The 57671-nt window shown below is 37.0% G+C and carries 62 protein-coding genes and 1 rRNA gene (1 of these 63 running past the window's edge); 18 read left to right on the top strand and 45 right to left on the bottom strand.

Features of this window, described 5'->3' with window-relative positions:
* The 5 genes from U8519_RS06855 to arsC all read right to left on the bottom strand — a co-directional run.
* Positions 1–194 carry the beginning of a C69 family dipeptidase gene (locus U8519_RS06855; RefSeq protein WP_334329577.1) on the bottom strand. 1234 nt of this gene lie to the left of the window's left edge, so 194 of the gene's 1428 nt are visible here — the first part of the coding sequence; the start codon lies at positions 192–194; the stop codon falls past the left edge of the window.
* 47 nt (positions 195–241) lie between these two features.
* Positions 242–1648, bottom strand: coding sequence for a C69 family dipeptidase (locus U8519_RS06850; RefSeq protein WP_334329576.1), 1407 nt, complete (start codon positions 1646–1648; stop codon positions 242–244).
* 92 nt (positions 1649–1740) lie between these two features.
* Entirely contained in the window at positions 1741–2229 is a 489-nt protein-coding gene (locus U8519_RS06845; RefSeq protein ID WP_334329575.1) for an isochorismatase family protein, read from the bottom strand.
* A gap of 77 nt (positions 2230–2306) precedes the next feature.
* Entirely contained in the window at positions 2307–2585 is a 279-nt protein-coding gene (locus tag U8519_RS06840; protein ID WP_334329574.1) for a hypothetical protein, read from the bottom strand.
* A gap of 117 nt (positions 2586–2702) precedes the next feature.
* A complete protein-coding gene (gene arsC, locus U8519_RS06835) occupies positions 2703–3125 on the bottom strand; it encodes an arsenate reductase (thioredoxin) (protein WP_334329573.1) in 423 nt (140 codons plus the stop codon).
* Positions 3126–3361: 236 nt separating this feature from the next.
* On the opposite strand from arsC, the gene U8519_RS06830 reads away from it, so the two are divergent.
* Positions 3362–4390, top strand: a complete 1029-nt coding sequence (locus tag U8519_RS06830) for an LCP family protein (RefSeq protein ID WP_334329572.1) — start codon at positions 3362–3364, stop codon at positions 4388–4390.
* Positions 4391–4429: 39 nt separating this feature from the next.
* Here U8519_RS06830 and U8519_RS06825 read toward each other — a convergent pair whose 3' ends face one another.
* Complete coding sequence (locus tag U8519_RS06825; protein WP_125566461.1) at positions 4430–4753, bottom strand: thioredoxin family protein; 324 nt, start codon at positions 4751–4753, stop codon at positions 4430–4432.
* Positions 4754–4926: 173 nt separating this feature from the next.
* Between U8519_RS06825 and U8519_RS06820 the strand changes: the two genes are divergently transcribed.
* Positions 4927–5199: a metal-sensing transcriptional repressor gene (locus U8519_RS06820; RefSeq protein ID WP_334329571.1), complete on the top strand. Its 273-nt coding sequence runs from the start codon at positions 4927–4929 to the stop codon at positions 5197–5199.
* Here the strand turns inward: U8519_RS06820 and U8519_RS06815 are convergent.
* The 5 genes from U8519_RS06815 to U8519_RS06795 all read right to left on the bottom strand — a co-directional run bounded on the left by U8519_RS06815 (position 5192) and on the right by U8519_RS06795 (position 9171).
* Complete coding sequence (locus U8519_RS06815; protein WP_334329570.1) at positions 5192–5380, bottom strand: hypothetical protein; 189 nt, start codon at positions 5378–5380, stop codon at positions 5192–5194. The two genes, U8519_RS06820 and U8519_RS06815, sit on opposite strands and share 8 nt — an antisense overlap.
* A 363-nt stretch (positions 5381–5743) precedes the next feature.
* The gene (locus U8519_RS06810; protein ID WP_334329569.1) at positions 5744–6706 is read right to left on the bottom strand and encodes a DMT family transporter; all 963 of its coding nucleotides are present in this window, start codon (positions 6704–6706) and stop codon (positions 5744–5746) included.
* A gap of 63 nt (positions 6707–6769) precedes the next feature.
* On the bottom strand, positions 6770–7603 hold the full coding sequence (locus tag U8519_RS06805) for a methyltransferase domain-containing protein (protein ID WP_334329568.1): 834 nt from the start codon (positions 7601–7603) through the stop codon (positions 6770–6772).
* A gap of 151 nt (positions 7604–7754) precedes the next feature.
* The gene (locus U8519_RS06800) at positions 7755–8456 is read right to left on the bottom strand and encodes a VIT1/CCC1 transporter family protein (protein WP_334329884.1); all 702 of its coding nucleotides are present in this window, start codon (positions 8454–8456) and stop codon (positions 7755–7757) included.
* Positions 8457–8472: 16 nt separating this feature from the next.
* Positions 8473–9171, bottom strand: coding sequence for a VIT1/CCC1 transporter family protein (locus U8519_RS06795; RefSeq protein WP_334329567.1), 699 nt, complete (start codon positions 9169–9171; stop codon positions 8473–8475).
* 231 nt (positions 9172–9402) lie between these two features.
* Here U8519_RS06795 and U8519_RS06790 point away from each other — a divergent pair, with 231 nt between their 5' ends.
* From U8519_RS06790 to U8519_RS06765, 6 genes are all read left to right on the top strand, one after another.
* Positions 9403–9861, top strand: coding sequence for a Fur family transcriptional regulator (locus U8519_RS06790; protein ID WP_334329566.1), 459 nt, complete (start codon positions 9403–9405; stop codon positions 9859–9861).
* A gap of 109 nt (positions 9862–9970) precedes the next feature.
* Positions 9971–10669, top strand: a complete 699-nt coding sequence (locus U8519_RS06785; protein WP_334329565.1) for a response regulator transcription factor — start codon at positions 9971–9973, stop codon at positions 10667–10669.
* Positions 10659–12047: a sensor histidine kinase gene (locus U8519_RS06780; RefSeq protein ID WP_334329564.1), complete on the top strand. Its 1389-nt coding sequence runs from the start codon at positions 10659–10661 to the stop codon at positions 12045–12047. The genes U8519_RS06785 and U8519_RS06780 overlap by 11 nt, the downstream gene beginning before the upstream one ends.
* Positions 12048–12756: 709 nt before the next feature.
* Positions 12757–14265, top strand: a complete 1509-nt coding sequence (locus tag U8519_RS06775) for an AMP-binding protein (RefSeq protein WP_334329563.1) — start codon at positions 12757–12759, stop codon at positions 14263–14265.
* Between the two features lie 3 nt (positions 14266–14268).
* Positions 14269–15090, top strand: a complete 822-nt coding sequence (locus U8519_RS06770; protein WP_334329562.1) for an ABC transporter permease subunit — start codon at positions 14269–14271, stop codon at positions 15088–15090.
* On the top strand, positions 15090–15815 hold the full coding sequence (locus U8519_RS06765; protein ID WP_334329561.1) for an ABC transporter ATP-binding protein: 726 nt from the start codon (positions 15090–15092) through the stop codon (positions 15813–15815). The genes U8519_RS06770 and U8519_RS06765 overlap by 1 nt, the downstream gene beginning before the upstream one ends.
* Positions 15816–15855: 40 nt before the next feature.
* On the opposite strand, the gene U8519_RS06760 is transcribed toward U8519_RS06765, so the two are convergent.
* The 10 genes from U8519_RS06760 to U8519_RS06715 form a co-directional block, all read right to left on the bottom strand.
* Positions 15856–16374, bottom strand: a complete 519-nt coding sequence (locus tag U8519_RS06760) for a helix-turn-helix domain-containing protein (protein ID WP_334329560.1) — start codon at positions 16372–16374, stop codon at positions 15856–15858.
* Positions 16375–16523: 149 nt separating this feature from the next.
* Positions 16524–17699, bottom strand: coding sequence for a zinc-ribbon domain-containing protein (locus U8519_RS06755; protein ID WP_334329559.1), 1176 nt, complete (start codon positions 17697–17699; stop codon positions 16524–16526).
* 11 nt (positions 17700–17710) lie between these two features.
* Positions 17711–18517, bottom strand: coding sequence for an SGNH/GDSL hydrolase family protein (locus U8519_RS06750; protein WP_334329558.1), 807 nt, complete (start codon positions 18515–18517; stop codon positions 17711–17713).
* Positions 18514–19077 carry a hypothetical protein gene (locus tag U8519_RS06745; protein WP_334329557.1) on the bottom strand — a complete coding sequence of 188 codons (564 nt, stop codon included), beginning with the start codon at positions 19075–19077 and terminating at the stop codon, positions 18514–18516. The genes U8519_RS06750 and U8519_RS06745 overlap by 4 nt, the downstream gene beginning before the upstream one ends.
* Positions 19059–19343: a zinc ribbon domain-containing protein gene (locus U8519_RS06740; RefSeq protein WP_334329556.1), complete on the bottom strand. Its 285-nt coding sequence runs from the start codon at positions 19341–19343 to the stop codon at positions 19059–19061. The genes U8519_RS06745 and U8519_RS06740 overlap by 19 nt, the downstream gene beginning before the upstream one ends.
* Positions 19344–19483: 140 nt before the next feature.
* Complete coding sequence (locus tag U8519_RS06735) at positions 19484–20131, bottom strand: histidine phosphatase family protein (protein WP_334329555.1); 648 nt, start codon at positions 20129–20131, stop codon at positions 19484–19486.
* 110 nt (positions 20132–20241) lie between these two features.
* Positions 20242–21555: an L-fucose:H+ symporter permease gene (gene fucP, locus U8519_RS06730; protein WP_334329554.1), complete on the bottom strand. Its 1314-nt coding sequence runs from the start codon at positions 21553–21555 to the stop codon at positions 20242–20244.
* Between the two features lie 11 nt (positions 21556–21566).
* Complete coding sequence (rbsK, locus tag U8519_RS06725; protein WP_334329553.1) at positions 21567–22499, bottom strand: ribokinase; 933 nt, start codon at positions 22497–22499, stop codon at positions 21567–21569.
* An 11-nt stretch (positions 22500–22510) separates the two neighbouring features.
* Positions 22511–23119, bottom strand: a complete 609-nt coding sequence (locus U8519_RS06720) for a KpsF/GutQ family sugar-phosphate isomerase (RefSeq protein ID WP_334329552.1) — start codon at positions 23117–23119, stop codon at positions 22511–22513.
* A 21-nt stretch (positions 23120–23140) separates the two neighbouring features.
* Positions 23141–23554, bottom strand: coding sequence for an RbsD/FucU family protein (locus tag U8519_RS06715; RefSeq protein WP_334329551.1), 414 nt, complete (start codon positions 23552–23554; stop codon positions 23141–23143).
* A gap of 277 nt (positions 23555–23831) precedes the next feature.
* Between U8519_RS06715 and U8519_RS06710 the strand changes: the two genes are divergently transcribed.
* Positions 23832–24851 carry a LacI family DNA-binding transcriptional regulator gene (locus U8519_RS06710; protein WP_334329550.1) on the top strand — a complete coding sequence of 340 codons (1020 nt, stop codon included), beginning with the start codon at positions 23832–23834 and terminating at the stop codon, positions 24849–24851.
* A gap of 50 nt (positions 24852–24901) precedes the next feature.
* On the opposite strand, the gene U8519_RS06705 is transcribed toward U8519_RS06710, so the two are convergent.
* The 12 genes from U8519_RS06705 to U8519_RS06650 form a co-directional block, all read right to left on the bottom strand.
* On the bottom strand, positions 24902–25855 hold the full coding sequence (locus U8519_RS06705) for a sugar-binding transcriptional regulator (RefSeq protein ID WP_334329549.1): 954 nt from the start codon (positions 25853–25855) through the stop codon (positions 24902–24904).
* Positions 25856–25940: 85 nt separating this feature from the next.
* Positions 25941–26861: a ribokinase gene (gene rbsK / locus U8519_RS06700; protein ID WP_334329548.1), complete on the bottom strand. Its 921-nt coding sequence runs from the start codon at positions 26859–26861 to the stop codon at positions 25941–25943.
* A 15-nt stretch (positions 26862–26876) separates the two neighbouring features.
* Entirely contained in the window at positions 26877–27896 is a 1020-nt protein-coding gene (locus tag U8519_RS06695; RefSeq protein ID WP_334329547.1) for an aldose 1-epimerase family protein, read from the bottom strand.
* Between the two features lie 40 nt (positions 27897–27936).
* Positions 27937–29280: an L-fucose:H+ symporter permease gene (fucP, locus tag U8519_RS06690; protein WP_442892131.1), complete on the bottom strand. Its 1344-nt coding sequence runs from the start codon at positions 29278–29280 to the stop codon at positions 27937–27939.
* Between the two features lie 27 nt (positions 29281–29307).
* Entirely contained in the window at positions 29308–29955 is a 648-nt protein-coding gene (deoC, locus tag U8519_RS06685; protein WP_334329546.1) for a deoxyribose-phosphate aldolase, read from the bottom strand.
* Positions 29956–30111: 156 nt separating this feature from the next.
* On the bottom strand, positions 30112–30771 hold the full coding sequence (locus tag U8519_RS06680; protein ID WP_334329545.1) for a histidine phosphatase family protein: 660 nt from the start codon (positions 30769–30771) through the stop codon (positions 30112–30114).
* 33 nt (positions 30772–30804) lie between these two features.
* Positions 30805–32859, bottom strand: a complete 2055-nt coding sequence (locus U8519_RS06675; RefSeq protein ID WP_334329544.1) for a BglG family transcription antiterminator — start codon at positions 32857–32859, stop codon at positions 30805–30807.
* Between the two features lie 73 nt (positions 32860–32932).
* Positions 32933–33562 (bottom strand): ketohydroxyglutarate aldolase, encoded by a 630-nt coding sequence (locus U8519_RS06670; protein ID WP_334329543.1) that lies wholly within the window; start codon positions 33560–33562, stop codon positions 32933–32935.
* A gap of 11 nt (positions 33563–33573) precedes the next feature.
* A complete protein-coding gene (dapA, locus tag U8519_RS06665) occupies positions 33574–34467 on the bottom strand; it encodes a 4-hydroxy-tetrahydrodipicolinate synthase (protein ID WP_334329542.1) in 894 nt (297 codons plus the stop codon).
* Between the two features lie 27 nt (positions 34468–34494).
* Positions 34495–35754: a PTS ascorbate transporter subunit IIC gene (locus tag U8519_RS06660; RefSeq protein WP_334329541.1), complete on the bottom strand. Its 1260-nt coding sequence runs from the start codon at positions 35752–35754 to the stop codon at positions 34495–34497.
* Positions 35755–35785: 31 nt separating this feature from the next.
* Positions 35786–36076, bottom strand: a complete 291-nt coding sequence (locus U8519_RS06655; protein WP_334329540.1) for a PTS sugar transporter subunit IIB — start codon at positions 36074–36076, stop codon at positions 35786–35788.
* Between the two features lie 26 nt (positions 36077–36102).
* Positions 36103–36567: a PTS sugar transporter subunit IIA gene (locus tag U8519_RS06650; protein ID WP_334329539.1), complete on the bottom strand. Its 465-nt coding sequence runs from the start codon at positions 36565–36567 to the stop codon at positions 36103–36105.
* 287 nt (positions 36568–36854) lie between these two features.
* On the opposite strand from U8519_RS06650, the gene U8519_RS06645 reads away from it, so the two are divergent.
* Complete coding sequence (locus tag U8519_RS06645; protein WP_334329538.1) at positions 36855–37460, top strand: KpsF/GutQ family sugar-phosphate isomerase; 606 nt, start codon at positions 36855–36857, stop codon at positions 37458–37460.
* A gap of 92 nt (positions 37461–37552) precedes the next feature.
* On the opposite strand, the gene U8519_RS06640 is transcribed toward U8519_RS06645, so the two are convergent.
* Genes U8519_RS06640 through U8519_RS06630 form a run of 3 tightly spaced genes read right to left on the bottom strand, consistent with a single transcriptional unit; the run spans position 37553 to position 41206 of the window.
* Positions 37553–38536, bottom strand: a complete 984-nt coding sequence (locus tag U8519_RS06640; RefSeq protein ID WP_334329537.1) for an aliphatic sulfonate ABC transporter substrate-binding protein — start codon at positions 38534–38536, stop codon at positions 37553–37555.
* On the bottom strand, positions 38536–40056 hold the full coding sequence (locus tag U8519_RS06635) for an AMP-binding protein (protein ID WP_334329536.1): 1521 nt from the start codon (positions 40054–40056) through the stop codon (positions 38536–38538). The genes U8519_RS06640 and U8519_RS06635 overlap by 1 nt, the downstream gene beginning before the upstream one ends.
* Complete coding sequence (locus U8519_RS06630) at positions 40007–41206, bottom strand: acyltransferase (RefSeq protein ID WP_334329535.1); 1200 nt, start codon at positions 41204–41206, stop codon at positions 40007–40009. The genes U8519_RS06635 and U8519_RS06630 overlap by 50 nt, the downstream gene beginning before the upstream one ends.
* A 228-nt stretch (positions 41207–41434) precedes the next feature.
* On the opposite strand from U8519_RS06630, the gene U8519_RS06625 reads away from it, so the two are divergent.
* The 4 genes from U8519_RS06625 to U8519_RS06610 all read left to right on the top strand — a co-directional run bounded on the left by U8519_RS06625 (position 41435) and on the right by U8519_RS06610 (position 45901).
* The gene (locus U8519_RS06625; protein WP_334329534.1) at positions 41435–42349 is read left to right on the top strand and encodes a metal ABC transporter solute-binding protein, Zn/Mn family; all 915 of its coding nucleotides are present in this window, start codon (positions 41435–41437) and stop codon (positions 42347–42349) included.
* Positions 42349–42462, top strand: coding sequence for a putative metal homeostasis protein (locus U8519_RS06620; protein ID WP_334329533.1), 114 nt, complete (start codon positions 42349–42351; stop codon positions 42460–42462). Before U8519_RS06625 ends, U8519_RS06620 begins: the two co-directional genes overlap by 1 nt.
* Positions 42463–42592: 130 nt before the next feature.
* Positions 42593–45211, top strand: coding sequence for a pyruvate, phosphate dikinase (gene ppdK / locus U8519_RS06615; RefSeq protein WP_334329532.1), 2619 nt, complete (start codon positions 42593–42595; stop codon positions 45209–45211).
* Between the two features lie 63 nt (positions 45212–45274).
* Positions 45275–45901: a CBS domain-containing protein gene (locus tag U8519_RS06610; RefSeq protein ID WP_334329531.1), complete on the top strand. Its 627-nt coding sequence runs from the start codon at positions 45275–45277 to the stop codon at positions 45899–45901.
* Positions 45902–45909: 8 nt separating this feature from the next.
* Here U8519_RS06610 and U8519_RS06605 read toward each other — a convergent pair whose 3' ends face one another.
* From U8519_RS06605 to U8519_RS06585, 5 genes are all read right to left on the bottom strand, one after another.
* Complete coding sequence (locus U8519_RS06605) at positions 45910–46287, bottom strand: type II toxin-antitoxin system PemK/MazF family toxin (protein ID WP_442892139.1); 378 nt, start codon at positions 46285–46287, stop codon at positions 45910–45912.
* Positions 46283–46537 carry a hypothetical protein gene (locus tag U8519_RS06600; RefSeq protein WP_334329529.1) on the bottom strand — a complete coding sequence of 85 codons (255 nt, stop codon included), beginning with the start codon at positions 46535–46537 and terminating at the stop codon, positions 46283–46285. The genes U8519_RS06605 and U8519_RS06600 overlap by 5 nt, the downstream gene beginning before the upstream one ends.
* 126 nt (positions 46538–46663) lie before the next feature.
* The gene (locus U8519_RS06595) at positions 46664–47080 is read right to left on the bottom strand and encodes a Fur family transcriptional regulator (RefSeq protein ID WP_334329528.1); all 417 of its coding nucleotides are present in this window, start codon (positions 47078–47080) and stop codon (positions 46664–46666) included.
* Positions 47081–47157: 77 nt separating this feature from the next.
* Positions 47158–47973, bottom strand: a complete 816-nt coding sequence (locus U8519_RS06590; protein WP_334329527.1) for an SDR family NAD(P)-dependent oxidoreductase — start codon at positions 47971–47973, stop codon at positions 47158–47160.
* Positions 47974–48042: 69 nt separating this feature from the next.
* The gene (locus U8519_RS06585; protein ID WP_334329526.1) at positions 48043–48621 is read right to left on the bottom strand and encodes a TetR/AcrR family transcriptional regulator; all 579 of its coding nucleotides are present in this window, start codon (positions 48619–48621) and stop codon (positions 48043–48045) included.
* A 99-nt stretch (positions 48622–48720) separates the two neighbouring features.
* Between U8519_RS06585 and hemH the strand changes: the two genes are divergently transcribed.
* On the top strand, positions 48721–49659 hold the full coding sequence (gene hemH, locus U8519_RS06580; RefSeq protein WP_334329525.1) for a ferrochelatase: 939 nt from the start codon (positions 48721–48723) through the stop codon (positions 49657–49659).
* Positions 49660–50388: 729 nt separating this feature from the next.
* On the opposite strand, the gene U8519_RS06575 is transcribed toward hemH, so the two are convergent.
* Positions 50389–51246 (bottom strand): DUF3737 family protein, encoded by an 858-nt coding sequence (locus U8519_RS06575; RefSeq protein ID WP_334329524.1) that lies wholly within the window; start codon positions 51244–51246, stop codon positions 50389–50391.
* Positions 51247–51468: 222 nt separating this feature from the next.
* Positions 51469–52968, bottom strand: coding sequence for a PucR family transcriptional regulator (locus U8519_RS06570; protein ID WP_334329523.1), 1500 nt, complete (start codon positions 52966–52968; stop codon positions 51469–51471).
* A gap of 210 nt (positions 52969–53178) precedes the next feature.
* Here U8519_RS06570 and U8519_RS06565 point away from each other — a divergent pair, with 210 nt between their 5' ends.
* The 3 genes from U8519_RS06565 to U8519_RS06555 are packed head-to-tail and all read left to right on the top strand — an operon-like array spanning position 53179 to position 56871.
* A complete protein-coding gene (locus U8519_RS06565) occupies positions 53179–55134 on the top strand; it encodes an oxidoreductase (protein WP_334329522.1) in 1956 nt (651 codons plus the stop codon).
* A gap of 15 nt (positions 55135–55149) precedes the next feature.
* Complete coding sequence (locus U8519_RS06560; RefSeq protein ID WP_334329521.1) at positions 55150–56010, top strand: SDR family NAD(P)-dependent oxidoreductase; 861 nt, start codon at positions 55150–55152, stop codon at positions 56008–56010.
* A 12-nt stretch (positions 56011–56022) separates the two neighbouring features.
* Positions 56023–56871: an acetoacetate decarboxylase family protein gene (locus U8519_RS06555; protein ID WP_334329520.1), complete on the top strand. Its 849-nt coding sequence runs from the start codon at positions 56023–56025 to the stop codon at positions 56869–56871.
* 39 nt (positions 56872–56910) lie between these two features.
* Here U8519_RS06555 and U8519_RS06550 read toward each other — a convergent pair whose 3' ends face one another.
* Both U8519_RS06550 and rrf read right to left on the bottom strand, forming a co-directional pair.
* Complete coding sequence (locus U8519_RS06550) at positions 56911–57426, bottom strand: hypothetical protein (protein ID WP_334329519.1); 516 nt, start codon at positions 57424–57426, stop codon at positions 56911–56913.
* Between the two features lie 154 nt (positions 57427–57580).
* Positions 57581–57671: ribosomal RNA gene (gene rrf, locus U8519_RS06545) — 5S ribosomal RNA — on the bottom strand; the annotation flags it as partial.

The raw sequence follows: 57671 nt of genomic DNA, 5'->3' as shown, positions 1-57671 counted from the left end.
GGAACGGTCAACTTATTATATGCTGATACGTAGGTTTCCTTACGTCCAGAAACAGCTGGTTGTACGAAGAAACGCTTGGGATGAATAGCAATCATCCGGTCTTCATTTCTAGAAATATACGTTGCTCCATCCATCGATGCTTTTTTACCAACTAGAATTGAAGTACATGCTGATAGTTCGATACGATCTGTCATCTTTATCCCCCTAAATTATTATTAATATAATTATACTCTTTCAATACCTATAAATTAGGATCCATTTTGAAGGTCAGCTTCGATAATTCAGCACCTTCAGTTACTAATTTAGCCAGCATTTCTTTTGCTTTGTCATTATAATAGGTAGCAATTTTATGATTTTGATCAGTTAAATAACTTATCAGTTCCGCACCGGACAATGATTCTGACTCTTGCTCGACCGTTGCAATCTTTTCACGTGCCCACTGTGATAGTTCTTTTTGATAATCCAAATCTTCTTCGATGAATTCAGCGTAGTGTGTCTCTACGACCATCGACAAAGCTTCGTAGATCCAATAAGCATCTTTGAGATTCATCGAATCTGAAACTTCACGATAAGTTTCATCGGTATCATTAGCATTAGTAAAGAATGGTACGAACGGTGTGAAGCTTGGGATACCGAAGCACTTCCATTCCACACTCAACTTGTCTTTCTTCAATTGCAAAATATGTGAGTTAGCTGTTCTCGACAATGAAATCGAACGATAACGTTTCTTATCATCCTCACTGCCGCTACCTAACGGATCGAATTGTGTTTCGTTATAGTGTGACTTCAAAACATATTGAATATCCTCAACCGAGATTTTCTTCTCTGGCTTACACAAGAATGGCAGTTCTGGTGATTCAGGATCTTGTTCAGTACTTGGGTTCAAATACTTCTGGGCAAACCAAACACGTGGTGTGTTGTAATGATGATCCGTCTTAGTGTCCGTTCCAAAGATATGTCTGAAGTTAAACTTGCCTTCATCTGGATTCAAATTATGTTCAGCAACAAACTTTTGAATATCCGCCGACCACATGTAGTTGTCTGGATCATCGAAGTCGATCTCTTCAATGCCGATTTGATTGGCCGCAAAAGCGTAACAGTCATCAGGAATTCTAATAGCTACCCATTGATGTCCGGTAGCGATCTCCATGTACCAAATCTCATCGTGATCACTGAATTGTACCCCGTTACTTTCAGCTGATCCGTACTTAGCGATTAAATCGCCCAAGCGTCTAACACCGTCACGGGCTGAATCGATATATGGCAAAACCAAAGTAGTAATGGAATCTTCTGCCACTCCTTCTGGAATCAATGGATCATAGCCGAGGACTCTTTCATTGCCATAAACACTTTCAGTCGCACTCATCGCAACATCTTTTTCGTTAATACCGTCTTCTTCATACAATCCTTCGGTCGTATTAGCATCAGGAGAAGTCGTATACCGATAACCATTAGCTGGTAACTTTTCAGTTAAATCATTATAAAAAGACTTGTACGTCTTATCTTGATTGGAAACTGCTGGTTCAACGTAGAATTTCTTAGGATAAATAGCTACATAGTTATCCTCATTTCTAGCGATATAAGTACTGCCGTCCATGGCGGCCTTTTTACCGACCATAATTGATGAACAAGCTGAATGTTTTTGCATAATTCAATCCCTCCATATCAATCTCTTACTATCCTCAATATAGATGAATCGTAAACAAAAAGAAACCCCACAAATGCAAGGTTTCTAGTTAATTAGACAAAAGTCAAAAATCTCTTGTCCCAAATATTTTCATAAAACTCAATCGTGTTCTCAGCAGTCATGTAATTATTGTCATAAGTAGATGTCATGTCGTGTTTCATGATGACCTTATAACCTAATCCATGTGCCATTTTGATCGTCGCATCACAACAGATCTCTGTCTGAACACCACAGAATTCAATCGTACTCAAATTATTCTCTTGTAACAAATTATTCAAATTGGTTCTATAGAAGGCATTGGCATGAGTCTTTTCTACTACCATATCATCATCTCTGATATCCAATCCTTTAGAAAATTGCCATAAATCACTGCCTCTAACGACATCTTGGTCATTATGTTGAACAAATATAATTGGCAAATTGGCAAAACGATAAGTATCGATTCGTTTGTTAACAGCCTTTAAAAGTCCCGCATAATTATAACTATATTTCAGAGCATTTTGCATATCGATAACAACTAAAACTTGTGCTAGTTTTGGCATAATCTCATCCCCTTATTTATCTCTATCATAACAAAAAATCTCGCATTTACTATGTAAATACGAGATTCTTTTAGGAACTAAACGCTCATTTTCAGAGGCAAAAACTTGATAATGTACTTGTTAGGATCAACACGTGAATCTGACAAGGCTCTAACCAAGTCTCCCTCTTTATAATCGTTGAGATGTTTGGCATTTAATGTCAAAGTATTTTTGATCTTATCGTGAGTCCATTTACCCATTTGTTCCAATTGTGGATAGTCAATTGGATTGAAATTAGTCGGTTCAGAAAAGATCACCTTGACCTCCAACGCATCTACGTAGTCCCTTATACTTCTCATTACGTTTTTGTTTGTCAAAAGATCATCTCCCCATAAAATAATTTTTGCAAACGTTATCACATCTCACCTATATAATATCACTGATATGAAAAAGTAATAACCCCATTTGTGATAATAATGACAAAATTTCTTGAATTATTTGACTATATTATGAGGATTTTTACTGAAGCTTATAATTTTTTGTTCAATTTGATTGCGAACTACTCTAAAAGCATCCATGATCTCTTCATCAGTTCCTGTTGCTTGTGCTGGATCGGGAAAGCCCCAATGAAGATGCATTACATTTCTAGGAACCATTGGACATTTGTCTCTTGCATCTCCACACAAAGTAACCACAAAATCGCAATCGTTAAAATAATCAGTATCTATCAAATTCGAGGTGTTTTGCGAAATATCAATATTGATCTCCTGCATACTTTGAACAGCCCTTGGATTAAGGCCATGAACTTCAACTCCAGCACTGCGAACATCCCAATCCGGTAAATACTTTTTGGCAAGTCCTTCCGCCATTTGTGATCGGCATGAATTACCTGTACAAATAAAATAAATCTTCTTCATAGTTACTCTCCCTTGTAAAGCTTAAATCTAACACATATCGAATTTAGTGAATAGTATTTTATTGAGTCGATTCAGTATTACCAGTGGTTATTACTCATTAGTCATTATATTTGTATTTGTTAAAAAAAAATGAAATAATCCAGTCGATGATAATTTTCTTCACGATAATTACTTTACATTATTAAGTAATTATGATTAAAATAGATACATCGTAATTGCATCTTTGGGAGAAAAAAATGAAAATCTTTAAACGTATCATTATTGGATTAATTTCCATATTAGTTATAATTGGTGTCGCTTTAGGAATCTATGTCTATCAGAGTAAAAAAGCACTCGATTCAATCGATAACAACCAAAACAGCGTTTCAAATAAAATCCAAAACGGCAAGCCGATTTCGGTTCTGTTACTGGGAGCTGATACGGGAGCTGACGGCAGAGTCGATCGCGGTAATTCTGACACAATGATGATCATCACTCTCAATCCCAAAACCAATTCTTCCGTCATGTACTCAATTCCGCGTGACACCATGGCTGAAATTGTCGGTGCCGGTAAAACTAAGAAAAACGTTCAAAAGATCAACGCTGCCTACAACATTGGCAAAGCCAAAATGGCTAAGAATACCGTGGGTGCATTACTTGGGATCAACGTTGATTACAGTGTAGCTATCAACATGGCTGCCTTGGAAAAAACTGTAAATTTTGTTGACGGAGTTACTATTACCACCCCTATCAAAGTGAGCTTCGATGGGATAACTATTCCCAAAGGGACGCATCATCTAAACGGTAAGCAAGCTCTAACTTACGTCCGGATGCGTTATGAAGATCCCCGTGGTGATTACGGTCGCCAACTCAGACAGCAACAAGTCTTAAAAGCTGTTGTCAAAAAGTTACAACAGCCAAAATATTTAGTTCAACTACCTAGTCTCATTACCAAGTTAGGACCAGACGTGAATACTGACTTAACTGATCAGCAAATGGAAGCTTTCCCAGTCAAATATCATGGTGCTGGCAAACACATGACTTCCTTACAATTACAAGGACAAAACGCTTGGATCAACGGTAGTTCATATCAAATCCTATCAACTGATACTTTACAAAATGCTTCAGACAAATTAAGAACTAACTTAGAACAAAGTAAACAAACACTAAGCAATACTGAAACTAAATTAAATAAGTTAAATAGTAGTTACTTCAATGATCCTGACAATACCGATTACGATACCCACGGATTAGATACAACTTACTATACCGATAATACCTATTAAAAAAATACGCCATTCGCAAAAGCGAGTGGCGTATTTTGGTTACATATATTGTTCTAGTGCAGCACGGAACTTAGCTTCTGGTTGGTAACCAACCATACGACCAACAACATTACCGTCCTTCTTGATGATAAAAGTTGGAATTCCTTGAATACCAAAGTTATTTGGAGTCTCAGGATTGTGGTCAACATTCATCGATGTGAACTTGATCTTGTCACCTAATTCATCTTTAGATGATAACTTCTCAAGAATCGGATTCATCATCTTACATGGAGGACACCAGTCCGCATTGAAATCAGTAATTACTAATCCTGTATTTGTTTCATCATTATAAGTCTTATCAGAAATCTCTGTGATATTGCTCATATTAACTACCCCTTACGATTTACTTTTTAATTTCAATAATCAATATACCCCCTGGGGTAAAATATATCAACCAATTTGATTCTACTATCTTCAATATTATTCAGCATATCATTTGAAGTACGCTACCCGACTGGGTATAATATCTTTGATATTAATTAATTAGGAGGCTCTATATGTCTCAAACTGACGAAGAATTACTTGCTAGTAAAAAAATCACTAGCCAAATAAAAAGATCTCGTGGGCAGCTCGATGGTATTTTAAATATGATGGAAGAAGGACGTCCTTGTGATGATGTTCTAGTGCAGTTATCCGCCGTTAAGTCTGGTGTGGACAAGGCTATGAAGTTAGTTATCGCCCAAAATATTCGCAAGAGTGCTAATTGTGTTAATGAACAACAATTGAAGGATTTACAAGACTCTTTGGATTTGATGTTAAAAACTAAGTAGTTGGTTGTTCTATTGTCGCCTCCGGGCTCAAATGATGAAATCGCTGTGCGGAACAGTGCCAGCCAAGGTCTGGAACTTCAATTTTGAACTTCACCAAGACCGTGAATTTCAAAATATGTCCGTGCTGTAAGAACGAGAAGTTCCCTCGTTCTAACACCACCAGCACTGCTGGTTTCATCATTTGTTCCCTCCGACTGTTTGGCGTGGTAATTTAAACCACACACAAAAGTTATATCAATAGTTATGGCAACTTTGTCCTTTCAGGACTGGTTGCCTTTTTTTGATTCCTTGAAAAGGTGAACCATATATCCAGGTACAAAAAAAGTTCCAACTAGAGAAAAAAGCCTCTAATCAGAACTAAATCAAAATACTATCTCAATTAAAATGAGCTGGAGGTCACAAGGATCGAGTTCCGCAATGAAAGTTCTGTTGAACGAGTGCTTTACTCGTTCTTACAGAGCTGGACACATTCTGAAATTCACGATTTGTGTGAAGTTCAAAATTGAGGGTCAAGACGAAGACTTGAGCCGGTCCCATAGCGAACTCAATCCTTGTGTCCGGAAGCGGAAACCCCTGAATCATCTTCCAACTCAGCCTCCTCGGAAGCCTCTGAATGTTCCATTGTCTTAGTAGGCAAAGCCTGCAAGAAAGTAGTCGATAAAATCAAAACCCCACCAATAAGTTGTACCAAAGTAATTGGCGTGCTCAGCAGAGTTACCGACAATACCGTAGCTGTCAACGGTTCAAACGAACTCAACATACTAGTCGTACTTGGCGACAGATCACGCAAACTACTCAAGTAGAATAAGTAGGCGAACATTGTACCAAAAATAATTATAAAGAGAATACATAAGATTCCCATCAAATTCAACTTCGGTAATGGTTTCGTAGTTACTTCACCGACAAAGGAAAAACTACTGATCAGCATCGCCCAACCAACAACTGACCGTGCATCATACTTAGTTAACAATCCTCGTGGTAACAATGTGTAAGTCGCTGAGGCTACTCCTGACATTACTCCCCAAAATAGTGCTAACGGTGATAGTACCAAGCCATTCAAATTACCGTTAGTTACTAATAGAAAGGTCCCTATCAATGCTAAGATTACTGATATAACATCTGTTCTTCGTGGTAACTCTCGATTTGCGACCGTTAAATAAACAATAATGAATAGTGGCCCTAAGAACTGCAGGACAGTTGCTGTCGGTGCATTACCATAGTTGATAGCTAAGAAGTACGTCCATTGTGATGGCAGTACTCCTAAGAATGCGAACAATATCAACATAATCCACGAAGTTTTTTTCTTCCAAATATCAAATACCGACTTGCCAGCCGTCATTCCATACCAAATCAACAATAATAATCCAGCACTGAACAGTCTGATTCCAACGAGCCAATTCGGCGAAACATGTAATCCTGAGAATAAATATTCCGCACTAGTTCCTGAGGATCCCCACAATATGCCTCCAGTAATGACAAAGAAGAGTCCTCGTTTTTTATTTTTCATCCCTAATCCCTCACTAACAACATTAACTATTATGAACCCAATTGATCATAACATACAATGTTGTTACGACTTACCGATTAAAATCCTGGAATCAACAGTAATATTGCCGACATCGCTCCAATCGATCCGTTCAGTATCAACGTTGAACAATAGCGGCGTCATTTGAATAAAGGCATTACGAACATCTGCGGATACCGGATACGTCTTCGTTACAGCAATTTCATCCACAGTTTCAAAGTGTTCTTCAAAATAATCTTTTACTTTTTTATTGGAATAGCTGTCACTACGCAAAAATTGACTGGCTTTTTGTCGCAATTCGATCACATGATTTTCACCAGGAATTACTTTGATCAAATAACCATTCTTCGTCAGTATTCGATGAAATTCACTGTAATTAGCTGGTGAAAAAATGTCCAGAATACAATCCATACTATTATCTTGGATCGGTAATTGAGCCAGATCACCTACAAACCATTTCACGGCATTATCTAAGTCGTGACGTGCTGCCTGTTGAATGGAATCTTTCGAAATATCAAAGGCGAGCAATTGTTTTTGAAGGACCTTGTGAATCTCACGGGAATAATAGCCTTCACCGCAGCCGACATCCAAAATATTATCCACTGGCAAATTCTTAATGATCTCGATCAACTTATTCAAAATATGATCATACAAACCATCTTTGAGGATCAAGCCTCGATTTTCAAAATTTTCTTTGTCATAATTTTTTTGCTGCTTCATATTTAATAGGAAGTTAACATATCCGTACTTGGAAATATCGAAGTTATGATTGTTGGTACAAACCAAACTGGTCCCTTGCATTGAGAGCTTTTCTTTACAAATAGGACAGCTGAAAAAATCTGCACTATTTTCAAAACGTTTTATTTTTTCTTTATTCATTTTTACTTACCATTTCTAATCAGTCTTATTTCAGTCTATCACACGATGACAACAAAAAATGAGAGCATAACAAAACACGGTTAATTTCCGTATAAAGCAAAATAGACCTAGCATCTACTGAGTAAATGCTAAGTCTATTTTTATTAGAATTCTACAACATTAAACCAACTGAATAGTGAATAATCATAGTTATAATACCAACAATAACGTTTCTAATAATAGCCGTCTTAACCAATCCGTCACCTAACTTGGCACTCAAGAAACCAGTTAGAGCAACTGATAAGGTAACTGCTAGAATTGTTCCTGGCCACTGCCATGATACGGGTAGAAAAGTCATAGCGACCAATGGGAAGATACCACCTGAAGACGCAGCAACTAATGAAGAAAAAGCTGCATCCCAAGGATTCATATAATGACCTAAATCTAGATCATACTTAACTTTAACGACAGTACCCAAAGCGTCTTTTTTCATTAATTCTTCGGCGATCTCTGTGGCAGTCTCTGCTGTGACACCACGTTCAACATAGAAATTAGCAACTGCTTGAACTTCATCTTGATAATTCGTCTTGATCAATTCACGTTCTTTTTCAATAGCTGCTTTTTCGGTATCCTTTTGGGAGCTAACTGAAGCATATTCGCCAGAAGCCATTGAAAAAGCACATGCTAGAAGATCTGACAAACCTGCAATAAAAATCGTAAAGTGGTTGGTCGTTGCAACGGCAACTGAGAATAAAACACCAACAACTGTTAGGATCCCATCATTGGAACCTAGAACACCGGCACGAAGAGTATTAGAACGCTCTGCCATCGTTCTCTTTTGCTTTTTTGGTTTTGGAACATTAATAGCTTTCATCAAATTTGTCACATCCTTAATGTGCGAATAGTGAACCTATAAAGTAGGTCACGATCATTGTTAAAATTCCTGAGATAACATTTCTAAATACTGCCTTAGCCCTGTTAGCATTTCCTAAAGCAGCAGCTGTGTAACCAGTAATACTTAAGGCAATCACCACAGCAATGACTGTTGCAATAATTCTAATATTCTGTGGGAAAAGAGTAATTGATACTAATGGTAAGATTGAACCCGTTGGAAATGAGATCATCGATGCCATAGCAGCAGCGATCGCACTCGTATGTTCCTTGGGATTGAATCCATAACGCTCACGAACCGCGACGTCCAGTGGATCATCACTCATCATTTCTTTAGTCGCCTTTGATGCCAGATTCTCCGAGATACCTGTTGACTGATACTTATTCTTGATAAAATCAAATTCTTGATCATAGTGTCCATCTAAAATTGCTGATTCCTTCTCAATAGCACTGCGTTCACTGTCACGCTGCGTACTTACTGATACCCATTCACCCATCGCCATAGAGATAGTACCTGCAAGCATACCAGCAATACCAGCTAAGAAAATCGCATAACTATTACTCTTAGCACCAGCAACACCAATAACGATTCCGGCAACGGAAAGAATTCCGTCATTAGCACCCATTACACTGGCACGCATAACATTGATCTTCTCGGCCAGACTCTTGTTCTTCTTCACTTTTTGTGCTTTTTGCATTCTTCTCGCCCCTTATTCTGATTACGTTAAGTTGTAATCATTTCTAGTTTGGAATGATTCTCATTTACTAACGAGTACATAATAAACCTTTTTTTCTGAAAAGTAAACTCAAAGCTCACATCTATACAATGTATCCAAGTGGAAAATAATTGATATTTTTATAACAACAGGTTTATAATTACCTTGTAATGATTCCAACATAGGAATCTATCACAGAAAGGAAGATTGCTTATGGCTAATAGTACTGTCATGGAGGACACACTCAAAGTTTTGAAAGATCATAAACTACGCGTCACTCCCCAACGTCACATTATCTTGGCATACCTGGCTAGTCATCATAACCACCCTACAGTTGAAACGATTCGTGATGGTTTAAGCAAAGAACTTCCAAATATGGGTTCTTCCACCATCTACAACACATTGAACACCTTTGTTGAACATCGTTTGGTCGTTGAATTGCAAAATGGTGATGGCAGTACCCACTACGATTATTTTGGAATTCCGCACTATCATGCAATATGTACCAATTGTGGTAAGATCGTAGATGTTACTTATCCTGGATTTAGTGAAGATGAAAAAACATTAGAAGAAAAGACCGCTGATATTTCTGGCTACATGATTTCTGGTAATCACATGGAAGTTTATGGTTTATGTCCTGAGTGTCAGGTTAAATTAGGCATTAAAAAATAAAGATTCCTCGATTAATGAGGAATCTTTATTTTTTTGCTTTTGAATTGGTATTTCAATCCCAAAATTATCTATTATAATAAATACAACAATTACCTTTTAGGAGGTCCAAATGAAAAATACCATTTTAATAGTGGAAGATGAACTCAGTCTTTCCAGTTATTTAACTAAAGAACTACAATTTGAGGACTTCAATGTTGTTGTCGCTAATGACGGATTGGATGCGATGGACAAATACGAAGCAAACCAAAATGAATTATTACTTATCTTACTAGACTGGATGTTACCAAAACTCGATGGCATGGAAGTCCTGCGTCGTATTCGCAAACACGATCAAGTGCCGGTCATCATTATGACTGCTCGCGATTACGTTGGTGACAAAGTTGCCGGGTTGGATAACGGTGCTGACGACTACATCACTAAGCCTTTCGAAATCGAAGAATTATTAGCACGTGTCCGTGTTATCCAAAGACGAATGGAACAAATGACCGAACCTGATCAAACTTATCAATTAGCAGATCTAACTTTGAATACCAAATCACATCAAGTTGTTCGAAATAACGAAAACATTCAATTGACTAGACGTGAATACGATCTGTTGCTATTCTTCCTTCAACACATCGGACAAGTCTTCACCCGTGATGAATTACTTGATAACGTTTGGGGCGAGGATTTTCTCGGTCAACAAAACGTCGTCGACGTCTACGTGGGTTACTTGAGGAACAAAATCGATGGTAAAAATAATCAACCACTGATCCAAACTATTCGTGGAGTTGGCTATTCAATTGAGGATACCGCCGATGAACACTAAAAAAACACTCAGTTATGAAAAACTCATCAATCAAGGAATCAACCGCTTGGTAGTTATTATTACTCTCTCTATCAGTCTCCTGATCCTACTCTTCGTGGGGATTCAGCAATCAGCCATGACCTCTCGAGATGCTCAAGGATTAATGATCAGTCTCAATCGTTCAAATATCGAAAGCATTCCTAGCTTCATCGAATGGAACAACGAGAATGAACGTCATACTAAACAAAATTCTTTTATCAGAGTCAAAACTAAAGACAAATCACTGACCGCCGCATCTTTAAAACGAGAGCGGATAATAATGACTTCTCCATCTTCTAAGAAGTTCCTTTCACAACGTCAATATCACGTATTCTTCTCAAAGAATATCGTCTATATTCCTCAATACGGATTGTTCCTCTACTACACACAGAAGAATAATTCCACCACTTATCAATTGTGGGTCAGCTTAAATAACTTATTAAGAAGCCTCTTGTTGCTATTGATAATCATTGTCTTCATCATGTTCGTGACCTTAGGATTCGGTACCTGGTGGTCCCGTCGACTTGCCCAAAGATTAAGCGCTCCAACGCTTGAATTAGTTGGGGAAACTAAAAAAACCACTAAAGATTTGGATATCAAACAACCAACTTTGAATGTACCGGATAGTCCCGTCGAAATAAACGAATTAGGTAACTCATTCAACGAGCTGTTGAAAGTTCAAAATGACCGATTAGCACGTGAAAAACAATTTGTCTCTGATTCCTCGCACGAATTAAGGACACCGATCGCTGCTATTCGAGGCAATATCAGTTTGATCAAACGTCGTGGCGATAAGCATCCCGAAGTGATCCCTGAATCACTTGATTTCATTGATGAAGAGTCACTGCGAATGCAAAATTTAATTGAGAATCTGTTGCACTTATCCCGTGCTGACAAGGCTGAAGTCAACTTAACCGAATTGAATCTATCCAATTTAATACAACAATTACAAGCTCATTATCAAGATACGATCCCACAAAAAGTAAATACCGAAATAGAGCCGGACTTAAAGATCAATGGTAACGAGGATATGATTCACCAGATGACTCTTGCTCTGCTGGATAATGCCAGCAAGTATTCACCCAAGGATACTCCGATAACCTTAGGTGTTCATAAAACTGAAAATGGCATTGAATTAAGTGTCGCTGATTTGGGTATTGGAATTCCTAATGACAAGAAAGCCAAAATTTTCCAGCGTTTTTATCGTGTGGAAGAATCGCATTCGAATGAGGTTAAAGGTAGTGGCCTCGGCTTGGCAATTGTTTCTAAATTAGTTGTTTTGAACAATGCTCGTATTGAGGTCAACGACAATGAACCTCAGGGTAGTGTCTTTACAGTTATCTTTAACGAATTGGACTGATTCTATGCCGCTGAGGATGGGCAACAATTCCATCTGCCGTGGACCGGTTTCAAACTTCGTTTTCATCCTCGCTTTGAAGCCTGTAGTCTTCAAAGTCGTCCAGTGTACTAAGCGATAAATCGTTAAGTACACTTTTACGGCAGATTCCATTGTTGCCCATCCTCAGTTAGATTTGTGATAGTACTAGAATGCCCTCTATTACTAAGTAACAATCCTATTATCTAATTTTAAATAAGAAAAATAGCACGTAACGTCTATTGGATAGATTTAAATCCAAATAATCGTTACGTGCTATTATTTTTTAGTAATCGACCAATTTAGCTTCTGATCAGCAGTAATGGAATCAGTAGCGACAGTGGTGTTAATGCGGTGGTTTTCCGCATTTACAGCACGGACGTCTTGACTGATTTGCGGTTTTTGCAAAGCAGTCAAGCGAGATTTGAGACCGCTTTGTGGCTCAAATCGGTCCCGCATCTGATGGAATTACTGCTGACCAGAAGCGGAATCCCCCCACAACCTAAATATTATTCAAATGAAATACAAAATCCAACTTAAATATTTTTTATAAGTATTTTAATAAGAAAATCTTATTTAATGCTTAACAAAAACCAGTAGTTAGAACTCCATCAAGTTTGTAAACTAGGTTTATTCAATCAGAGAAAAACAAACTTAATAAAAACCACGTACTCGAAAGGACTTGGTGATACATATGTCTAAACTAACTACTCAATTAAAACAACAATTAACTAATAATCCTACCAGACCAATTATGCAAGATGCTGAAAAGCACTGGTACAATGGTTCCGAATTAAATGAAGAACGTGAAACTTGGTTACAATATTTCCAAAATCAAGGTATCGGCTACAATGATGTCGTTCTAGTTGCCTTAAATAACTCGGTCACTTATTCATTAGTCGTTCAAACTTTGTGGGAAATCGGTGCGATCGTACACCCGATCAATCCAGCTGTTACTGATATCCAATTGAACGAATTCGAAGAACAATACAACTACTCTGCTATGATCCTCAATTCAGATATCGAAGAACCAGATACTCTGGCAACCACCTTCGAAAAACGCCCTAAATTGACGACCCTGCATGAACCCGAAGTAGAACTCTACATTAGAAGAATTCATGAAGCACACGTTGCCAAAGTTCCCTTTGACAATCAATTTGCCATTATCATGCATACCTCAGGAACAACTGGCAAGCCCAAACGAGTCGGTTTAACTCACGAACAATTATTTGCGAATTCCAATAATATCATTGAAAGTGAAGACCTAACTGATTTCGATCGTACTATGATCGTCATGCCACTCTTCCACGTCAACGCTATGGTAATTTCCAATCTTGCTACTAGACTTTCCGATGGACAATTGATCTTCAGACCGAAGTTCAGTGCCCACTTATTCTGGAAAGAAGTCTTCGATGAACAATTAACCTGGGTCTCACTAACTCCAGCTATCATTGAGATCCTATTACAACGTGATGAACAGCCTAAGAGCAACAAGTTACGATTCTTAAGAACTGCTTCAGCCCCACTCTTACCAAGTACTCATGAGGAATTCAGATACCGCTTCGACATCCCTTTGATAGAAAGTTACGGAATGACTGAAGCCGCCAGCCAAATTGCTCAAAATCCTCTCCATGCACCCAAGCAAAACAGTGTCGGAATCCCCTTCGGCACTGATGTAAGAATTCTGAACAATGATCTAAAAGAACTAGGGCCTGATCAAGTCGGCGAAATCGCCCTCAAAGGTCCATCAGTGATCGACCATTATCTTGATCCACAACCAGAAACCTTCTCCGACGGTTATTTATTAACAGGTGACTTAGGTAAGATCGACGATGATGGCTATTTGTTCATCGTTGGCCGTCGTAAAGAAATGATCATTCGTGGTGGTGAAAATGTTAATCCCCTTGCCGTTGAAGATTGCCTAAAGGTCCTACCGTTCATCAAAGAGATTGCCGTGGTCGGTACTAGTGACAAAATCTACGGTGAGGCTGTGACTGCAGTCATCATTACTAACGACGATCAGACTGACCATCGTTATCAATTGGCACTCCTTAAAAATCAAGCCAATAACCAACTAATGCCCGCCGAACGCCCTACAGAATATATCTTCGGTCAATCACTACCAAAGAACGCTACCGGTAAAGTCCAACGTACCTTACTAGCCAAAGAAATCGAAGAAAAACAATACATCAAGGAGGCTTAATGTATGCAAAAACCAATTGATATCGATACTCCCACTAAGCCGTTAATAAAAAAATTCAACATCCCATATGAAAAGACTCTGCCTTTTCTGATTCCTGTGATCTTGGTCTTAGTTTGGCAACTAGCCAGTTCAGTCGGCTGGTTATCCAGTTCCGTATTACCATCACCTCTCGCCGTTCTTCAAGATGGTATAAAACTAACTGCCAGCGGAGAACTACCCAAGAATTTAAGCATTAGTCTATACCGTGCAACTATCGGTCTATTGATCGGTGGTGGTGTTGGATTCATTCTCGGTTTCGTTAACGGAATGTCCAAGACCTTCAGCCTATTATTCGATTCATCGATTCAAATGTTTCGAAACATTCCCCATTTAGCACTCATTCCCTTGATCATCTTGTGGTTAGGAATCAACGAATCCGCCAAGATCTCCTTGGTAGCGATTGGAACAATGTTTCCCGTATATATCAACACATATGCTGGTATTCGTTCCGTCGACAAAGACTTGATCGAAATGGGTCAATCTTATGAATTATCAAAATTCGATATGTTCAAAAAAGTAATCTTCCCCGCTGCCTTACCACAAATATTAGTAGGTATTCGCTATGCTCTCGGTGTTATGTGGACGACCTTGATTGTGGCTGAAACGATCTCCGCTAGTTCAGGTATCGGATACATGGCTAATAACGCCGAAGACTTTGTCGATATGGAAACCGTCGTCTTGTGTATCGTCGTATACGCAATTTTGGGTAAAGTATCAGATTTAATCGCCAAAAGTTTTGAAAGTCTATTACTAGAATGGCAAACCACTGGAAGGAGCAATGCCTAATGAATACAAATACAATGATCAAAATAAATAATATTGGTAAAATGTATGACAATTTAACTGCCTTACGAGATGTTAACTTAGACATCCATCAAGGAGAATTCCTCGCCCTAGTTGGTATGAGTGGTGGTGGTAAAAGTACCTTGATGCGGCTGATTGCTGGATTAGAAAAACCCACTACTGGTTCGATCGACATCGCCAAGAACAACAAGTCAACGACTAGAATGATGTTCCAAGAAGATCGTCTCTTACCATGGATGACAGTAATTGAAAACTTATCTTTCAAATCAAAGGATCCCGAAGAAATTGCGCACGCTAAAGAATTGTTAGACTTAGTAGAATTAAGTGAATACGCCGATCAATATCCAAATCAATTGTCCGGTGGTCAAAAGCAACGTGTCGCTCTAGCTCGTGCCTTGATGACTGATCCTGAAATACTCTTACTCGATGAACCACTTGGTGCTTTGGATGCCTTGACACGTCGTAAGATGCAAGATTTGATCTTAGATATCTGCAAAAAGCAAAATCTAACTACGATCCTCGTTACCCACGACGTTGAAGAAGCTGCACGAATGGCCGATCACATCGTTGTCATGAAAAATTCAACTAACTATTACGAAACTGATGGGTCTAAGGATAAACATAATCCTGGTCAAGTTGGTTTGATCTCTGAACGAGTACTCGATGCAATCCTAGAAGAAGAAACTCGTATTATGAAGACAGCTTAAAAGGAGCTCGGCAATTTTGCCAAGCTCCTTTTTGTGAATTCTAACGATGATTACAACCATCCAAAAAACCTGCCACAATATCGTAGATATTAGGTATCATCATCAAAGTTATCCAGATGATTGCTAAAGCCACTGTCCATTTTGAAATTATTTTATCAATATTGCTCCACTTGATACTCAAAACCAGACCAATAAACGAAACAATAATCGGTATTGTAATCCAATTATATAAATTGTTTTCAGATAAATGAAAGACAGCTGTTAAAAATATATACGCAACGATTGCTAATGAAATTCCCGTTACCACCACGAAACCTGCTTTATTCATTTTTGGACCATTCTCTAATTCTTTCATCAGATTCTCGTCTCCTTTGATTAATTCATCTAGAGAGATATCAAACAATTCACTGATTGCAACAACATTAGCGAAGCTAGGCAACGATGTACCATTTTCCCACTTAGAAACCGATTGTCGCGAAATATGTAGCTGTTCTGCCAAATCTTCTTGAGACATATTGTGCTTCTTACGATGTTGTTGTAACTGTTTAGCTATTTGCATTGTTCTCTCCTCGATTCATTCTCAGTATATATCCACGCCGAGAAAACTGACTAGCACCTTTTAGTTGCATCGTGGTAGCATCTTGAGTGCACCGTTATAACGGTGACGAAACAAAAGCATCCTCACTTAATAGTTTGGATGCTTAATTTTTAATTCCACTTATACCATGATTCATCATACTTAGAAGAATATAATTCTGTTCCATCAAAGCTGTAAGACTCTGTAACTGAGCCTCCACCACTTTGATTGTATTTGATTTGAATGTGATTACCATTTCTATTTACGACTTGATAAGTTCCTGACTTATCGCCTAATTGATAACTGCCATCTGAATATAACGATAGATCAGGATCACCTGTATAATCACCGACTAACGAATCACTTGAACTGGATTCATCATTGTCATTAGAATCCTCAGTGTCGTCCGAGTCGTTCGTATCAAGATCATCAGAATCATTATCATCTTCTCGATCGTTGTCTTCGTCGTCATTGTCCTTAGTTGTCGTCTGTTTGATCTTTTCAACATTCATAGTAACTTCATTGTCGTCATCACCGATGTGTATCGTCACTTGCTTAGACTTATCTTGATCAGACTTATTCCGACTCTTCACTGTGATGTCATACACTCCTGGTGTCAGATCAGAGAGTTTGTACTCGTCACCATCCACTCTGGCAGCTACACTCTTATCATCAACGGTAAAAGTAGGATTGTCGATGTTAGTATCGATCGATAATTCTTGATTACGTACTCGGACCTTATATTTCTTAAAGATACCGAGCATCTTGCCTGACTCCTGAACTGAAAAGCTGTTATCTTCATCATTACTATTGATTTGATTTCTAACTTTTTGAATAGCTGAACTATCTTTAATGTACAATCTCTTCAAAGCTCCGATTTTTTTAGTCGATAAGGTGTTGCCATTCTCATCAACTAATGCCAGTTTCATCTCACCAGTTTTACCGCTCGTAACTTCATCTTGTAAAGATTGGACTTGGCGATTTTTTCCATAGTACCAGTTACCTAACAAATATCCACCCAACAAGACGATTATTATTCCTACGATCCACCACAGTGCTTTATTGTGTTTCTTTGGTGGTTGATTGCTGGATTGATCAGGTTGACTGTCAGTCTGTTGAGCTGGTCTTGGTTCAGTAGCCTGATTATCAGGAGTAGGTTCTGGACTTGATTCAACCGATTTTTCTTCAGCACTCTCTTCTTTATTCTCTTCAATGAATTTTTTGATGTCAAAACCACAATTGGGACAGAAATCATTATCTGGCTCGATTTTATGACCACAATTAGGGCAGTACTCTAATTTTCCCATAATTTATCCCCCTATTTCATTTCTTGATTCTTAATGGTTTCATACAGTAATTTAGCAATCTCATCGTGACCCTTTTGATTGGGATGGAAAGTATCCTTTTGGATGTTATAGACTTGGCTATAACCCAGATCATTCTTGGTAACGTCCGGATTATTCTTCCAGATAGTCGCTAGATCAACCACTGGCACACCATACTTATTTCCGATCCGCTTGATTTCACGATCATAAATCGCATCGTTAGCAATATACTTGCCATCACTAGGCGACCACGTCGTCATCAATAATATCTTAGCACTAGTCTGATTCTTAACTTGATCAACGAGACTATCTAGATTTGTTACAAAATCACCGAGATTTTTTTGATCTACTCCATAAGCCGAATCATTGGTTCCAAATTCAATCGTTACAATATCAGGATCAGCTGCAATCACAGTTTGAACGTTTGGTAAGCCAAAGTTAGTCACGGTCTTACCGACTGATGAAGTATTGTCTTCAGTGACCGATTTGCCAGTTCCCTTGCGCAATTCATCCGCAAATAAACTAGTAAATCGTGTTTGCGTAGAATTGGAAAATAACCCGACTGACAACGAATCACCGAGTGCAAAATACTTCAGAGATTTTTTCTTAGAATTCTTCAAGTCTGAAAGAATTGTCTTATTCTTAGATTCACTTTTAGTTTTAGAAGTTTTCTTACTCTGCTTATGTTCAACCTTAACATTATCGCCACTAGATTTAGTCTTTTGTTGCGAACAAGCTGCAACCGACAATACCAAGATTATCAACAAAGCCGAGCAGAATAGCTTCTTTATATTACTCAACTCAATACTCCTATCAAACTAGTCCCAAGGCTAGAATAGTTGGCGGCAACTGAACTGTACACACCTTTGAATATAATGAATAAGACAATACCTACGACTATTTCAGCAATGATTGCTACATAAATTTTATCCATCTTAGCTTTATTAGCTGAGATCAGAATCGAGCCGATGAACGCAATTGACCACATCAGCGATAAGAGTGACAAGGCGAATATAAAGACATAGATGAAGCCGTGATTAGTTTCGATCGTTGAAAAATCTGCCGGGATCGTTACCCATAAGAGAACGATACTTATTACATCAGCAATCAACATAGCATTGCTATAACTACCGAGTTGATTCAAATAATTAGACAAGCTGATATTTTCACCGATTAAATACTTACGTGATAGAAAACCTATCAAAGCAAAAATAGCATTATAAATCAGAACTATCATTAATAAACGAACGTATAATGAAAATCCTGTTGGAATTGCTGCAGTTGAACTAGTATCCTGATTGAAGGCATTCAAAAATCCATTGGCCGCATCAACAATAGTAACTAATATTCTGTTCCCCAAAACATGAAATATATATTCAATAGTAGCGTTACTAGACCGAAGTATTTATTATCATTAGAGACTACCGATGGGCTCTTAATCGAATTAACAAACCACTCGAAGTAATTCATTGAGTGCTTCTTTAATGTCTGAATACGTTCACTAGTCTGCGTTGAACTTGCCTTTGAATTATTGCTAGTATCTTCCCCAGAGAGTCTTGTTCCACACTTCGGACAGAACTTGACTCCCTTCTTATTTGCCACACCACAGTTTGGACAAGTAATCATAAAAATCCCCCCTATTTATATTGTTAGTATAACAAAGTTTAATTTGTATCATGGTTTTCTAACCGACTATTTTTATTAATAGGAGCATTGTTGCATTGAAAAAAGTCACACTTCACTAGAAAATTGAAGTGTGACTTTTACTATGGCAACAAATTAAACTTATCAAGTTCAAAACTATTATCAGTCAATTCAGTAGTAGTGATACTTCCATTATCTGGAAATGCATTAGACAAATTATACTTATCACTAAAATATTTGAGGACCAATGTTTCAAGATAGGCGCCGTGAGAAACAACTAAGATCGTAGATTCCGGGTTATTCTCATGACGCAACTGATCTAACCCTCTATCGATTCGAACACTAACATCAGATGCATCTTCAGCAATCCCTAACGGATCGGCCTTTTTCAGTTCTCCACGAGCAATGAATTCTGAAAACTTACTTGCCAGCTCTTCTTGAGTCGAGCAATTGTATTTCGCGGCAATTTGCTTCCACACTACCGCCACATTATCTCCCTCAAATGATCCGAAGCACATTTCACGAAAATTAAAACTCTGTTGAACGTCAGCGTCACTGACTAAGTTTTCATCCCTAATAATGTTGGCAGTATCGACCGCACGCTTAAGGTCTGAACTGTAAATTGCATCAAAGTGGGTATTCTTGAGGTAATCACCGGTCCTCTTCAAAACTGATATCCCCTCGTCAGTCAAAGGAGTGTCGGACCAACCTTGCATTTTGTCCATCTTATTAAACATTGTTAGACCGTGTCTTACGAAATATACTTTCATGAATTACCTCTTTCTTAAACAGAATACTTTCTACTAATAGTTTACTATTAAAAAAGCAAAAAGTATTGACGCTATCCAACATCAATACTTTTTCATGAAATATTATATTTCTAAGATTCTTTTATGTTATTTTCTTTATCAAACTTATGCTCGCCTAAGAAGTATAAGAATACAATTGCCATTTCAATTGTTGGTAGTAAGAATGAAAATTGCATATTAGTGAAGTCTGAAAGCAATCCTTGGAACATTGGAAGAATAGCACCACCTACAATTGCCATAACAATAAAAGCACTTGCAGTTTCCGTATGACGCTTATCGTCAACAATTTCCAGAGTTCTAGCAAAGATTGTTGGCCAACATGGGCCGAATACTAAACTTACTCCAACAGCAGCATATATTGCCGTAATGTTTGGAACAAACGTAATATACAAAATCATCAACGTACCTATTAATGAATAAATAGAAAGAACTGTTGTCTCGGAATAACGAGATAATAAATAACTTGCTACGAAACGACCAATAAAGAAACAAATATAACTGTACAACATAAAGTTGGCTACAAATCGTTCATTGAAGTGTGGAAACATATCCAAGGCCAAACGCATTGTAAAGGACCAAACTCCTGTTTGAACACCCATGTAAAGAAATTGTGCTCCAACACCTTTCCAATAACGATCTCGATGAAGAAGATACTTGATTGTTTCTCCAAAAGTAGCACCTTTTTCATTTTCCTTTATTTGAGGCTTTCCAGAAGGAAATTTAGTTATTGCAAACAAAATTATCATAATCACAAGAACGATTAATACATACTTATAAGGTGCCAATGTTCTAGACAATGCTTGTTGTCCATATTGTTCAGCAGCTTGTCTACTCATATGAGCCATTTCTTCTTTTAAATTTCCATCAGTAAAAATCAAATATTTACCAAGTAAAATACCAATAATATCACCAACAGCATTCATAGTTTGACTAATATTTAATCTAACCGTTGCCGATTTTCTAGGACCTAACAATGAACTATATGCATTGGCAGAAGTTTCCAAAAAACTTAATCCAATTGCTTCAACAAAGATAGCAAACAAGAAAACTTGATATGTAACTAGCCTTGAAGCTGGAAAGAATAGGAAGCATCCTAATGAAAATGCTGCTAACCCTGCTATGATACCTAGCTTATAACTGTTTTTCTTAATAAATATTGATGCTGGAATTGCAATTATAAAGTATCCGCCATAAAAAGCACTCTGTACAAACGCCGTAGCAAAATCACTCAATGAAAAAACAGCCTTAAATTGTGTGATCAAGATATCATTCAAACTTGCGGCAATTGCCCAAAGGGCAAATAAGATGGTAACTAGAATGAATTGAATAATTGGGGTTTTATCCAAATATCCATCCGGTTGCTCTACCCATTTTGCCTTATTCATTGTTCCACCTCCTATTCGTTGACCGTTGCTTTAGATGTCAAGAAATCATCAACTTCTTTTTTAGATGGTAACGAAGGTTGGGCACCCATTTTAGTGACTGCAATAGCTGATACAGCCGATGCATAAGACAATGATTCTTCAACATCTTTATCATTAGCTAATCCATATGCAAATGCACCAATGAATGAATCACCAGCAGCAGTGGTATCAACCGCCGCAACCTTGTATGATGAAATATTTAGTTCAGTATTATTATTCTTAAAGTAACTTCCCTTATCTCCTAATGTTATCAGAACATTTTGATATCCTTGATCTAACAAGGCTTGAGCTGCCTTCTTAATTCCGGCTTCGGTACTGGTATCAACACCTGTAAGTAATTCAGCTTCATGTTCATTAGGGGTCATATACGAAACCATTGAAGCATATTTTAAGTCTAATTCAGCTGCTGGAGCTGGATTTAAAATAACAATTTTATTATATTTATTACCTAATTCTATGGCCTTATAAACCGTCTCCAAAGGTATTTCTAATTGAAGTACTATAATATCTGAACTTTGAATTACATCATCTAAGTTTTCCAAATCAGATGGCTTTAATTCCATATTTGCTCCAGGAATAACAACTATTCTATTTTTTCCTGACGAATCCAATTGTGGATTACCAATTCCTGACTTTGCTTTATCAGTAAACAAAACATTTTCATGTTTAACATTGTTATTCTCTAGAGAATCAATTTGATCACTGCCAAATGAATCTTTCCCTAGTTCACCAATCATCTCAACATTCCCGCCTAATCTTGCTGCAGCAACAGCTTGATTGGCTCCTTTACCACCGGTAAATTGATTGAATGATTTTCCAATTATTGTTTCTCCTTCTTCACAGAACCGTTCAGACTGGACTACCAAATCAGTCATGAAACTACCAATAACTAATATTTTTTTCAATGTTACTCACCTCATATTGCCCCTTCTTCTAAGAGTCTTTTACCTAATGCACCACCAGGATGGAACATCCCAAAGTTTTTTTCCGAGAATCCTTTCAATTCTGAAACGGTTATCGCCAAAGCGTCTCCAGTAACAAGAACCGCTGTAGAGCTATTAGTTGGGGCTAAATTAAATTTATCAGCTTCACCATCTACATGAACTTCCAACAAATAATCAGATTTTTTTGCAAGAGTTGAATCCTTATTTCCAGTTAATGCAATAATTTTTGCACCAATTCTATGAATAGGGTCTATTGGTGCAATAGATTCTTTCGTTTCGCCTGAATTAGAAATATCAATTACTAAATCGTTTTTCGTAATCATTCCTAAATCACCATGCATTGCCTCAGTTGCATGTACAAAAAATGATGGTGTCCCAGTACTGGCAAAAGTGGCAGCAAGTTTTTCACCGATATGACCTGATTTACCAACACCAGTGAAAATCAAACGACCTTTCAAATTAACAATGCTATCAATTATATTAGAATAATCCTTTGAATTATCATCTACTCGTTTTAACACACCTTCAACAGCCGTTAATTCATCAGTCATAACTTGTTTGAATATAGATAATTTTTCCATGTTTACTCCTTTAGAAACAGACTATCTAACGCCTACTGTAAGTAAAATATTAGCAAATACTCTTGTCTCACCAGTATTTATTCCTAGTTTTAGATTTGTTGATTTCTTACATGCGTCGTAAAATTCTTGACGTCCTAATTTTGATAGATCCTTCATATCCAAAATTTCTTTAAAATCATCGTAAATGGCTGGCTGTTCACCTTCACCTGGAGTCATAACTTCAGCTTTTTCAAAATTAATTTGTGTATTTAATGTTTCCAATACATCTGTAACTGTTGGCAAATCAGGTTTTAAAGCCAAATAAATTTTTTCTGTAGATTCGTTAACATCCGAGTCCAATGGATAATTTCCATCTGTAATAAGAATTTTGTCCCCATGTCCACAATTTGCGATAGCACGTAGAATAGCTGGGTGTAATAATTTTGATGTAAGCATTTTTAGATCTCCTTTATTTTTATATAGAAAACGTTTTCTGTTACAACAAAACTATATATCGTTTTGTAAACGCTGTCAATATTATTTTTATACTTTTCCTGTTTAAATCATCTAATTAAGATCGTATTTAGGCATATTACGCAAGAATAACTATATAATTACCTAAAATTATCATAGAAAAGGTTTTCTGTTAAACTAAATAAAGTTGCTAGACTTTATATTTTTAGTTGTGATAACATTTTATATATCAATAATATTTACATAAAAGAGAATAAATATGAAAAAAGCGACCATAAAAGACGTTTCTGAATTATCTGGTTTTTCCATAACTACCATTTCAAGGGTTCTAAATGGGAACTATCCAGTAAAAAGTGAAACTCGTAATAAAATAATGCAAGCTATCGAGGAATTAGATTTCAGTAGAAACTCAACTGCGAGAAATTTGAGAACAAAAAAATCTAACCTAGTAGGATTAGTTGTAGCTGATATAAACAATCCTTATTACTCACGAATAGCAAAAAAAATTGACGATGGATTATTTGAAAAAGGGTATAACCTTCTTGTCTGTAATACTGACGAATCTGAAAAAAAAGAAAAAAGAATTTTAAGTACATTACAGGATAAAGATGTTGATGCGATTGTTATATCTCCAGCCGCTAAAAATATCGAAATACTACGTAAACTTAATAACTCTGGAACAAAAGTAGTATTAATAGACCGAAATATGGGAATACTAGATATTCCATTTGTCGGAAGTGATAATTTCTCAGAATCAAAAATCCTAACTGAATATCTAATACAAAATGGTCATAAAAAAATAATGTTTGTCTCTGGTACTGATACTGCAGTAACCGCTCAGGATCGACTTTTTGGTTATAAAGCTGCCTTGCAAGAAAACAACATACCATTTGAAGAATCTAGTATCGTTAAAGGATACTATAAGCAAGAAAACGCTTACGAAAACACACTAGAGTTCTTAAAAGAAAATTTAAGCCGTTCTGATCCCTATACAGCAATTTTTAGTTCCAATAACTTAATGACCATCGGAATTATACAAGCAATACATAAAATGAATTTAAAAATACCCGAGGATATATCCTTAGTCTCATTTGGACAATTGGATTCACAAGAAATAATAGATCCAAAGGTTACATGTATAAAACAAAATATTGATCAACTTGCTACAGATACTTTAGAAAAAGCCATAGAATCTCTTAATGACAACAACGGTAATATAGACAGTAATATAATTAGAGACTCTCTGGAAATTGGTAATTCTGTAAAAAAAATAGAATAAAAAAGTCCTAAAAATTTGAATTTAAACATGATTTTTAGGACTTTTTTATTCTATAATTTAATTAATTTTTTAGCTGTACTCTCATCAATAATTAAAATATTCGCATATTTACCTAATAAAGCAGCATGGATAGAATTCAATTTTCTTTCCCCTCCAGCAACTAAAATAGAATATTCCTTATCTTTTAAGCTTTCCAAGTCTATACCAATTGTACGACTGTTTAATTCTGGATCAGCAATTCTACCATTAGAATCTATAAATCTAGAACTTATGTCACCAACAGCTTCTTTTTTTAATTTAGAAATTTCTTTATCATTTAAATACCCCAAATTAAATAGTAATGCATCATCTCTTACAGTACCTACTGTAAATAAAGCTATGCTGGATCTCTTCCCTTGCTGAATTATATAGTCAATATGGCGATCCTCTTGAACTAATCTACACGTTTCAGAATTATCAAAAATAACGGGCAGAGGTAAGCTCTCGGAACTTGCGTGAAAAGCATTTGTAAAATCATTAATAACTTCATTAGCAAAGTTATTTGTCATTGAATGTGTCACACTGCCTTTTAACTGTACAACTTGAACTCCTTGTTGATTATTATTTTCGGGTGTTAAATTATTAGCAATTTCCCTCATTGTTTTTCCCCAAGTAACACCAACAATATCGTTATCCTTCACAATACTCTCAAGATATTCAGCACCAGCTTTTCCAATACTCTCAATAATTGTTCTATAATCATTAGATGGTGCATATGCTACTATCACTTTTGATAGTGCATATTTATTCTCTAATGCTTTTTCTATATTAGTAGTATCTGCAAATGGATCTTTAATATTTATCTCCACATATCCATTATCTCGTGCGTATTGAAGTAAACGTGAGACTGTAGGCCTTGACAATCCCAATTCTTTAGCAATTTTACTTTGATCCAAATTATTTTGATAATAATATCTAGCAACTCTAAGTGATTGCTTTATTCTTTTTGTATCCGTACTATCCATTGTAGTGCTCCTTAAATGCTTATAAATTAACATTACCACATATAGCAAAAAAAATGACATGTTGAAAATCAACATGCCGTTTTTTTTAAGCTTCAACTTTTAAAATTTCTTCTAATTCATCTTTGGTTGGATATGATTTTTGTGTACCCTTTCTTGTAACTGTAACAGCTGCATACTCATTAGCATGTTTTAGAGCTTCAGGAACACTTTCACCCTCCGTGAAATAATGTGCAAATGAACCAATAAATGAATCTCCTGCACCAGTTGTATCTATCGCTGCTACTTTCTTACCAGGTACAATTTCGCTATGTTCTTTGTTTACCCACAAAGCTCCCTTTGAACCTAGTGTAACAATTATATTTCCAACACCTTTTTCAATAAGAGCATTAGCGGCAATTTTAATTTCATCCAAATTATCAGTTGGTAAGCCCGTCAATGTAGCTAATTCAGTTTCATTTGGAGAGAAAAATTCCACTTTAGAAACATATTTCAAATTCAAATCTTTATTAGCCGGAGCTGGGTTCAATAGGACAGGAACATCATTTTTAACAGCCAGATCAATGGCATGATAATTAGTTTCCAACGGAATTTCTTGTTGTAACACGATCAGCTTAGAATTCTTAATCTTATCTTCATATTGATCTAAGACTTCTGGAGTTAATTCATTATTAGCACCTTTAATAACAATAATTCTATTGTCTGAAGATGGATCAACAAAAATAGGAGCAACACCACTATTGCAATCACCAACACCAATACCAGTTGTATCAATACCTGATTTTCTAAAATTTTCTAGTTGCTCTTTACCAAAATTGTCATGACCTACCATAGAAATGAAACTTACATCTGATCCTAATCTTGAAGCCGCTACAGCTTGATTAGCACCTTTTCCACCAAAACCCATTTCAAACTCTGGTGCAGATACAGTCTCACCCTCAACAGGCATTCTATCTAAATAAGTCATTAAATCTATCATATTTGATCCGATTACAGTAATATCACTCATATTTCTGTTTACCTCCTAATGTTCTAACCCAGTAGTTACACTGAATTTACGTTCCTCTAATGGATTTAAGAAAATTAATGTTCCGGCTTTTTCAGCTGCATGATATCCTTCTGGACGACTTGTGCCTGGAAGTGCGAACGCTGCTACTTGTTGATCTTTATTGTATAAAATCCAACGAGTTACGATGGGGAATTCCGAAGTAGTAATCTTAGTTACAAAGTTCTTTCCATTTTCCAAATTCATTCTAAATTCAGCCTTATCAGCAAACTTTGTTAAATCACTTGTGAAAAATACAATTTCTGGATCATAACGACTAGAGTCATCTAACTTATTAATAATTTTTCCACTTGCCTTAAGTTCGTCGTTATATGCCAACCATTCTTTTGTTGGATGAACGTGGCTTGGAACACTCTCACGTAACTTGAAAGCATCATCAGGGACTGATTGTGTCATTGTTGCATTTTCTGGATATGCATAATTCATATGACACATGTATTGTAGTGGCATCTTTTGATCCTTTAATAAATTAGTTACACTCATCTTGATATCAAATAGACCACTATCCTTGTGCATAGTAACACTAGGTTTTGCTAAATAATGATATCCAAATCCTTTAACGTATTCATGGCTGCTACCAACCTTCAATGAATCACCATCCAGTTCAATATAGGCATCCACCATCTTTGAAGTTGGAAATTCACCATGTAATTGATAATTATCTTCAGGTCCAGGAGTACCATTAGCTAATAAACCTGATGAGAATTGGAAACAACCATATGTATCAGCAATTCCCTTACCAGGAAGCGGTTGTGAAAACATATCTTTCATTTTCAATGATTGACCATCAAATATTGCGTCCCAGATAATCATTCCCATGTATGGTAACAATGTTAAATGTCCTCGAGAATTACTTACCTTCAATCCTTCGACACCTGAAGGATAAATAAATGATTCAACGGAAAAACTATCATTTTCTAAAACCTTAAATGGTTTTTCATTAAATAAACTATGTGTTAAATGAATTGTACTTGTCATCTTAAAGTCTCCTAATTAAATTTAATCTATACCAAATTAACTACTTGTCTTGTTTGACTTGACCCAATGAATAGAACAAAACAATGACGAAACATACTAATGAAACAACAAATGAATATGACATTGATTTAGTCATATCAGCAGCTAGTCCTTGAATCAAAGGAATAAATGCACCACCAATAATCGACATAACAATAATGGCTCCGGCTGTTTCAGTATGGCGCTTATCTTTAACAGTACTCAATGTCTTAGCGTATATAGTTGCCCAACATGGACCAAATAAACCACTTACTAATATTGCGGAATAAACAGCCGTCATATTATGAACAAAAATAATATATATTAAAGCAATAGATCCGATGATACTAAACCAAACAAGTACTCGTGAAGAACCAAACTTATTCATTAAGAAATTGGCTACAACTTTTCCCACGAAAAATGCAATATAACTAAAGATCATGAATGTTGAAGCATCACGCTCATTAATACTTGTATTTAAACTCATTGCTAACCGAATTGTGAATGACCATACAGCCGTCTGCATTCCGATATACATGAATTGTGTGAAAATGCCCTTTTTAAATGGCTTGTTATGAAGTAAGTACTTCAATGTCTCTGTGATTTTGGCACCCTTAGCAGAAACATCACTCTTTACTTTACTTGCGGGAAATTCTGTTAGTGCAAAAATTATAATTGCGGCAATTAATACAACAATAATGTATTTGTAAGGAAGCAATGTTTTTTGCAATGCTTGCTCACCAAAAGCAATTCTAGCTGTTCCTGATAAACCACTCATTTGCTTTTCAAGACTAGCACCAGATCCAAAGATTAAATACTTACCAAGCAAAATACCTGTAACGGCACCAACAGGATAGAATGTTTGTGAAATATTCAATCTCAATGTTGATGATTTTTCAGGCCCAAGTAAAGAACTGTATGTATTTGCCGACGTTTCCAAAAAACTAAGTCCAATAGCAATTGCGAATAAGGCTACTAAGAAAACACTATATGTCGCCATGGTAGATGCTGGGAAGAATAGCATACAACCAGCCGTATAGAATAACAGACCAATTAAAATTGCAATCTTATAAGATGTCTTCTTGATTACGATTGATGCTGGAATAGCAATTACAAAGTATCCACCATAAAATGCACTTTGAACAAAGGCACTTGCGAAATTACTTAATGTAAAAATAGTTTTAAACTGTGTAATTAAAATATCATTTAAACTTGCTGCGGCAGCCCACATTGGAAATAGACATGAAAGCAAAATAAATTGAAAAATTGGTATCTTATTTAAATATCCATCATCCATTTGTTTTGCATGAAGTTTAAAAAGATGAAATCCATGGCTGCTTGTCTTACTTGCTGATGTATTTTCCATTATTTATCCTTTCCTACTTAGCTTTTTCTAGCCATTGACAATTTTCATACTTGCACTAGTTCCCAATCTTGTAGCACCTGCATCTATCATTGCTTGGGCTTCCTCTTTAGAATGAATACCACCTGAAGCCTTAACCTGAATATTATCTCCAACTGTATCCTTTAGTAATTTGACATCTTCTACTTTTGCGCCACTAGTTGAAAATCCTGTTGATGTTTTAACAAAGTCTGCTCCAGCTTCCATAATTAATTTAGCAGCTTTAACTTTTTCATCATCAGTTAGAAGTGCTGTTTCAATAATTACTTTGACGATTTTCTTATTTGAATGTCCTTCTTCAACAACGGCTTTAATATCTTTTTCAACGTTGTCATAGTTTTTACCCTTTAATTCACCAATGTTAATTACCATATCTAGCTCATCAACACCATCGGCTATTGCTTGCTTTGATTCAGCAACTTTAATAGCTGTTGTATTAGCTCCTAGAGGAAAACCAATTACTGTGGCAGTATTTACATCACTACCCTCAAGTGATTCATGAACATGCTTTACCCAATATGGATTTACCATAACTGACGCAAAATCATATTCTTTAGCTTCTGCGATTACCTTATCTATTTGTTCTTCTGTAGCTTCTGGTTTTAATAATGTATGATCAATGTATTTTGATAGTTTCATTTTTGAAACCCCTTTCATATCTGATACCAATACAATAGCATCATTTTTTACATATGTAAACGGTATCAATGAAATTATGTTCACATTTTTTGCTTCAGATTTTACAAAAATAACAACAAAAAAAAGGAGCAACCTTTCGATTGCCCCCTAAGTACGCTAATGAATCCTACTGGGAATTATATTAAACTTATTCAATTCAACATTATTATTAGTCAATTTTATAATTGAAATACTTCCGTTTTCAGGGAATGCTCTAGAATCTCCAAAAAAAGATTTAAAATATTTTAACAATAAAGTCTCTATATATGCTCCATGAGTTACGACCAAGACTCGAGAATCATCATCGTTCTCTTTTAACAATTGTTTAAACGCACGATCTATTCTAACTCCCAAATCTTCACAATTCTCTGCCCAATGTTTTGGATCTGCATCTTTTAAAATATTTCGTGCAAATTCAATAGAATATTTTTGTGCCACTTCATTTTGGGTATTACATCCATATGGTTTCCCCAACATATTCCAAGTCTTAGCAGCTTCTGAACCTTCAAAAAAGCCAAAAAAGATTTCTCTAAAGTTATCACTAACCCTTATCTCAGGGGGATCTTCCCTATTTTCCTTTTTTATTATTTCCGCGGTATCTACTGCTCTCTTTAAATCTGAACTATAAATTGCATCAAACTTTGTATTCTCAAGATATTTTCCAGTTACCTTCAGATCGTCAATTCCTTGCTCAGTAAGTGGTGTATCCGACCATCCTTGCATTCTAGATATTACATTAAATATAGTTTGACCATGTCTGACAAAGTATACTTCCATCAATTTTCTCCATAGTTTCCAAATATTTTTAAACTAGTCATTTAATTGTTTGTAAATAAAGTTCATTACATCGTCAATTGTCGTCTCAGAATCATCCAACAAATTTAAGAAGCTTTTCATATTCAATAAGAACATTAAATCTTGAAGTGCGCTTAAGTGATCTGTAGAATTAATTGCACTTAAAATAAATATATATTTGATTTTTTTGTTACTACCCAGAATTATGGGCTTTTCTAAAGTTGCAAGACCAACACCTATTTTTTTAGCCCCATATTGTGGATTTGTATGGGGCAAAGCAATACCAGGAGCAATAATAAAATTGGACTCATGATCATCAATCTGCTTAGTTATTTCATCGACATAACTCTGATCGATAATTTTTTCATTTAATAACGGTTCAGCAGCCATATTAACGGCTGAAGAAAAATCAGTAACTTTTAATTTTAATCTTACAAACTCCGGTTTCAAAACATCCAATAATGAAATTTTATGTTTATTAAATACCGCTTTTGGTTTAAATACATTATCAGATAATTCTTTACGTATTCGATTCAATGTATCAGAATCACTAATATTATTACTAATAATCCTCATGACAGAGTCTAACGTTGGCACAACAAAATCAGTAGTAGAAAATTCACTATTAACTTTTTGCATTATAGAATATTTGTCATTTGTGGTCATAATGGGATTAATAACAAAGCATGGTTTACCTTTTGCAAATAACTCACTACGATAAAAAGTAGAAAAAATCATATCAATTTCTTCTATATGTTTATTTAAGTCAGCATAAGGAAATGGCATTAGAAATTTTATATTTGGGAAAAGACTCGTTAGTTGAAGATAAGCTAAAGCTGAGCTTCCAATTCCATTTGGACAAACAATAGCTGCTGAAAGAAAATGTTTCTTCTGACTATTAGAGTTATAAATAAAACCAATTAAGTGAATTGTCAAAAACGCTATTTCTTCATCAGGAATCTTACCCAATTCTTCTCTGAATGGAACAACCGCCTGAGTAACAAGGGTAAATATCTCACCATACTCATGAATAACTTGTTTTGTTAACGGATTTGTAATTGGAAACTTAAATTGAAGCCTAAAATACATTGATCTAAAGTGCGTAAACAATTGATGTACTACTTTGTCATTATCAACAAAACTAATTCCTGATATATCTGAAAACTTTTTTACAATTGAACTAGTAATATCATAAATATGCTTATCTTCAATTAAGTTGTCATAACCACCTATACTCAAACATAAAACAATTGTTGTAATATATTTAACGGTATTCACATTAGTTATACCCAACTTCTCTAAAACTTCTTTTGAAAAAGCAAATTCATTCGTTTTACTAATTTCATAGTACTTAGCTTTAGAAGGAATATAATTAGGTTTCATAGTTAACCTATTTAAAATTATAACTAAAATATAACAAAATTCTCTCAATCTATTCTCTACAAAATCAATACTATATTTATTAGAAGAAGTGGAAACTAAATCAAATATGTCTTTAATTTTATAATCACTATTAATTTTTATAAAATCGTTTAATAAATCAGCCCTATTCTCAACTAATTCATTAGCAACTGATTTTATTAAATAACTTCTTATAGCATTTTCATTTCCAATTATTTTATAACCGTTTTTCCGATCATAACTAATTTTCAATTGATCATCTAAAAGACTTGCTTCTAATTGTTTCAAATCTTTTGAAACCGTTGATTGACTCACTTGAAGTAGCTCTTGTAAATGTACTAACGATAAATAATCATTATTCGTTGATAATAATAAAATTAAAAATAGTCTACGTTCTTCCGTACTCAAAATATAGCCCTTTAAGGACGTTAAATTATCGGAAACTCTTATACTCAATAGAAACTTATACGTGGCACTTGGTATTGTTATATAAACACCTTCAGAATCAATATTTTTTTTACCTTGACTAGATAAATATTGGTTTAACTTTTCAATAGAATACTCAATTTGACGATCAGTTAGTGAAAGGCTCTTGGTTAATTCATCTTTTGTCAAAACTGGATTCTGAATTAGTTTATCAATAATTTGTAACTGCTTTTTATCTAACATTAAAGCTCCCCCTCTTAGATTCGCAAAAAGCTGACAGTCTTATTATAAAATATAAGACTGACAGCTTTAAAAACTATTTTTGACGGAACTCGTCAATTTTCTTTCTAAATATCGAAGCAGCTTTAGCAATATCATCAACAGAGCCTTTAGACAAAGCTCCACCAATTCCTACAACATCAACTCCGGATTCAAACCATTCTGTTACATTATCCACATTTACACCGCCCGACTCGATAAGTGGCAAGTATGGAATCGGAGTTTTCATAGTTTTAATAAGGTCTGGACCTACGATACCACCATAAGGGAATATCTTTACAAATGTTGCTCCTGCTCGTAATGCCTCAATGGCCTCTGTAACTGAGGTACATCCGGGGGCATACGGTATTTGATATTGATTGCATAATACTGCAACATCCTTATCAAAGATAGGTGAATAGATAAAGTCTGCACCATTAGCAATTGCATCTTTAGCAGTAGGACCATCTAAAATGGTTCCAGCACCAACTAGTAATTTATCACCAAATTTCTTTTGCAGTGTTCTAATCGATTCTGGAGCGCTAGCTATTGTATAGCTAACTTCCATAACATCTACACCGCCCTTTACAATTCCTTCAGCAATTTCAACCACTCTATCCGTTTCAGCACGAACAACTGCAAGAGCACCAGAATTAATAATTCTATTCATTCGATCTAATTTCTTCATAAAATACACCTCTAAATAATCTTGTTGTCCCTATAGTACTTAACCATTTCTTTGATCTTATCCTCCTGATCAGCAGTAGGCATACTTGCAGGATAACGTGCAGGTCCAACATCAACACCTGAAGCGGTAACCGATGCCTTTAATGCTGTTGGAGTAGTACGCATGTGTAATATTTCTCTCAATGGTTCAATTTGTTTTTGACATCTTTCTGCATTATCCAAATCTCCATCTTTGAAATATTGATAAATATCAACATCATTCTGTGTTAATAAGTTCGCTGTGGCAGCGATGGCACCATCCCCACCAGCTTCTAATAGAGCCAATATTTTAGAATCAGAACCTGATAGAACTGCAAAGCTATCATCATTACGCAGTTTCAAATAGCCTTTCATATTATCAATTTTTCCAGAGCTATCCTTTACACCAACAATATTTTTATTCTTGGATAAAACAGCAATCGTTTCTGGATCAACGTTAACACCTGTTTTACCAGGCATATTATAAATAATAATGGGTACTGATACTGCATCTGCAAGTTTCTCAAAGTGAGTAATCAATTCCTCTTGTGTAGGTGCAACAAAATATGGAGTAACAACAGATAAAGCATCAGGATTCAATGTAGCAATTCTTTTACTGAATTCAATTGTCTCTCTAGTACTGTTTAATCCAGTACCTACATAAACATTTGTTCTGCCATCAACATAATTAATTACATATTTAGCAAAATCATATTTTTCATCTTGAGTTAAAGCATAAGCTTCTCCATTTGTACCTAATATGAAAATTCCGTTGATTTTATGCTCTAATAAGTGATCCAACAGTTTAGCTGTCTTTTCATAACTAATATCTTGGTTATCATCAAGAGGTGTAACCATTGCAACGATGATTCCTGAAACATCAACCATAAATTAAAATTCCTCCTAAAATTTGAATTAGTGAATTAAACCTAAGAACCAGTTTAATAATGATCCAACTACGTTGTAATCAACGTTAGGGAATGTTGATCCTGTAATACCCATTCCAGAAAATGTTGGATATAGAAGTAATGGTAAGAAAGCTAATAATAGTCCAACTACGAATGAACCTAATACAGCACCTCTCCAACCACCAGTTGAATTACCGAACACACCGGCTGTACCACCGGAGAAGAAACAAATATGAGCGGCTGGAATAATAACGATAGGGAACTTCATAAACACCATTACAACAATTGCTAACAAGCCAGCAACATATGAACTCAAGAAACCAACCAAAACAGCTGTTGGTGCGAATGGGAAAATTGTTGGAACATCCAAAGCAGGACGTGATCCAGGAATGAACTTTTCTGAAATGGCAACGAAAGCTGCAGTAATTTCAGCCAAGAACATACGAACACCAGTCATCAAGATAGAAATTCCGGCTGTAAATGTTAGAGCCTGAATCATTGGGAATACTAGCCAATCTGTTGTACCAGATAGTTTTGTAACAACCGTCTTACCTGCAGCAAGAGCAGCCACGTAGAAAATAATAATCATAACAACCGCAACACCCATTAAGAAATCTTTGAAGAATGATAGCCATTGTGGGAAATTAATATTTTCTGTTGTTTGATCTTTATGCTTTTTGAAAACTCCACCAAGTAAACCAGATAGAGCATATCCAATCATATTAAAGTGACCGATAGCTTGAAAGTCTCCACCAGTGATTTTTCTCATAAATGGTTGACACAATTGTGGTAATGCAGCAGAAACGAATCCTAACAATGTACCACCAATAATAATAGCGATCGTATTACTATATCCGTATGATTTAAGAATTAATGCTAGAACACAGGCGAAGAATAAACTATGACCACCTGTAAAGAATACGTTCTTAAATGGTGTAATTCTGGCAAATACCAAGTTCATGATAAATCCCATAATTAATGTAACTGAAACTACAAATCCGTATTTACCTTGAGCCAATGCGGTTGCAGCTTCTGGTGAGGCGATAACACCAGTTAAATGAAAGCCTTTTTGAAACATAACGTTAAAATTTTGTAGTGTTCCCGTCATTGTAGTGGCACCAACACCGAAAATTAAGAATCCAATAGCAGTTCTAAAAGTACCAGTTAAAACCTCGGTACCTTTTTTGTGTTGTGCAACTAAACCAATACAAGAAACAATAGCTAATAGAATTGCCGGATTAGATAGTAAACTTACTAAGAAATTCATACATCCGTCCCCCTCGGAATTTTATTTAATATTATTCTTCACCAATATTTTTTAGTGCTGCTGACAGTTTTGTATAAATTTCATCTTTATCAAGAATATTCTTAATTCCTACTACTTCTTTTTTTATTCCCTGTTCTTTTAATTCTTCTGCAACATCACTTAATGAAACAATGATGGGACCATCGAAACTTGGCAACCCATCCAATGATGAGTGTTCCACTTGAACTGGTAATTTATGTTCACTAATAACCTCATTCAATTTAATCTTCAACATTAAACTTGATCCAACTCCTGCACGACATGCTACTAATGCTTTAACCATAATATGTACTTCCTTCCACTATCCTATTAGGATATTTTTTTATTTAATACTGAATCTTTGATAAATTGTAAAATCTCTTCTGGACTCTGTGCCTCATCCAAAACCTTATAAAATTCATCTCCAGATAATAAACCAACTAATTCCTGCATTGCCTTAAGGTGTGAATCACTATCTGGTGCACTTAAAGTAAACACATAAGAAACAGGATCATTATCAGCATTATTGAATTTTATTGCTGGTCGTAAAGTAGAGATACCCATTGCTAATGACTCAGCTCCGGCTTCACTTGGTGCATGTGCCAATGCTACATGAGGAGCAATGACAAAATAAGGTCCATATTCATTAACAGAATTAATTATTTCAGAAACATAATTATCTGTAATGTAGTTATCATCAACTAGAGGTTGTGCAGATTTTTTAACTGCATCTTTCCAATCACTAGCCTCAATATTCAGTTTTATCAAATCCTCTTGTATAATTCTCTCAATCATTAACAACACCGCCCAATTTCTTTTACGAGTTCATTATAATTTCGTATTAAGACCCAAAACAACTGTAATCGCTTTCATATTTTGGCAAGCAGTCTACATAAATTACAATCATGACAAATATTAATTTGCTTAAATTGTTGATATATAGGCGTTCACTAAGGATAGTGAAGTATGTAACATTGTACCTGGTAACCGATTACAAACACAATGTGGAAACAATCACAATTGACCGTTTATGAATATTTGATTGAGAATGAAGGTAGAAAATCATTATGGAGGTAATATAAATGTCCAAAAATTATTCAGAGTTAGTTCATGGCTTTATTCAAAGTGAAATTGACGCTATAGAAGAAATCAATAATAATGTAAATGAAAATTATGATTCAGTTATAAATACATTATTAAATATAAAGGGAAAACTGATTTTTATGGGTGTCGGTAAATCAGGCTTAATTGGTAGAAAACTGGCTGCCACATTTTCAAGTACTGGTACACCATCATTCTTTGTCCATGCAACAGAAAGTGTTCATGGTGATTTAGGAATGATACAAGAAAATGATACAGTTATTCTTATTTCAAATAGTGGTGAAACAAAAGAAATATTAGCTCCTATTCCTTCTCTTAAAAGAATCGGTACAAAATTAATTGCATTTACAGGAAATGAAAATTCATCTTTAGCCCAACAATGTGATCAAGTGCTAGTCATACCTATTGATCATGAAGCTGACAAGCTAAATTTAGCTCCAACAAATAGCTCGACTGGAGTTTTAGTTGTGGGAGATGCTATCGCATGCACATTATCTGAACTTAAGGGATTCACAAAAGAAAATTTTGCAACATTCCATCCAGGTGGTGCTCTTGGCAAAAAGCTTCTAAAATCACAGTCAGTATAAAAAGGAATAATTTAAAGTCGATGTCAAAACTAATTGACATCGACTTTTTTCATCCAAAAAAGGCCGATCCAACGGATCGACCAAAAAATTCACTATTCACTACTCAAATCAACATCATCACTAACATCGATCTTCTTCTCAATAAATCCTTCCGAGTAGAATAAGTCAGCAATCTCCTGTTGCTCTTTAACATATTTACTACTCATCGCTGATATACCATAAGTCCGGCGTTCAACCATTTTCTTAACGACTGACTTGGAAACTCCCAGCGACTTACTCATCATGGAGATCAACTCGCTATGATTATTATTAGCCCAGGTCATATCATCCTGCAGGTATTCGATCAAGTACTTAGTAATCGTCTTGTTATTCTTCGCAAAGCTAGTTGTCGATAGAATGTAATCTCGATTATTGGTGATTCCAGATCCGTTGATCAGCACTTTAGCATTTTGATTGATCTCGGCTTGAGAGGTATATGGATCCCAGGTTGCCCATGCATCTACTTTGCCTTTTGAAAAGGCAACACTAGCAGCTGATTGATCCATATTGACCCAAGTTACGTCATCGGCACTAAGTCCGGCCTTCTTCAAGGCTTTCAGCAACATATACTGTGAACTGGTTCCTTTGGTATAAGCGACTTTTTTACCTTTCAGGTCAGCCACTGACGAAATACTTGAGCTCTTATTAACGAGAATTGCGGATCCTTTAGCTTTGGAATATCCGGCAGCAACATAGGTCAGCTTAGTTCCAGCTGCTTGTGCAGAAACAGGTGGTGTATCACCGGTTCTGGCGTAGTCAACTGAACCGGAATTAAGAGCTTGCATTAAGGAACTGCCATCAGAGAACTCTTTCCAGACGACTTTATAACCTTTGGCTTTCATTTTCTTGGCGAATTCACCACGTTGCTTTGCGATATCGAAGGGATCACCCTTTTGATATCCAATCGTAACGGTGGTCAAGCCTGAGGTACTAGCTCCGGCATCAGTTTGCTTGAAGCCATAAAAGGCGATACAAGCCCAAAATATCAATACAACACTGATCAGTATTTTCTTTAAACGTCTTTTATTCTTTTTCATTAAGCACCGATACCTTTCGCTTCTTCTAAGATTTGGTCACGTAATTTAACTCGTAAGACTTTTCCAGTAGGATTACGAGGATAATCTCTTACAAAAACTACCTTGGTTGGTCGTTCGAAGACTGCCAAGGTTTTTTTGGCGTGTTCTAATATGGCCTTTCGAGCAATATTCTGATTCTGAATATCTTGTCCAATGACAACTGCTGTCACAGCTTCACCGTACAATTCATCAGGTGTTCCAATCACTGCTACTTCTTTGACACAATCCAGCTGACTCAGGGAATTCTCAACATGTGCCGGTGCGACTTTTTCGCCGCCACGACTGATGATGTCTTTTTTACGTCCTTTGACGAATAAGTAACCATCACGATCCAGATAACCCAAGTCTCCGGTCAAGAACCATCCATCCCTAAACGAATCCGGATGTGGCTCTAGATAATCACTGATAACGTGATCTCCACGAACTGCGATCTCACCAACTTGATCTGCTTCAGCTTGGAATTTTCCATCGATCAAAATTGCCAATTCAGTCTTAAATGGTTTACCAGCTGAACCAACCTTGGGTGCATCGAAGGGATTGAGCGTACACTGACTGGCAGTCTCAGTCATCCCATACCCTTCCAAGATTATGGTGTGAAATCGATTTTGAAATGCTGTCAACTTGTCTAATGGCAATGAAAATGACGAGCAGCGAACAAATCGTAATCTAATATCATCGCTGTAAGCTTGATTAGCCTTTTCGTTCAGCAACAAGATATTAACGATCGTTGGTACCACTGACACCCAAGTCACACCATTATCTCGAATTTGATTCCAGAATCTCGAAGCACTGAACTTCTGTGCAATAACTACCTTCCCACCCGACAATCTGGTCGATAATAACGACACTGCCTGAGCGTTGATGTGAAACATGGGCATAACGATCATCGTTGTATCAGCTGCAGTCATCTTGTGACTTTCGATATCATGATCAACAGCATTCTTCAACAATTTATGTGTGATACCAACACCCTTAGGCTTACCGGTCGTTCCTGACGTATTCATGATCAACGCTAGATCATCTTCCATCGGTACTTGATCAATGTGACCCAAGACATTTTGGTCACGAATAATCGTTAGATGCAGTGCCGTTGCTAGATTTACTTCATCGATAATTGTGACAGAGCGATTATAACTGGCAGCATCGATCAAGTCGTTCTTTACGATCATCGCCGCATAGGGATGTTCATTCAATTCCTGTTGTAATTCAGCTGCCGGTGTCGTATCTGAAATCGGGTGTACAACTGCTCCCACTTCCCAGATTGCTTGAACAACGATGGGATAAACTCCATTATTCTCCATACATACTAGAACGACATCACCGTGACCGACTTTCAAATCGATCAGGTCATTTTTAACTGTTTCGACGTCCTCTTTTATTTCTGATCCTGTGAACCACAAGTTACGAGTTTCATCTTTAATAAGATTATTTTCACGATTGTTTTTCAATTGCTGGTTTAATTGATTGGTTATTTTTGACATTTAATGTACTCCTTTTGAGTTTTTGAGGTCTTCCAATGAGAATTCCAAACGGTGGTACTTTGTAGCAGAACCAGGAGATCAAGAAGGCTCCGCCTAAAACGAAAGCATATCCAACTGGCAACATCACTAGCATTACCCATGATGGAACACTGAATAATGACAGAATTCCGTACAGTGTCAAGACTGGTAAGCTTTGTACTAAGTACAATCCAAATGACACTTTGGAAAGATTCTTGATTATTCTATCGAGCCAATTTGGTAGGCCATTACCTCTGGCATGTGCGTATTGACGTCCGATCCAGAAGACAAAGGCAATCATGGCAACATCATAAATAAAAATAAATGGCTGGTGGATTGATAAAGTTCCACTCATACTGAGCTTGAGAACTTTCTGATCGAAGTAAAACAGTCCAACTGTTCCTAGTGCTAAGGCAGCTGTTGTGTAGCCAATAGCCTTATGATATTTTTCGATGAACGCATCAACGGCGTCATAGTGAATCGCTACGAAGGCTCCGGCTATGAAATAAAATTGATAAGTGAAGACATTCAATCCGTAAGCACTTAGCAAGTATGGCCATCCGCTGCGATCAACACCCGGTAACCAGTACTTGATACCGAAGGTGATCACTAATTGTAAAATGGCGCTGATTCCTAAGATAGTCAGATGATGATTTTCAAATTTCTTAAACATTTTAATGATAAGTGGAAAGATCAAGTACAACTGGAAGGTTACGACGATGTAGTACATGTAATATTCATTACCGTGCAACCAGGCATCGAGTAGATGATTCCAATAATCACTCCAAATTATCGTGCCGCCGGCAAAAACGGTGGCGAACAACATGATAATGGCATTCCAACTTAGATAAGGGATTCCAACGCTGGTATAACGTTTCTTCCAAAATCTGAACCAGTGGTTATCACGATTGTAGTAATTGAGGACTAGCACTAAGCCGGTCATAAACATAAAACCCATACGGGTGAAATGCAGCGACAAATGTGTCGCTTCCAAAAACAACTTACTGAACGAACTATCTGCCATGCTGGACTTAAAGGCGGTCGTCGTATGGTTGAGTAATACTCCACCGATAAAAATAACTCGCATCAAGTCGACTTCATGTAAATAGCGTTTCTTTTTCTTTTCGGCCAAGAGCTCACCTCTGTATCTTTTCTGTATTTCTCGTTTCGTTTAAAGCATATATAAGTTATAGCATCCCTATTAGACCAGGGTCTTGATGATTCACTAAGGTTAAAATATGAATTTCTTATATTTAATTTATAATTAGTTATTTGTAAATGATAATAATTACTATTTACATTTAATTCTGATTCGTATATTCTTAATTAGTAATAATTACTATTTAAGGGAGAATTATCGATGCATTTTAAGAGATTCAAAGCTCTAATACTAACTCTAGGGATTGCTTTTTTCGGTATCGTTCTGACTGCTTGTGGAAACTCTACTGATTCAGCTTCAAAATCAAATAAGCTCAAAATCGTTGCTACAACCGACTTCTATGGTGAGGTTGCCAAAGCTGTTGTCGGCAATAAAGGTTCGGTTGAATCGATTATCGATCGACCGGGCGTTGATCCCCACGACTACGAACCCACAACTGCCATTGCCAAAGATGTCAGTAACGCTGATCTGACTATCGCCAATGGCTTGGGGTACGATTCATGGATGAACAAGTTAGATAAGAAACAAGACAGTATTTTCATCAAAGTAGGTAAAAATATTTTCGACAAAAAAACTGGTGCTAATCCCCACCTCTGGTATGATCCAAAGACGATGCCGGCACTGGCTAACAAGGTAGCTCAAGAATTAAGTAAGCAACAACCAGCCAACAAGAAGTACTTCAAAGCAAATGCCAAAAAATACATTGCCTCATTAAAGCCGGTCCAAAAAGAACTGACTGAATTAACGAATAAGGCTAAAACAACAACTAATAAAGAGGTCTATGTCAGTGAACCGGTCTTTGACTATTCTATTAAGGCTATGGGTTTTACCGTTGGTAACAAGGATTTTGAAAAAGCGGTCGAAAATGGAACTGACCCCTCACCTACTGTTGTTAAGAACATGCGCCGAGGCATAATCGAAGGTAAAATTGCCTTTTTAGTGTATAATTCACAGTCCGACAGTAAGACTGTCGACAACATGATTGCCTTAGCGAAGGAACACAATCTTCCAATTCTCAAAGTAACGGAGACCTTACCGGCTCATAAGAACTACAAAGAATGGATGTTGTCGCAATATCAGCAATTAAATAAAATATTAGAAAAAGAGGACAAATAATGGCAGAAAAGCTTGATCGGTCTAGTGCAATACGACGTCTTAATTCTAAAAATAAAAAAACTCAACGTCGTGCTAAAAAAATCTTAAATCAGCTCAAACGTACGAAAGCCTAGCGATTAACGCTAGGCTTTTTTAATTGGTATAGGTGAAATTTTAGAAACCGCTTGCAATTATTTAAGACATCATATATATTCTAATTATTATTTAGTACGTCATATTAATAATTAAGGAGTTATATATATTATGAAACAAATTTATTTCTTTTCCGAAGGTAACAAAGATATGCGCGATCTCTTAGGAGGTAAAGGTGCTAATTTAGCTGAAATGACTCGTTTGAATCTTCCTGTACCTCATGGTTTCACGATCACTACTGAAGCTTGCCACGCTTATCAACAGAACAGTCATCAATTAAGTGAAGCTCTGATGTTAGAGATCGACCACGCCTTAGACAGATTGAGTGCTTCAACTGGAAAAAAATTCAATGATGAATCAAATCCACTACTTATATCTGTTCGTTCTGGTGCAGCTATTTCAATGCCTGGAATGATGGACACTATTTTGAATATCGGTTTGAACGACAAGTCAGTCATCGCTCTAGCAAATATCACCGGCAACGAGCGATTTGCCTATGACAGTTATCGTCGCTTACTGGCAATGTTTGGTAACGTCGTCTACGGTATCGATGAAGGGACCTTTGACAATGTGCTGACTGAAACTAAACAAGCCCATAATTATCAATCCGACTTAGAATTAACAACTACCGACTTAAAGAACATCGTGACTCGCTTCAAAGAGATCTATCAAAATAATGCCAACAAAGTTTTCCCACAAAATCCTAAAGATCAATTGCTCGCTGCTGTAGATTCAGTCTTCGCTTCCTGGGATAACAATCGTGCTCGTGTTTATCGTCGACAAAACAACATCCCTGAAACACTCGGAACAGCTGTCAACGTACAAACGATGGTCTTTGGCAATTCCGGTGAAGATTCAGGTACTGGTGTAGCCTTCACTCGTAATCCCGCTACTGGTGAAAAAAATCTCTTCGGTGAATATTTATTGAATGCCCAAGGTGAAGATGTGGTCTCCGGCGTCCGTACCCCTGCACCGATCTCAACTCTGCGTGAATCGATGCCTGAAATATACAATCAATTCGCCAAAATTGCCGAAAAATTAGAAACTCATTATCGTGATATGCAAGATCTAGAATTCACCATTGAGCATGGCAAACTCTACTTATTACAAGCTCGCGCTGGCAAAAGAACACCAGCTGCAGCTGTTAAAGTGGCCGTTGACTTAGTTAATGAAGGCTTGATCGATAAAGAGACAGCCATCAAACGTATCAAACCGGAATCGATCTCAGCTATGTTGCACTCCGAATTTGCTCACAAGGCGTTGGAACGTCAACACATTCTAGCGACTGGATTACCAGCTTCACCAGGTGCTGCCAGTGGCCAAGTCTATTTCACCGCCGCTTCAGCTAAAAAAGCTCACGATGAAAAGCATCAAAAAGTCGTCTTATTGAGACAAGATACTTCTCCTGAAGACATTGAAGGAATGGTCGTCAGCGAAGCTATCGTCACTTCGCGTGGTGGTATGACTTCTCATGCAGCCGTTGTAGCTCGTGGCATGGGTTCAACCGGGGTCGTTGGTGCTCACGCTTTGCAAGTTAGCTATCCTAACAAGACCGCCACAGTTGATGAAACTGTAATCCATGAAGGTGACTGGGTCTCAGTCGATGGAACTAATGGCAATCTCTACCTCGGACAATTAGAAACAACTGACGCCAACATCAATGATGATCTAGCAACTCTACTAGAATGGGCCAAAGAGATCAGTCACTTGGGTGTCTACACCAACGCTGACACACCAGCCGACTTCCAGCGTGCTTTGGAATTTGACGCTGACGGGATTGGCTTAACTAGAACAGAGCACATGTTCTTCAAACCTGAACGTCTTCTTCAAATGCGCCGCTTGATCTTAGCCAAAGACGCACAAGGTCGTAAAGATCCATTGGCCAAGATTCTCGCCCTACAAGAAAATGACTTCTATCAAATCTACAAACTATCTGCTGGCAAATCAGTTACCGTCAGATTGCTTGATCCACCATTACACGAATTCTTGCCACACGATGAAAAAGAAATTAAATTAGTAGCCAAAGAAATCAATACCACAGTCGACGCCTTAAAGAGCCGTATCGACTCACTCAAAGAACTCAATCCAATGCTTGGCCATCGTGGTGATCGTCTAGCCGTAACCTATCCTGATATTTATCAAATGCAAGTCACAGCTATCACCAACGCCGCTATTCGCTTGAATCAAGAAGGATACGACATCAAACCACACATAATGATTCCTTTGACTAATTCAAGATCCGAAATGAAATGGGTCCGTGATGTTGTTGAAGAAACTATTCAAAAAATCCTCATCGCTAATGACACCACTCTTGAATACCAGATCGGTAATATGATGGAAATGCCTCGTGCCTGTGTCACTGCTGATAAGATTGCCGAAGTTTCTGATTTCTTCAGCTTCGGTACCAACGACTTAACACAATTGACCTTCGGTTACTCACGTGATGATGTCGGGTCATTCATGCCTGAGTACATTGCCCAAGGCATTCTTCCTAACGATCCTTTCCAAACTGTTGATACTGAAGGTGTTGGAGAACTAATGCGCATGGCAGTCAACCGTGGTCGCGGAACTAATGCCGAATTGCCAATCGGTGTCTGTGGTGAAGTCGGTGGCGATCCTAAGTCGATCCAATTCTTCGAAAAAATCGGTATTTCTTACGTTTCTTGCTCACCATTTAGAATCCCCGTAGCAAGAATTGCGGCAGCACAGGCAGCATTATCTAATAATTAGGCTTCCAAAAAATACTACGTGATATTATAATTAATATAACAACATATATTCTAGGGAGATATCATGTACTTAACTGACCGCCAAAAACAAATTATCGATATGACCAGACAAACAAGTCCAATGACAAGTGAACAGATTGCTGAAAAACTACAACTAAGTGTGCCTACGATCCGTGGGGACTTACGTTTACTGACTGCAACGGAGATTTTAAAATCACGTCCTAAAGTCGGATATGAATTCTCACAATTACCCAAGTCCAGTTTGGACTTCGAAGAATTGTATGGAGAATCAATCGCCCATATCCTGATCCAACCAATCTTCGTGCAACCTAATACAACTTTGCCAGAATGTGTCAACAAGCTCTTCATTAATGATGTCGGGTCATTATATGTCACGGATAATGACAACAAACTACTAGGTTTGATCTCACGAAAAGACTTACTAGCCGTGACCGTCAATAACGCCGATGCTGATTCAATGATTGCCTCGATGGTTATGACTCGTATGCCTAATCTAGTAACTGTTAATGCTGACATGTCGATAATCAATGTCGGAAAATTACTCTACAAACATCAAGTTGACTCACTTCCAGTCACAAAAAAAGACGACCCTACTCAGGTCGTCGGTAAAATTACTAAGAATCGGATTTTTCAATATTTTATTGAAGTTGGTTTGAAATATACTGATTAATAAATAATTCAATTAATATCTAACATATCTTTAACGTATGGTAATAAATCATCATACTGTTTTGAAGTTATTTTATTCACAATTTTCCCATTACGAGATTTGAAATCAAAATTTTGTAATTGCCATAATGCAACAAAACCTTTCACTCCGTTGCTATTTCCACCAATGATTAGGATTGGATAATATCCCGGTTGATTCCTATGTCTTTCAGAAGTCGTAATTGGCATAGCTAATACCATACCCGTGGCTCGATTATACGCATCAGAACTCATCACAATCATATGCCTTCTAACATTTCCAGAAGACTCATTATGACCACCAAATTCTTTTCCTGAATGTGGTTCAGCGTTCAATACGATTACATCGCCTTTTACTGGAAAATTAATCATCCAATTTCTCCTTGCCAACTGGTTTCAATTCTGATAGTTCCGGATCATTGTGTAAATCTGCTTGAAAGTCATGATTTTTGAATTCTGAACTATCAAAAACATTATGATGCTTCACAGGAGTATACAAAACACTACCATCACTCCTTTTGGTAACCGTAAATTCTTTACCTAAGCTATCCTTTAGGTCTGATGGTACCGTGAAAATCATACTATTTCCTGATTTTCTTAAAATCACCTTTTTACTCATAATGTAATTACCTCCATCACTATTGTAATAGATATTATACATTATTCCAGACAAATAGCTATACATATGTATATACGTATTCTTATAACAAAAAAATCCAATCAATCGATTGGATTTTTTATTGCTTTATTTTTTAGCTGCACACTCTGGACAAAGTCCATAAATCTCAATTGCGTGAGACTCCACGGTGCATCCCGGTAACTGATCAGTAAAGAAGCTTAATGGGCAAGCTTTCAACTCGATTACTTTGCCGCAATTAGAACAAATAAAATGATGATGATGCATCTGATCGAAGTCACATTGGAACTTGATCATCGTCTTATTCTTCTCTTGATATTCAACTAACCCAATATCCGAAAACTCTTTTAAATTGCGATAAACAGTATTATTACTGATTCCCGGATAGATCGACTTCATATATTCATCAACATCACTGATCTGAATATATTTATTTGTATAATCACTTAAGAACTCGATCAGATCCATTCGTTGCTTAGTCACCTTATAGTGGTTATCTCTTAAAATCTTAATTGCTTCTTCCAAAGACCCTCACCTATGCTTTTTATTTCTTCGACTAGTGTAACATATTTAAACAAGATTCAATTGCGGACGGTTTGGAACTAGAGATACTTCATCATCTTATTAACGGCAAACTTATAAGCGCCGGGCATGGTTCTAGCAAACATAACCATTGCGTGATCAGTCCAAGCATTGAAGTAACGGCGCTTTGGATGGATATCAGTTGCGGCTTTATAAAATACTTCTGCCAAATTGTCAGACGTTGCGCTAAATAATACACTCGACATCATATTATCGATTTTGCCAACCAATGGTTCATATGGTGAATTTTCTGCTAGGTTCTTTCTAGCATTATCAATCGCTACATGACTCCACTCTGATTTAGTACCGCCCGGTTGAACTACCACTGAACGAATTCCAAACTGACGAACTTCTTCATCCAAAACATCACTCCACATGTCAAGTCCTGCCTTGGTTGCATAATACCAACCGCCAAGTGGTGAATAAACATCCCCACCGATCGATGAAATATTAACGATACGACCATGACCTTGACGACGCATCACTGGTAATACTAATTGGGTGATTCGATCGATACCGAATAGATTTACGTCGAATTGCTTCTGTGCATTTTCCACTGGAATTTCTTCCAATGGACCATATTCACCATAACCAGCGTTGTTGACCAAAACATCGATCTTTCCTTGTTCCTTAACAGTTCTATCAACTAATTCACGCAATGATAATTTATCCGTCACATCCAACTTTTGTGTATGGATACCAGCGTTCTTTAAATCTTCTAATTTCTCTACACGACGTGCTCCACCATAAACTTCAAATCCATGTTCATGGAAGTAAAGTGCTGCGGCATGTCCCATTCCTGATGAAATTCCTGTAATAATCGCTACTTTTGTCATATTGATCTCTTCTTTCGTTTTTTGTTTAAAGAACAATCGTTTAGTTAAAATTTAAATAAAAAGTCGAACTTAATCGACTAAGTTATTCTTAACTAAAAGATCTAATAATTCTGTCAGTGTATCATCCGGTACTGGCTGATTCTTATTATAATAGTATTCAATAATTTGGATCAACGGCGATAATAGAATAGCAAACAAGATAACTGGATCGTTGCTGACCCAGAGATGTTTCTCAATACCTTCATTAAACAGATCCATTACCGGTTTCGCTATCGTCTCAGAAGTTTTTAGTATTTCTGGATCAACTAGATTAGGATTTGCTTGAATTGATCGCATGAAATCTGACTCGATTGGATGTGATATAAAGAATTTTGCAAAATGTCCTAAAGCCATCCGCACTCGTTTTGGATAAGAATCTGAGGTATTGATCTGTTCAAACAGCCCATCGTCCATTCTCCGCTTGATATCCAAATAAATCTTACCTAGCATATCAGTCTTATTATCAAAGTACACATAAACGGTTGCTTTACTGACGCCGGCTTTTTTAGCAATTTTGCCGATCGACAAGTTAGTTATACCTTCTTCACATGTAACATCAAAGACTGCTTGCACTACTAATTTTCTCTTTGTTTCATCTATCTTTCGCATGTCACTATACTAAACGGTCGTTCACTTATTGTCAAGAACTTATTAAAAATATTATGCTATGATAGCTTTAATAACATTTTTGGAAAGGATTACAAGACTATGACTAAAGGACTTTTACTAGTTAATCTAGGATCACCCACAGCTCCCACACCGGAAGCCGTCAAACCATTTTTGCACGACTTTCTAGGTGATCAAAATGTCGTCGAAATGCCAAAATTACTCTGGAAGCCGATTCTACACGGCATGATCCTACCATTTCGTTCCAAGTATTCAGCTGGGTTATATCAACACATTTGGACGGAAACAGGTTCACCACAAATCTATTACACTGACAAGATTCAAAAAGAAGTTCAGCGATTACTGCCTGACTGGCAAGTAAAAACTGCAATGACCTATGGCAAACCTGACATCGTTGACACATTACAACAAATGCACACTGATGGTTGCGAGAATACCATCGTGTTACCACTATTTCCGCAATACACTAAGAGTACCCACGATACTATTATCGCTAAGGCCAAATCCGCCAATGTTCCTATCACGATCATCAAAAAATTCTTCAATGAACCTGAATACATCAATATTTTGGCAAGGAAAATTCAAGAAGAATGGGACAGAGCTGACTATGACCAATTGATCTTCAGTTATCACGGCATCCCACAATCAATGGTCAAACATGGCGATCCCTATCAAGCAGAATGCATTACCACAACTGCTGCCACATCAGCCAAATTGAATATTCCTGAGGATCAGATCATGACCGTTTATCAATCAAGATTCGGCCCCATGCCGTGGCTGCAACCATACCTCAAAGAGACACTCCCTAAATTAGTTGCTGAAGGAAAAAAGAACGTCTTAATAGTTACCCCATCATTTGTAGCAGATTGCCTAGAGACTCTTGAGGAAGATGGCATCAGGAATTATCAAACCTTCAAAGCCAGCGGTGGCAACAAATACAAACTAGTTCCACCAATGAATGATGATGTAGATTTCAGTGCCTTTATCGCTGAATTGGCTGTTGAATATTCTCTGAAGTAGCCTTTGTGGTTGGATGCCGCTGTCAGAGGTCAACAATTCCATTTGACGCGGGACCGGTCTCCGTCTTCATCTTCGACCTCGCTTGGAAGCCTGTAGTCTTCCACCAAGTCGTCCAGTGTACTAAGCGATAAATCGCTTAGTACACGTGCACAGCGGATTCCATTGTTGACCTCTGCCAGCTGATTTTTGCTTACTGATTAATATCTCTTAGCTACCGTTAGTAATTCTAATAGTAATAATCTCTTTGTAATTATTAAATGAATAAATATAAATTCATTTGATAAATTACAAAGAGATTTTTTTGTACCTAAATTTTAGAATAAAAAAATAACTATATCTCAGAATCCCAAAATATAGCTATTTAAAAAGTATACCAATTTTTATATGTAATTAATAAAACTAGCTGGAGGTCAGCAGTAATGGAATCCGTGGCAAAAGTGGTGTTAATGTGGTGATTTTCCACATTTACAGCACTGGATGTCTTTCTTGATTTGCGTTTTTAGCAAAGCAAGAAAGCAAGATTTGAGACCGCTTTGTGGCTCAAATCGGTCCCACCACAGATGGAATTACTACTGACCGGAAGCGGCATATTATCTCCAAATACCCAATATATAACAACAACTAGTCGGAGATAAAAAACGCAAAGTTCAGAATTGAGGGTCAAGACCTTGGCTTGAGCCGGTCCCAGTGCGGATTTTGCGCTTTTTAACGGAGACGGAATCGGCAGTATTACTTACTATCAACATGTTCAGCAACACTAATATCAGTCTTATCAGCATCAATCTCATCATCATCAAAAATAATCTCGCCAATTGACTCTGCAGAAATCTTACCATTGATTGGATTCTTAACACTAACAATACTTGAAGTGATTTCAGCATCAATATCTGAACAATACTCAAATGCCAAATCAGTTTCCAATAACTTACAATTTTTCATAACCAAATGATCAACGTAACAAAGACCTTGGTCACTTTCAATCGTACAATTGATCAAAGTTAGATTCTTAGTATTCCAGCCCAAATATTCACCGTTGATAGTTGAATTATAAACCGTAACATTCTCACAATTCCAAAAAGCATCTTTTGATACAAAAGTAGAATTATGTACTTCTACATTTTTGGCACCATCAAAAATATAATTACCGATAAAACTAGAATCATCAACTCGAATATTTTCACTGTTCATACCAAAGTAATCACCAGTAGCCTGAACATGATCTAATTTGATATTTTGACAACTCCAAAGAGTTTCTTCAGCATCAGAAAAATGAACGTTAGTTAATTCAATATCCTTGCCTCGACGGAATAACTTAGGAGCTTGTAAAGCACTATTAGTTATCTTGATGTCGTCAGTATACCAAATACCTGAACGAGACATCGTCTCAAAAATCGAATGGTCCACATCGATATGCTTACTGTACCAAAGTGGATACTTCCACTTAAAGATCGTATTATCAATTTCAATATTGCGACTCTCTTTAAGTGGAGATTCTCCTTCACCAAAAGTTGTATTAGAAATTACAGCGTTATGTTCACCAAACAATGAACGTTCACCTGTAAATAATTTGTTTTCATAATTAGTCATCTACGTACCTCCATTTGTATCACAATTATCATTTAACACCTTAAAGCTGACTTCAAGGCAAGACTTTTTGTATCTTTACTTTATGTTTTTGTCGTCGTTTGATACAGGTGCAGCCTTTTAGGATTTTCCCACCGTCATAAACAAAGATTATCGTAATACAAAAATGAAGACATATATAATACTTATTATTTATCGAAATATATAATCATAAGTTATATCAATTCAACTAATATAATTTTTCAAACGAAAACTACAATACAACTTGAATCTCGTATTAGCATCCCGCAAATCTAAGCCAGTCAATTCTTCCATCCGTTCAATTCGATTGTGCAGCGTGTTACGGTGAATGAATAGATCACTAGCTGTCTGGGATAAATTACCGTCGCACTGCAAATAATTCAATAATGTTGGCACCAACTCAGTTTCGTTTTCATGATCGTATTTTTCCAACTCTTGCAAAGCAGGATTGACGAAAAATGGCAAAATAGCATCATGATTGATTCTTGCTAGCATCAATTCAAAATACTGATCTTCACAAAATGTCACTGGATCAGCGGCTTGACTAAGCTTGATCGTGCGCTTGCAGACGGTATAGGCAGCCTTAGTGTCAGTCGGTTTGGTATAAAAATTAGACACAAAAATATTACAGTGTGCTCTTTGAGACACTTCCAATAAGAGATTTTTAAATTTCTCACTATGGTAGTCACTGAGTGAGATCGGTAATAACGCCAAACAGTGATGTTGATAAATAGTCGATAAAACACGTGGGAAATAGGCATTCAAGCCGTGTTTTAATTGTTGTTGAATGCCAGTCAAAGACTGTTGAGTCAGTGGCTCACACGCTAATAGAACCATCGCATCAGGTAGTTCAACTTGCTGACTAGCAAACATATTCTCTACATTGATAGATTGCTGTTCAGTCAACAATACGTTCAACAACCTATCACGATTAGATTCTGTTGGTGCACTCAAATGATTACGAATGATTTGACTAGTTAGGACCTTCCCTACCTTTGGCAACAAGTCTTTCGATTGATCATCAAAAGGTGATTGATCGTCAAACATGACCAAGAAGCCAACCAGATTATTCTTATTATATAAATTAGTAACCTGCCGATGATACGGGGACTTCGGACAAGGAACATCATAGACAGCCTGCTTATAATCCGACTCAGTACGGACAATCTCCTTGACGGCAGTAATGAAGTCATAATCGCAATACCCCTGTTTCAAGATCTTGCTCCACAATGGATCCGGAAAACCATACAGATCAGAGTACAGCAACACTTGATAACGCGGATCGATGATCATCAAAGTATTATGTAACATTTCAGCGACTCGATTGATGCTAGTCTTCGGATCATCGGTCACAGCTTCCATTGCCAAATTAGTAATCGCATTATTTTGATTTTGAACTTGTTCCAAAATCGTATTAGCTTGATTGAAGACTTGAATCAGCGGTTCATTACTCAAGACATTATCAACTTGATTAACTTGGCAGGGACACAAAACTACCGCTGAATTTTTTGAATTATCGTTAAAATTCAATAATTCCAACGGTCCATTTTTTTCATCCTTACCTATGTAAAGAATATCAGGATTTTTTTGTTGGATCTTTTGTGGCTTAATTTGAATTCTTTTGATGTCAGTTTCACCAGCAACATTGATGTGACCAATTACAAAATATTGCGACAAATTGTTAATAAGTTCACTAAATTGCATTTTTTTCACACTTTCTTGAGTTGATCAAATTTACCAATTTAATATTCTAAATAAATAGTCTACTTACAAGCCAATAATATCAAGTACTTTGTGCAAGATGCACAACTAAACCAATTCAATTATATTCACTAAGTATCTTTATCATAGCAACGCCCTAGTTTATTGTAAAGACGGTAATGAAAACGTTTCTACGATAAGGAGGCACTTTAAATGACCCAATTTAAGAAAATGTTCACAAATGGTCATATTGGAAAACTAGAATTAAAGAACCGTGTTGTTTTCCCAGCCATGGGCGTATCATTAGCCGAATTAAATGGTGAGGCAAGTGATGATATCATCCGTCACTACGAAGAACGTGCACGTGGCGGTGTTGGTTTGATCATCACAGAAGTAACACGTGTTGACGATGAAACTGGTGTTGCTACCTACAAACAATTATCAGTCACAGATCCAAAGGTCATCCCTCAGCTACAAAGATTAGCTGACTCAGTCCACAAATACGATTGTAAGATTTTCGTCCAACTGCATCATCCCGGCCGTGAGACTAACGAAAGTCTGATCGGTGGTAAGAAGATGATTTCTGCATCCGCTATTGCTGACAAATTTGTTAAACAAGTACCTCGTGAGATGACCACTGATGAAGTCACAGCAATGGTCAAAAAATTCATCAAGGGTGCTGTGATCGCCAAAGCCGGCGGTATCGACGGTGTTGAACTACACTGTGCACACGGCTACCTACTAAATCAATTTATTTCTCCATATTCAAATCACAGAACTGATCGTTACGGCGGCAGCTTCCACAACCGTCTCAGAATCGTGCAAGAAATAATTTCTGGAATCAAATTCATGTGTGGCCAAGATTTCCCTATCAGTGTTCGTATCTCAGCTGACGAATTCGTTGACGGCGGTATGAAGATCGATGATTCCGTCAAAGTTGCTAAGACACTAGAGAGTTACGGTGCTGACGCAATTAATGTTTCCAGTGGTATCTATGAAAGTGCACCAACGATCATTGAACCAGGTTCATATCCACAAGGCTGGAAGAAGAATCTTTCAACTACTATCAAGAAAAACGTCAAAGTCCCTGTTATTGCCGTTGATAACATCAAGACACCAGAATTCGCTGAACAATTACTAGAAGAAGATGCATCTGACTTCATCGGTATCGCTCGTGCCAGTTTGGCAGATCCTGCTTGGACATACAAAGCACGTACCGGACAATCAGATCAAATCACAACTTGTATCGGTTGCTTACTCTGCTTCCAAGCCCTGAGCGAAGGCAAACATGCCATTTGTGCTGTTAACCCTAGAGCTGGCCGTGAAAGAGAATTTTCAGCATTGCCAAAAGATGGTAACGGACAAACAGTCGTTGTCATCGGTGGTGGACCTGGCGGTATGGAAGCTGCTAAGACATTGGCAGACCGTGGCTTCAAGGTTGAATTATTCGATAAACATGAACATCTTGGCGGAACATTGAATCTTGCTATCGTTCCTCCATTAAAAGACAAGATCGAATTATTCAGAGATCATATCATTAACCAAGTCAACAAGAGAGAAAATATCGAGTTACACCTCAATGAAGAAGCTACAGTTGCTGGTATCAAAGCTCTAAATCCTGTCGGTGTCTTCTTAGCATCAGGTGCTAAACCAATTATTCCAATGCTTCCAGGTATGGACGGCAAGAATGTTGTTACTGCCGAAGACTATCTAGCGGGCAAAGCCAAAGTCAGCGGTAAAGTCGTTGTTGTCGGTTCAGGTATGACTGGACTAGAAACTTCTGAAAAACTCCTTGAAGAAGGACATGAAGTAACGATCGTTGAAAAACAAAAAGCCGTTGGACCAGGTATGAATCCAACTCTATTAATGGATGAAATGACACGTCTCAAGAAATTGAATCCAACTATCTTAGTTAACAAACAAATGATCGGAGCTGGAGATACCGGTATCAAAGTCATGGATAGTATCGACCACGGTATGATGGGAATCCCTGCTGATACAGTCGTACTAGCATTAGGAGTTACTCCAGATACAACTGACACCGATCCATTCGTAGCTGTCTTCGACCAAGCCAAGTTGATCGGTGACGCAAGTGCAAGTGGACAAATAGCCGATGCAATGAAAGATGGCTATACTAAAGCTTATGTTTTCGAACCAGAAATGTGCTAGGAAGGAGAAGTAATAATGAAGGATTTCAAAGATAAAGTAATGTTTCTAACAGGTGCCGCTCATGGATTTGGTACTGAAATTGCCAAAGAAGGCGCACGCCGTGGCATGAAACTAGTCCTATTAGATATCGATGAACCCGCACTCAAACGTGTCTATAAAGAAGTCGCCGACATGGGTGCTCAAGTGGAAATGATTCCTGCCGACGTAACCAAAGAAGAAGATATCGACAAAGCTGTTAAACAAGCTATGAAGAGATTTAATCAAATCGACCTACTGATCAATGATGCCGGAATTGCTTTGCCAGGAAGAGTCTGGGAACTTCCTAGCCGTGATTGGGAGTGGATCATGCATGTCAATCTGATGAGTCAAGTCTATGCAATGCAACGCATCATTCCTATCATGCTCAAACAAAAAACACACTGTGCAATTTTAAACGTTGCTTCAATTGCTGGATTGATCGATACACCAGGAATGCCTGCGTATCATGCAAGTAAGTTTGCTAGTGTCGGTATGACAGAAGCAACAGCTTATGATCTACAAAGAATGAATGCTGATATTGAAATGCACGTCATGTGCCCAGGATTCGTGCAAACTGACTTATATCACACTGAAAAACACAGACCAGCTCAATACACTGACACAACCGATCCATATTACACAAGTGATACCTTCAAAGGTGGCCAAAAAATTGCTGAATTTGTTATTAAGAACGGTATGCCGATCGATTCGATTGCTACGACCGTCTTCCAAGCATTAGAAGATGACGAATTCTATATCCTGACTCACCCAGTATTCAATACTATGATCGGTGATCGTGTAAAGAGAATCGTAAACGGAGACAAACCAGACGTACATGTTATGGATGGATTAATGTAGGAGGTCAAAAATATGGCAAGCTTCTTAGTATCAGATGATGACGTAAAGAATTTTTTAACATTACCACGAATGGATGATCAAGAAGGACTCTTATTCTCATATGCAGCACCCGAAAAGGTTTTGAAAAAATTATTACCAAAACCATTAAAACTAGTTGCTCCAGTAGTCTGCGGCTATGTAGTTCAAATGGGAAAACCTAGTTTTGGACCTACATATATGGAAGCAGTTCTCTATGTACTAGCGAACTTCAACGACAAAATGATCGGTGCCTATCCGTTCACCTTGATGCTGGATGGACCAGGCGCTGAAGCAGCTGTAATCGCTGGACGTGAAGGTGCTGGTATTCCTAAGAAAATCGCCGACAGTGTTCAAATCAGAAGAAATGACAATTCCGCAACTGCTAAAGTAGTTCGTCACGGTGAGACCCTATTAGATCTTCATTGGGAAAAGGGCGAATACAATGATGAAAAATTAGGCCATCAAGTATTTGATCCACAATCAGTTCTAAACTCACAAGCCGAAACAGCTAGCATGTTCTATACTTGGGACATGGATCAAGTAGAAGATGGAAGTAACGTCTTCTCAAATGTTAAACTCGTTGCTACTCAAAGCACGACCGTAACCGACAGCTTTGAAGCTGGTAAGTTAGACATCAAATTGGGTTCAACTGATGATGATCCATTTGGAGAACTAGCAGTTTTGAAGCCATTAGGTGCAGCTTGGGTACACATCGACACATCAGTCATGCACAACACTATCAAGTTAGCTGATGTCGATGCCAAGGAAACAATGCCTTACATGATAACTGGTCGTTATGATCGTGGCATGATCAATCCAAAAGCTAATACATTCATCATTTAAATAAAAAGATTGCTATTCTCATTAGAGAGTAGCAATCTTTTACTTTGTGCTAATACTATTTCTTAATTCTGTCAGTGATCCATTATTGGATAGCGTCTTATATTGCTTATAGGCTGAATACCAATTACCACTATTCACTGCTTGTCGCAAACCATCATATTTACTATCAGAGAAGATCTTTTTAGCTGCTGCATTCGCCTGAGACGTTGTTAAAGAAGAATTCTGTTGCAACATAGTAGCGGCTTTCTTCTGATCATTCGCTGCCGCAATAATATCAGCCATCTTAGTTTTTTTCAAAGTAGCTGCAGCCTTATCGACCCGTTTATCATGGGCCAGATCACCATTTTTAGTTGAATCAACTTTTTTGATCAATTCATTTTTGACCATATTATCAGAAGCAGTATCATTTCCACCACTAATATTTCTAATAGTATTGTTTAAAGGGAAGAAAAAGATTATGCCTAAGATTATTAGAACTAATACCGTAATTAACGTTATCCAAATAGTTTTTTTGTGTGACTTTTTATGATATCGTTGATATCTTTCTTGACGCAATCGTCTCACCTCATAGGTTTGTTTATTAGAATCAATACGCCAATGGTAACACGTTTGGACAAAAAAGTTCCATATAAAGTTCGTATAGAAAATAGAAATAGATTAATAGACGACAAAAAAAAGGAGGACTGAATTAACAGTCCTCCAACGAATTGCGTGGCAGCTTCCTATCCTCGCGGGTAGTTTCCCACCAACTACTTTCGGCGTGAAGAAGCTTAACTTCTGTGTTCGGCATGGGAACAGGT

It is taken from the genome of Companilactobacillus sp. HBUAS59699 (assembly GCF_036913575.1).
GTDB lineage: Bacteria > Bacillota > Bacilli > Lactobacillales > Lactobacillaceae > Companilactobacillus.
This window is presented reverse-complemented; position numbering and strand designations above follow the sequence as displayed.

Coding starts and splice junctions, on each gene's coding strand:
- U8519_RS06815 (WP_334329570.1), bottom strand. CDS start 5,380: ATGATGAAACCAGCAGTGCTGGTGGTGTTAGAACGAGGGAACTTCTCG.
- U8519_RS06555 (WP_334329520.1), top strand. CDS start 56,023: ATGGCAAGCTTCTTAGTATCAGATGATGACGTAAAGAATTTTTTAACA.
- U8519_RS06675 (WP_334329544.1), bottom strand. CDS start 32,859: ATGTTAGATAAAAAGCAGTTACAAATTATTGATAAACTAATTCAGAAT.
- U8519_RS06805 (WP_334329568.1), bottom strand. CDS start 7,603: ATGAATAAAGAAAAAATAAAACGTTTTGAAAATAGTGCAGATTTTTTC.
- U8519_RS06735 (WP_334329555.1), bottom strand. CDS start 20,131: ATGAAAGTATATTTCGTAAGACACGGTCTAACAATGTTTAATAAGATG.
- ppdK (WP_334329532.1), top strand. CDS start 42,593: ATGAAACAAATTTATTTCTTTTCCGAAGGTAACAAAGATATGCGCGAT.
- rbsK (WP_334329548.1), bottom strand. CDS start 26,861: ATGAGTGATATTACTGTAATCGGATCAAATATGATAGATTTAATGACT.
- U8519_RS06785 (WP_334329565.1), top strand. CDS start 9,971: ATGAAAAATACCATTTTAATAGTGGAAGATGAACTCAGTCTTTCCAGT.
- U8519_RS06845 (WP_334329575.1), bottom strand. CDS start 2,229: ATGCCAAAACTAGCACAAGTTTTAGTTGTTATCGATATGCAAAATGCT.
- hemH (WP_334329525.1), top strand. CDS start 48,721: ATGACTAAAGGACTTTTACTAGTTAATCTAGGATCACCCACAGCTCCC.
- U8519_RS06830 (WP_334329572.1), top strand. CDS start 3,362: ATGAAAATCTTTAAACGTATCATTATTGGATTAATTTCCATATTAGTT.
- fucP (WP_442892131.1), bottom strand. CDS start 29,280: ATGGAAAATACATCAGCAAGTAAGACAAGCAGCCATGGATTTCATCTT.
- U8519_RS06635 (WP_334329536.1), bottom strand. CDS start 40,056: ATGTCAAAAATAACCAATCAATTAAACCAGCAATTGAAAAACAATCGT.
- U8519_RS06575 (WP_334329524.1), bottom strand. CDS start 51,246: ATGACTAATTATGAAAACAAATTATTTACAGGTGAACGTTCATTGTTT.
- U8519_RS06755 (WP_334329559.1), bottom strand. CDS start 17,699: ATGGGAAAATTAGAGTACTGCCCTAATTGTGGTCATAAAATCGAGCCA.
- U8519_RS06640 (WP_334329537.1), bottom strand. CDS start 38,536: ATGAAAAAGAATAAAAGACGTTTAAAGAAAATACTGATCAGTGTTGTA.
- deoC (WP_334329546.1), bottom strand. CDS start 29,955: ATGAAACTATCAAAATACATTGATCATACATTATTAAAACCAGAAGCT.
- U8519_RS06795 (WP_334329567.1), bottom strand. CDS start 9,171: ATGCAAAAAGCACAAAAAGTGAAGAAGAACAAGAGTCTGGCCGAGAAG.
- U8519_RS06645 (WP_334329538.1), top strand. CDS start 36,855: ATGTCCAAAAATTATTCAGAGTTAGTTCATGGCTTTATTCAAAGTGAA.
- U8519_RS06780 (WP_334329564.1), top strand. CDS start 10,659: ATGAACACTAAAAAAACACTCAGTTATGAAAAACTCATCAATCAAGGA.
- U8519_RS06825 (WP_125566461.1), bottom strand. CDS start 4,753: ATGAGCAATATCACAGAGATTTCTGATAAGACTTATAATGATGAAACA.
- U8519_RS06760 (WP_334329560.1), bottom strand. CDS start 16,374: ATGCAAATAGCTAAACAGTTACAACAACATCGTAAGAAGCACAATATG.
- U8519_RS06620 (WP_334329533.1), top strand. CDS start 42,349: ATGGCAGAAAAGCTTGATCGGTCTAGTGCAATACGACGTCTTAATTCT.
- U8519_RS06790 (WP_334329566.1), top strand. CDS start 9,403: ATGGCTAATAGTACTGTCATGGAGGACACACTCAAAGTTTTGAAAGAT.
- U8519_RS06565 (WP_334329522.1), top strand. CDS start 53,179: ATGACCCAATTTAAGAAAATGTTCACAAATGGTCATATTGGAAAACTA.
- U8519_RS06680 (WP_334329545.1), bottom strand. CDS start 30,771: ATGGAAGTATACTTTGTCAGACATGGTCAAACTATATTTAATGTAATA.
- U8519_RS06765 (WP_334329561.1), top strand. CDS start 15,090: ATGAATACAAATACAATGATCAAAATAAATAATATTGGTAAAATGTAT.
- U8519_RS06655 (WP_334329540.1), bottom strand. CDS start 36,076: ATGGTTAAAGCATTAGTAGCATGTCGTGCAGGAGTTGGATCAAGTTTA.
- U8519_RS06695 (WP_334329547.1), bottom strand. CDS start 27,896: ATGACAAGTACAATTCATTTAACACATAGTTTATTTAATGAAAAACCA.
- U8519_RS06740 (WP_334329556.1), bottom strand. CDS start 19,343: ATGATTACTTGTCCAAACTGTGGTGTGGCAAATAAGAAGGGAGTCAAG.
- U8519_RS06850 (WP_334329576.1), bottom strand. CDS start 1,648: ATGCAAAAACATTCAGCTTGTTCATCAATTATGGTCGGTAAAAAGGCC.
- U8519_RS06625 (WP_334329534.1), top strand. CDS start 41,435: ATGCATTTTAAGAGATTCAAAGCTCTAATACTAACTCTAGGGATTGCT.
- U8519_RS06590 (WP_334329527.1), bottom strand. CDS start 47,973: ATGACAAAAGTAGCGATTATTACAGGAATTTCATCAGGAATGGGACAT.
- U8519_RS06715 (WP_334329551.1), bottom strand. CDS start 23,554: ATGCTTACATCAAAATTATTACACCCAGCTATTCTACGTGCTATCGCA.
- U8519_RS06650 (WP_334329539.1), bottom strand. CDS start 36,567: ATGATTGAGAGAATTATACAAGAGGATTTGATAAAACTGAATATTGAG.
- U8519_RS06670 (WP_334329543.1), bottom strand. CDS start 33,562: ATGAAGAAATTAGATCGAATGAATAGAATTATTAATTCTGGTGCTCTT.
- U8519_RS06770 (WP_334329562.1), top strand. CDS start 14,269: ATGCAAAAACCAATTGATATCGATACTCCCACTAAGCCGTTAATAAAA.
- fucP (WP_334329554.1), bottom strand. CDS start 21,555: ATGAATAAGGCAAAATGGGTAGAGCAACCGGATGGATATTTGGATAAA.
- arsC (WP_334329573.1), bottom strand. CDS start 3,125: ATGAAGAAGATTTATTTTATTTGTACAGGTAATTCATGCCGATCACAA.
- U8519_RS06705 (WP_334329549.1), bottom strand. CDS start 25,855: ATGGATAGTACGGATACAAAAAGAATAAAGCAATCACTTAGAGTTGCT.
- dapA (WP_334329542.1), bottom strand. CDS start 34,467: ATGGTTGATGTTTCAGGAATCATCGTTGCAATGGTTACACCTCTTGAT.
- U8519_RS06710 (WP_334329550.1), top strand. CDS start 23,832: ATGAAAAAAGCGACCATAAAAGACGTTTCTGAATTATCTGGTTTTTCC.
- U8519_RS06800 (WP_334329884.1), bottom strand. CDS start 8,456: ATGAAAGCTATTAATGTTCCAAAACCAAAAAAGCAAAAGAGAACGATG.
- U8519_RS06610 (WP_334329531.1), top strand. CDS start 45,275: ATGTACTTAACTGACCGCCAAAAACAAATTATCGATATGACCAGACAA.
- U8519_RS06660 (WP_334329541.1), bottom strand. CDS start 35,754: ATGAATTTCTTAGTAAGTTTACTATCTAATCCGGCAATTCTATTAGCT.
- U8519_RS06810 (WP_334329569.1), bottom strand. CDS start 6,706: ATGAAAAATAAAAAACGAGGACTCTTCTTTGTCATTACTGGAGGCATA.
- U8519_RS06600 (WP_334329529.1), bottom strand. CDS start 46,537: ATGAGTAAAAAGGTGATTTTAAGAAAATCAGGAAATAGTATGATTTTC.
- U8519_RS06585 (WP_334329526.1), bottom strand. CDS start 48,621: ATGCGAAAGATAGATGAAACAAAGAGAAAATTAGTAGTGCAAGCAGTC.
- U8519_RS06820 (WP_334329571.1), top strand. CDS start 4,927: ATGTCTCAAACTGACGAAGAATTACTTGCTAGTAAAAAAATCACTAGC.
- U8519_RS06720 (WP_334329552.1), bottom strand. CDS start 23,119: ATGGAAAAATTATCTATATTCAAACAAGTTATGACTGATGAATTAACG.
- U8519_RS06775 (WP_334329563.1), top strand. CDS start 12,757: ATGTCTAAACTAACTACTCAATTAAAACAACAATTAACTAATAATCCT.
- U8519_RS06560 (WP_334329521.1), top strand. CDS start 55,150: ATGAAGGATTTCAAAGATAAAGTAATGTTTCTAACAGGTGCCGCTCAT.
- U8519_RS06570 (WP_334329523.1), bottom strand. CDS start 52,968: ATGCAATTTAGTGAACTTATTAACAATTTGTCGCAATATTTTGTAATT.